We start from the raw sequence: 57,671 nt of genomic DNA, 5'->3' as shown, positions 1-57,671 counted from the left end.
TCAGTCCGGCCTTGGACGCGGCGTAGGCCGGGCGGCCCGGCAGCCCCATCAGCGCATGCACGGAGGAGATCAGCACCACGCCGCCGCGCTGGGCGCGCAGGTCCTCCAGCGCGGCGCGGACGCCGAGGAAGGAGCCGGTGAGGTTCACCGCGAGCTGCCGTTCCCAGTCCGCGAGCGGGGTGCGGTCGGCGGCCGCGACGTAGGGCAGGAAGGCGTTGCTCACGAGTCCGCCGACGGGGCCGTAGCGCTGCCGCGCCGCCTCCACAGCCTTCCGCCAGTCGTCCTCGCGCACCACGTCGCAGTGCTGGTAGGAGGCCAGGCCGCCGGCCGCCCGGATGCGCCGCGCGGTGTGCTCCCCGCGTCCGTCGTCGATGTCCAGCAGGAGTACGCCCGCGCCCTCCGCCGCCAGCCGGTCGGCCGTGGCCGCCCCGATGCCGCCCGCCGCGCCGGTGACCAGGACCGTACGGCCCTGGAACCGCTTGCCGTAGGGGCCATCGGGCGCCGGGTGCGGTGCGTGCTGGCTCATGGCGCGAATCCAAGCCCACCGGCAGGCGGCGGGCAAGAGGACCTCGGGCGGGCGGAAGCCGTGCGCCCGGCGGCCGTCAGCCCGGGATGTTGTCGAACGGGCCGGTCAACCGGCGTAGCAGACCGGCCAGTTCGCTGCGCTGCTGACGGGAGAGTTCGGCCAGAATGGCCCGCTCCTGGGCCAGCAGTCCGGCCAAAGAACGGTCGGCCCTGTCGCGGCCCTCGGCAGTGAGCCTGACCAGCACTCCGCGCCGGTCGCTGGGGTCGGGCAGCCGCTCGACGAGATCCTTCTTCGCGAGCCGGTCGATGCGGTTGGTCATCGTGCCGGACGTGACCAGAGTCTGCGTCAGCAGCGCGCCGGGGGAGAGCTGATAGGGCGCCCCGGCCCGGCGCAGCGCGGTGAGTACGTCGAACTCCCACGGCTCCAGGCCGACCTCGGAGAAGGCGATGCGGCGGGCCCGGTCGAGGTGTCTGGCCAGCCGGGAAACACGGCTGAGGACCTCAAGTGGTTCCACGTCGAGGTCCGGGCGCTCGCGGCGCCATGCTGCGACCAGTCGGTCGACCTCGTCCTCCATGACGATCAGTGTAAAGGGTCTGTCGATGTGGAGTCTCTTGACGTCGAGATATATTTTCCCGGACTATTGGGCATCGTCGGCGCGAGCCCGGGTTCTGCCCGAGGCGGCCTGAAACAACCTGTGCCAGCCTGCATTCCCGCAAAGGGGTTTTGAACATGCACGTCGCGCCAACCTGGGACCCGCAGCAGTACCTCCGCCACTCCGAGCTCCGCACCCGCCCCTTCCTCGACCTCCTCGCCCGGATACCCGACCTGCCCCGGCACGAACGCCCCGCACGCATCGCCGACCTCGGCTGCGGTCCCGGAAACGTCACCGCCCTGCTCGCCGCACGCTGGCCCGACGCGCACATCACCGGCTACGACAGCTCCCCCGAGATGCTCAAGGAGGCCGAGACCCACGCCGGCCCCACCGCGGGCGGCGGCCATCTCGACTTCGCCCCCGCCGACGCGGGCGACTGGGTGCCCGACGAGCCGTACGACCTGATCGTCTCCAACGCCGCGCTCCAGTGGGTGCCCGACCACTCCGAGTCCTTCGCGCACTGGATAAAGGCCCTCAACCCCGGCGGCACTCTCGCTTTCCAGGTCCCCGGCAACTTCACCGCACCCAGCCACGCCCTGCTCGGCGAGCTGTGCGACGCACCCCGATGGCGCGACCGCCTCGACACCCACGGCCGCCGCTTCGTCCACATCCTGCAGCCCGCCGACTACCTCCAGCGCCTCACCGACCTCGGCTGCGACACGGACGCCTGGGAGACCACCTACGTCCAGCTGCTCCAGGGCGACGACCCCGTCCTGGACTGGGTCAAGGGCACCGCCCTGCGCCCCGTTCTCACGGCCCTGGAGGACGATCCCGAAGCAAGCGACGCCTTCCTCGCCGAATTCCGCGACCTGCTGCGCAAGGCGTACCCCACCGGCAGTCACGGCACGGTCTTCCCCTTCCGCCGCATCTTCGCCGTGGCCCGCAAACCCCTGAGCTGACCCCGGAGCGACCCTGTGGGCGCGATCACTGGCTCGATCAAGGCCGTCCCCCCGAGCCCTGGACCGGGAAGGCCTCGGCATGCCGGTGGTCCGCGACCTCCGGCACCTGCCGCCCGCGGGCGGTGCAGGTCACAGGCGGTGCGACGCTCCGTGTCCGCTGGCATGTGGGCCGGCGCCGGCTTTCAGGGGGTCAGAGGGAGCGGAGAGAATGCGGCCAGGTCAGACATATTGGGCAGGGGTGGGAGGGGCAAGGGCGGCAGTGCTCTGTCATGGCCAGGGCAAATTGTCTGGAGTGGTCGCGCGCATAGCCGGAGTGAAATTGCACGCCTCCCGGACGTGATGCGGAAACCTTCCGTGAAACCGCGACGCAGTCGAAGGGCGAAGCGCCGGGTTCGAGGAGTTCGACGGGAGACCGCCCCCGTCACCATGTCCGGCAGGTGCCACACCTCGCTGTTCCCCGACCCTCTCCCCTCGAGCCGGCCTCGAAGGCGAATCGCCATGGCCACCGGCTCGACACAACCACCTCGCCATACCTCCCGACGCCGATGACGCGCTGCGTGCCTGTTACGTCGGCGTTCTCGGCTGGACGGAGATCCCCAAGCTCCGTGCCCGCGTGGTCCGAGGCAGTTGCGTCCACCTGACGGCTGCGGGCCGCCGCCGTCACTGGGACGACAATTCGGCCTGCGACAAATGCTGATTTCGCCCCCGGCGCCCCGGGGCCTGTTGTGGGAATACCGGCCGGACAGGGTGGCGCAGAGTGCGCTTGAGAACCCGGTCGTCCAGATGGAAGCATTTGATCATCTGGCAGATGTTGTACGGGGGGGTGGTCAGTCGTGGGTGTTGTGCTGCCTGGGTGGGCGGATGAGGTTCTCGACATCATTGGTGTGTCGTGGCCGAATGTGGATGAGGACGACTACCGCGAGATGGCAACGGCCATGCGGGAGTTCGCCGACGACATCGACGAAGGCAGGAACGAGGCGCACACCGCCGTCCAGGGCCTGGTGGGTTCGGCGGGCGGTTCGCTGGCGATCGAGGCGCTGAACGCGCACTGGGGCAAGATCAACGGCAAGCACCTCCAGGGGCTTGCCGACTGCGGGCGGATGGCGGCCACCGCCATGGACGGGGTCGCGGTCCTGATCGAGGGCGCCAAGATCGGCGCTCTCGTCCAACTGGGCATCCTCGCGGCAGAAGTGATCGCTGCGCAGGCTGCGGCCCCGTTCACCCTCGGCCTGTCCGAGGTCGGTGCGCTGGCGGCGACGCAGGCGACCCGGGTGATCGTCAAGCGTCTCTTCAAGGAGGTCTGCCAGGCGGTCGCCGAACAGGTCATCAGCATGGCGCTCACTCCCGTCGAGGAGGCGCTCGGTGCGATGGTCGGCGATCTGGTCGTCCAGCTCGGCGCCAATGCCCTGGGTGTGCAGGACGGCGTGGACCTGGGGCAGACTGCCAAGGCCGGTAAGGAAGGCTTCGGCCAGGGCGTGCAGGACGCCAAGGATTCCGCGAAGTCAGCCGCCGAGAATCCGATGGAGCTGCTCAGCGCAGGAGGCCGCCGTGGTGGCGGTGGCGGCTCGAGCAGCAGCGGCGGGGGCGGCAGCAGCAGTGCCGGTGGCGGTGGCGGTGGCGGTGGCGGCTTCAGCTTCGACAAGGAGGAGCACGACAAGGCCGTCACCGGCTTGCAGAGCGCGGGCGGCACGTTCCGCAACAAGGCCGGCAGCAAAATCGGCCGGGCCAAGAGCCACCACGGCCGCACCCGCGGCAAGGACGCCATCGCCGACGCGGCGAACACGATGCTCGACAAGGTCATCGAAGGCATCGAAGACGCGGTCAAGAAGACCGCCAAACACCTCGACGACAACATGACCCGCGGCGTCAAACAGATGGCCAAGAACCACCACGACAACGACAAGGGCCTGGCCGACCACTTCAAAGGCATCGGCAAGGACGGCAAAAACGGCCCCAAGGCGCCCGGCGGAGGTGGCGCAAGTTCCGGGGGGAAGACGTCACGGGGCTCGGAGGCACCGGGCAAAAGCCACTCGAGGAGCGAGGCCGCCAAGGAGGCGGATGCTGACCATCCGCACGCCAAAACCCGCAAGGACGAGGGGATGTGTACGGACGGCACAGACCCTGTTGACCTTGCAACGGGGAAGGTGTTCCTCTCCCAGACCGACATCGCGCTGCCTGGCGCTCTGCCTCTTTTGTTCACTCGCAGATACGAGTCATCGACCCGCATCGGATGGCACATTGGGCCATCCTGGTCCTCCACCGTTGATCAGCGCCTGGAGATCGACTCCGAAGAGGTCGTCTTCGTCACCGACGCAGGGATGCTCCTGCGCTATGCCATCCCACAGACCGACGAGCAGGTCCTGCCGAAGAACGGTCCGCGCTGGCCACTGACGCGCACTGAGCAGGGCGACTGGGCCATCCATGACCCGGAGACTGGCCAGACCCGCTACTTCAGTGACGCCCTGCACGCCCCCGGCGTCGCACTGCCCGATGAGTTCTGCGACCGCAACGGCCACCGGATCACCTTCGACTACGCGGACGAGACCGGCGTCCCCTATGCGATCCGCCACAGTGCCGGCTACGAACTCAAGCTCGCCTGCGACACCCACGGCCGCCTGGCAACCCTGCACCTGGCAGGCGCGGCGGACGATGGCTCGGATCAGCTGCTCAGGACCTACGGACACGATGACGCGGGCAATCTCACCTGTGTCACTGACTCCACCGGAGCAGTGACACGGTTCGAGTACGACGCTGAGCACCGCATGACCGCCTGGGTCGACTCCAACGACTCCCGCTACGAGTACACCTACGACCATCGCCATCGGTGCACTTCCCAATTCGGCGCTGAGGGGCACCTGGCGAACCGGTTCACTTACAGCGAGGCCGACCCCGCGACCGGGCAGCAAGTCACCACGCACACCAATGGAGAAGGCGCTCGCACCCGGTACCTCATCAACGATCGCCTACAGGTCATAGCGGTCACTGACCCACTCGGGAACACCGCGCGCACCACCTACGACGCAAACGATCGCCCCTGCCAGATCACCGACCCCCTTGGCAACACCACGCACCTGGCCTATGACGAGAATGGGCACGTCACCTCGATCGTCCGCCCGGATGGCTCAGGAAGTACGGCCACTTACACCGAACTGGGCCTCCCGGCGGAAGTCACGGGAACAGATGGCCTCACCTTCCGTCAGGAGTACGACGCCAAGGGTAACCGGACCGCTGTTACCGACCCTGCGGGCCAAACCACGCGCTTCACCCATGACGCGCGCGGCTACCTCACCTCCGTCACCGACCCGCTGGGCAATACCACCCGCATCGAGTGCGACGAGGCGGGTCTCCCACGTACGGTCACCGACTCTTCTGGCACCGCCACGCATTTCCGCAGGGACCGCCTCGGTCGCACCACCTCCGTTACCGATCCACTCGGCAACACCACCCGCTATCAATGGACGCCCGAAGGGCTTCTTGCGGCCCGCCAGAACCCGGATGGCACTCAGGAATCCTGGACCTACGACGGCGAGGGCAACTGCACCACCCATACCGATGCTCTGGGCCGGGCCACCACCTTCGAGTACGACCACTTCGACCAGTTGAGGGCGCGCACCGACCCGGACGGTGCACGCCACCAGTTCGTGCACGACACCGAACTCAAACTCATGAAGGTCACCAACCCACAGGGCTTGACCTGGCGGTATGAGTACGACATGGCCGGCCGCCTGATATCCGAGACGGACTTCGACAACCGCACGCAGACTTACACACACGACGCGGCAGGTCGGCTGACCTCACGTACCACTGCACTCGGCCATACGATTCTCTTCACCCACGACGCCTTGGGCTGCACAATCACCAAACGCGTCGAGGATGCGCTCACCAGATTTTCATACGATGCCGCCGGTCGCCTGGCTGAAATCACAGGACCGGAATGTGAGCTCGCCTATGCTCGCGACGAGTTCGGCCGGATCGTTGCCGAGACTGTGAACGGCCGCACCAGCACTTTCTGCTATGACCCTCTGGGACGCCGGACAGGCCGCACCACCCCCACCGGCGCGGTCAGCCGATGGACCTATGACGCCATGGGGCGGCGCGCCAGACTTGACACCTCCGGGCGCACTCTGGCCTTCACCCACGACATGATTGGCCGGGAAATCTCCCGCGCCCTCGGCGACATCACCTTCCGCCACAGCTACGACGCCATCGGTCGCCTTACGGACCAGCACGTCACCACAGCGTCGGAAACTATCCAACGCCGCGCCTACACCTACAGTGCCGACGGTTATCTCACTGGCATCGACGACCACCTCAACGGTCTTCACCGCTTCGCGCTCGATACCGCTGGCCGCGTCACCGCGGTATCCGCCCTCAACTGGGCCGAGACCTACGCCTACGACACGTCCGGAAATCAGACCCACGCCACCTGGCCCGACCATCACCCGGCCCCTGAGGCCCGGGGCGAGCGCACCTACACCGGAACTCGAATCGCGCGCGCCGGAGACATGCGCTACGAATACGACGCACAAGGGCGCGTCACTCTCCGCCAGAAAAAACGCCTGTCTCGTCAACCCGACACGTGGCGTTACACCTGGGACGCTGAGGACCGCCTCACCAGTGTAGTTACTCCAGACGGTCAGTTGTGGAATTACCTCTACGACCCGCTCGGCCGACGGGTAGCGAAGAAGCGGCTGGCTGCTGACGGATCGATCCTTGAGCAAGTTGACTTCACTTGGGACGGCAGCAATCTTGCCGAACAGACAACGAAATCCGCCGACTCGCTTTATGGCGTCACACTCACCTGGGATTATGACGGCAGGCATCCGCTGGCTCAGACCGAAAGGAAAACCGCCTTAAATGCGGATCAGCAGGAAATAGACCAGCGGTTCTTCGCCATCATCACCGATCTCGTCGGAACCCCAACTGAACTTGTTGACGAGATCGGAAACGTCGCTTGGCGACGTCGCTCTACATTGGGCGGTATCGCGACCTGGGCCGCCGATGGTGCGGCTTACACGCCACTGCGCTTCCCCGGGCACTACTTCGACTCAGAATCCGGCCTGAACTACAACTTCTACCGCTACTATGAACCGGAGACCGGTCGCTACTTCAGCGCTGACCCCCTCGGTCTGGCTGCTGATCCCAACCAGTACGCATATGTCTCAAACCCGTTCGCGTGGACAGATCCACTAGGGCTGAGTCCGTGCGGGGTGTTGGTTCTGGGGATTCATGACCCGTGCGAGAAGCTAGCCAAAGACATTGATGGATCCATCACTTTCAACGATTCAAAATATGCTCAAGTCGTGGCTGACGGTCCTTACGGACCGATTGCCTGGTGGCAGAGCGAGGTATCCGATAGATTGCGGAATAACGGTAAAGTGGCAGTCGCTCTCGACGGATTTAAGCACGCCGATACGGGTGATTATGCGAAGGCATTCGAGTCTGCCGTGAAAGCTGGCGCCCCGTGGGGAGGGTACAAGGCTACGCAGTGGGAAATGTATGAGCTGGCCTGGCATGCAAGGCTCGGAAATCTTGACTGGAATAACGTAGACTTTTACCATAACGGGGAGAAGATGCCTAGATCTTCAATGCCCGAGCCGGATTGGGGTGCTATAGTGCCGAGAAAGCCAGGCAAGGGATAGGTTAATCGCGTGGGTAATATTTATGAATCGGATCGGCTGTTCAAAGTCTGGCAGTACACTGTAAGTCATCGACGACTCTTGTTGAGGAGCTCCCGCGAAGAATACGGCACCCGTATCGATATTCTTTTCGCGGGAGTTGAGCGCCTGTGTGTTCAGCGGGTTTATGAGGGGCTTACGATAAGGCGGGGAACGGGCGAGGAGGCTCGCCGGATCGGTGAAGCACTGGACATTGAGGTCGACGTGGAGAGCCTGTATCTATTGGGTGACGGGATCTCCAGCTTCGTCATCTCCGGCGCGCCGCAATGGCGCGAGGACGACGGATACAATGACGATCCTTCGCGGCTTGGGCAGCTGCCGGGAACTCCCTGAAACAGGAGTGGTGTCGGGTTAAGGAAATGATCCGTTCCCGGGCTCGCCGTCTGGCAGCGGGAGGGGAAGCGGGCAGCACGTGCGGTCCGCGGTGACTGACCACTTGGCCAACGACCAGCGGTTCGCCGCCCCGTCTGTTGCTGCCCAACAGTGCAAAGCGTTCCTGTGACGCCCAGGCGGCGCCCGAGAGCCCGCGGTATCGGGAGACAGTCCTGAACCGCGGGCATCAAGGGCGAGGCGGAATTCTGGCCGCAACCCCGAAGGCAGGGCCGGGGCGCAAAGTGGATAGTCGCAATCCTCCCGGCGCCCGCCCCTCAGTTCTTCCGATGCCCGATCAACCGCGGCGTAGCCTCCAGATTCCCCAGACCGTGCCAGGCCAGATTCACCAGATGAGCCGCGACGTCAGCCTTTTCCGGCTTGCGGGTGTCCACCCACCACTGCCCGGTCAGGGCGACCATGCCGACCAGGGCCTGGGCGTAGAGCGGGGCCAGTTTCGGGTCGAAGCCGCGGGCCTTGAATTCCAGGCCCAGGATGTCCTCGACCTGCGTGGCGATATCGCTGATCAGCGACGCGAAGGTGCCCGTCGACTGGGCGACGGGGGAGTCCCGGACCAGGATGCGGAAGCCGTCGGTGAACGTCTCGATGTAGTCGAGCAGGGCGAACGCGGCCTGTTCGAGGAGCTCGCGGGGGTGGCCGGCGGTCAGCGCGCTGGTCACCATGTCCAGCAGCTGGCGCATCTCGCGGTCCACGACGACCGCGTACAGGCCCTCCTTGCCGCCGAAGTGCTCGTAGACCACCGGTTTGGACACACCGGCCTTCGCCGCGATCTCCTCCACGGAGGTGCCTTCGAAGCCGCGCTCGGCGAAGAGTGTGCGACCGATGTCCAGCAGCTGCTCACGGCGCTCCGCGCCGGTCATCCGGACCCTGCGGGTCCGCCTGGAGCCCGTGCCGGAGGAGTTCGTGCCCTTGCTGTTGCTCACGCTGCTGCCGTCGATCGCCACCCGTCAATCATGCAGCCTGAGCGGCCTTGTCCTTGCGCCGGGACTCGACACGCGCCGCGCTGGGCCACCGGACGTCGTACGCCCAGCCCGCCTTCTCGAACCAGCGGATGAGCCGGGCGCTGGAGTCCAGCTGACCCTTCAGCACGCCGTGCCGCGCGCACGTCGGGTCGGCGTGGTGCAGGTTGTGCCAGGACTCCCCGCAGGAGAGCACCGCCAGCCACCACACGTTCCCGGAGCGGTCGCGCGACTTGAACGGATGCTTGCCGACCGCGTGGCAGATGGAGTTGATCGACCACGTGACGTGATGCAGCAGCGCCACCCGCACCAGGGAGCCCCAGAAGAACGCCGTCAGCGCGCCCGTCCAGGACCAGGTCACCAGACCGCCCACCAGCGGCGGAATCGCGAGCGAGACCACCGTCCAGAGGACGAACTGACGGGAGACGGCCCGGAGCGCGGGGTCCTTGATCAGGTCCGGAGCGTACTTGTGCTGCGGCGTCTGCTCCTCGTTGAACATCCAGCCGATGTGCGCCCACCACAGGCCCTTCATCAGGGCCGGCACGGTCTCGCCGAAGCGCCACGGCGAATGCGGGTCGCCCTCGGCGTCAGAGAACTTGTGGTGCTTGCGGTGATCGGCCACCCAGCGCACCAGCGGCCCCTCCACCGCCAGCGAGCCCATGACGGCCAGCGCGATGCGCAGCGGCCGCTTCGCCTTGAAGGCGCCGTGGGTGAAGTAGCGGTGGAAGCCGATCGTGATGCCGTGGCAGCCGATGTAGTACATCGCCACCATCAGCCCCAGGTCCAGCCAGCTCACCCCCCACCCCCAGGCCAGCGGCACCGCTGCGAGCAGCGCCACGAACGGCACCGTGATGAACAACAGCAGCGTGATCTGTTCGACGGATCCCTTGCTGTCACCGCCGAGCGTGGCGGACGGAAGCGGTGTACCGGCGGAGATCGGTGACTCTTCGGCGGTCTCTGGTCCTGCGGTCATGTGGTGTCCCTCGTCGGGGGGCTCGGGGGCACGGCTACGGCTACGGGACCGTAACCTACGGTTTCGTAAGTATGGCAGCGACACCGCCACGAGCAAGGCCGTGACACCGCCCCACACGCGGCGTGACCGTACCGCGGACGCGGCGTGACAGGGCTCACACCTGCGCCGATAGCAATGATGCCCAGCAATCGGACGGTGTGATCCGCCGAGATTGGGGAGACCTATCCTGGGGACGTCGGACAGCGCGGTCCGCAACCCGCCCGCTAATCAGACGTGCTCAATCACTGCAAGGAGCCGCACCTGTGAGCAGTGCCGACAACACCTCCGCCGACCTCGCGTCCACGCAGTCCGGCCGGTACGACCGGTCCGGCGTCGAGAGCGACAGCAGCGGTGTGAGCGACCACAAGGACAACGTCGCTTTGCGCGCCGACATCCGGCGCCTGGGCGACCTCCTCGGCGAAACCCTCCTCCGGCAGGAGGGCCAGGAACTCCTGGACCTCGTCGAGCGGGTCCGCGCGCTGACCCGCTCCGACGGTGAAGCCGCCGCCCGGCTCCTCGGCGACACCGACCTCGCCACCGCCGCCAAGCTCGTCCGCGCCTTCTCCACCTACTTCCACCTCGCGAACGTCACCGAGCAGGTTTACCGGGGCCGCGAGCTGCGCTCCCGCCGGGCCGCGGAGGGCAGCATCCTCGCCCGCACCGCCGACATGCTCAAGGACGCCGACCCCGAGCACCTGCGCGACACCGCCCGCCACCTCGGCGTCCGCCCCGTCTTCACGGCACACCCCACCGAGGCCGCCCGCCGCTCCGTCCTCACCAAGCTCCGCAAGGTCGCCGAGCTGCTGGACCTCACGGACTCCGCCGAGCGACGCCGCGCCGATCTCCGCCTCGCCGAGAACATCGACCTCATCTGGCAGACCGACGAGCTGCGCGTCGCCCGCCCGGAGCCCACCGACGAGGCTCGCAACGCCATCTACTACCTCGACGAGCTCGGCCGCGGCGCCGTCGGCGATGTCCTGGAGGACCTGGCCGCCGAACTGGAGCGCGCCGGCACCGAGCTGCCCGCCGGCACCCGCCCGCTGACCTTCGGCACCTGGATCGGCGGCGACCGCGACGGCAACCCCAACGTCACCCCCCAGGTCACCTGGGACGTCCTGCTCCTCCAGCACGAGCACGGCATCACCGACGCCCTGGAGCACGTCGACGAACTGCGCGGCGCCCTGTCGAACTCCATTCGCAACTGCGGAGCCACCGAGGAGCTCCTGGAGTCCCTCCGCCGCGACCTCGAACTCATCCCGGAGATCAGCCCCCGCTACAAGCGCCTGAACTCCGAGGAGCCCTACCGGCTCAAGGCCACCTGCATCCAGCAGAAGCTCGTCAACACCCGCGAGCGCCTCGCCGGGGACACCCCCCACGTCCCCGGCCGCGACTACCTCGGCACCGCGGAGCTCCTCGACGACCTCGCGCTCATCCAGAACTCGCTGCGCGAACACCGCGGCGGCCTGGTCGCCGACGGCCGCCTGGAGCGCACCCTGCGCACCATCTCCGCCTTCGGCCTGCAGCTCGCCACCATGGACATCCGCGAGCACGCCGACGCCCACCACCACGCCCTCGGCCAGCTCTTCGACCGCCTCGGCGAGGAGTCCTGGCGCTACGTCGACATGCCGCGCGACTACCGCCGCAAGCTCCTGGCCAAGGAACTGCGCTCGCGCCGGCCCCTGGCGCCCACCCCCGCGCCCCTCGACGAAGCCGGCGCGAAGACCCTGGGCGTCTTCCGCACCATCGTCAAGGCCAAGGAGACCTTCGGACCGGAGGTCATCGAGTCCTACATCATCTCGATGTGCCAGGGCTCCGACGACGTCTTCGCGGCCACCGTGCTCGCCCGTGAGGCCGGCCTCATCGACCTGCACGCCGGCTGGGCCAAGATCGGCATCGTGCCGCTCCTGGAGACCACCGACGAGCTGAAGATCGCCGACCAGCTCCTCGACGAGATGCTGTCCGACCCCTCCTACCGGCGCCTGGTCGCCCTGCGCGACGACGTCCAGGAGGTCATGCTCGGCTACTCCGACTCCTCCAAGTTCGGCGGCATCACCACCTCCCAGTGGGAGATCCACCGCGCCCAGCGCCTGCTGCGCGACGTGGCCCACCGGCACGGCGTACGCCTGCGTCTCTTCCACGGCCGCGGTGGCACCGTCGGCCGCGGCGGCGGCCCCTCCCACGACGCGATCCTCGCCCAGCCCTACGGCACCCTCGAAGGCGAGATCAAGGTCACCGAGCAGGGCGAGGTCATCTCCGACAAGTACCTCGTGCCGTCCCTCGCCCGGGAGAACCTCGAACTGACCGTCGCGGCCACCTTGCAGGCCTCCGCCCTGCACACCGAGCCCCGCCAGTCCGACGAGGCCCTCGCCCGCTGGGACGCGGCCATGGAGACCGTCTCCGACGCCGCCCACGGCTCCTACCGCAGGCTCGTCGAGGACCCCGACCTGCCCGCCTACTTCTTCGCCTCCACCCCCGTCGACCAGCTCGCCGAACTCCACCTCGGCTCGCGCCCCTCGCGCCGTCCCGACAGCGGCGCGGGACTCGACGGCCTGCGCGCCATCCCGTGGGTCTTCGGCTGGACGCAGTCCCGCCAGATCGTCCCCGGCTGGTTCGGCGTCGGCACCGGCCTCAAGGCCGCCCGCGAGGCCGGGCTGGACAGCGTCCTGGACGAGATGCACGAGCACTGGCACTTCTTCCGCAACTTCCTGTCCAACGTCGCGATGACGCTGGCCAAGACCGACCTGCGGATCGCCCAGCACTACGTCGACACCCTCGTCCCCGACAACCTCAAGCACGTCTTCGAGGTCATCAAGGCCGAGCACGAGCTCACGGTCCAGGAAGTCCTGCGGATCACCGGCGAGAGCGAACTCCTCGACTCCAACTCCGTTCTCCAGCAGACCTTCCACATCCGCGACGCCTACCTCGACCCGATCTCCTACCTCCAGGTGTCCCTGCTCGCCCGTCAGCGCGAGGCGGCGGCCCGCGGCGAAGAGGCCGACCCGGTCCTCGCCCGCGCCCTGCTGCTCACCGTCAACGGCGTCGCCGCCGGCCTGCGCAACACCGGCTGACCCGGCACCGCGCCACGACAGACACACCACACGGCAGCGGCCCGTCCCCTCTCACGAAGGGACGGGCCGCTGCCGTCTGCCGAACCGGGAACCCCGGCTTCTGCCTAAATCCCTTGCAGCGCCGCGAACGCCGCTCCCAGCAGCACCGCACCGCACAAGCCCATCACCCACGCCGTACGCCGCAGCCGCATCCCACCGGCCACCACCAACGCGGCCAGCAACAGGGCTCCCGCGAACGGCACCCACGCGTGCAGAATCCCCGCCGGCCCGGTGCGCACCGCATGCGCCGTCCCCGGCTCGACCGTCACCTCGACCCGCTGGCCCTCGTCGGGCGCGGCGGCCTCCACGATCGACACCTTCGGCCGGGCCTTGCCGTCCCCCTCGGTCGGCACATACGGACCCGTGCACTTGTCGTCCTCACAGCGCGCCACCGTCATCGTGCCGCGTTCCTGCGCCTTGACGAGCATCGCGTACTGGGCGGTGTTCCACGACGTCCACACCCCCGCCGCCAACAGCAGCAGCGCCAACAACCCCATCAGCACCGTCCGTACGACAAGCAACGCGCCATAGGCACTCTCACCCGCCCGCCGGGTGCGGCTGCGGCGGACGGAACTGGTGCGCGTAGTGCTACTGGGCATGCCGGCGATCCTTGGCCATCCGACTGCGGTCGGTCAACCTGTCACCTGCGGTTCGTCAGGGCCTGACCCACGTTGTCCGGATCAGGTGTTGTACGTGCTCTGCGCCCGTTCCAAACCCTCGATCACCAGGGCCTCCACCGCGTCCGCCGAACGGTCCACGAAGTAACCGAGTTCCTTGCGCTCCGCCGACGAGAAGTCCTTCAGCACGAAGTCGGCCACCTGCATCCGCCCCGGCGGACGCCCGATCCCGAACCGCACCCGGTGATAGTCCGGCCCCGAGGACTTGGTGATCGACTTCAACCCGTTGTGCCCGTTGTCGCCGCCGCCCGACTTCAACCGCAGCGCACCGTAATCGATGTCCAACTCATCATGAATCACCACGATGTTGGACACCGGCACCTTGTAGAAGTCCCGCAGGGCCGTCACCGGCCCACCCGACACGTTCATGAACGACATCGGCTTGGCCACCACCACCCGACGGCCCGCGGGCCCCGGCGCGCCGACGCGGCCCTCCACCACCTGTGCCCGCGACTTGTGCGCCTTGAAGCGGCCCCGCATCCGCTCCGCCAGCAAGTCCGCCACCATGAAACCGACATTGTGGCGATTCGCCGCATACTCCGGCCCCGGATTACCCAGCCCCACCACAAGCCACGGATCTGCGTCCGTCATCTCTCCCACTCCCACAACCGCCACCACACCGAACCCCGTCAACCGCCCGCCGCCCACCGCGTACCGAGCGGCCGGTCACGGGCCACTGCCCATGAAACAGCCCAACCGCCACCCCGCACCCAAAGGCGCGCGGCAGCGGCTGGACAGAGCGCTGTACTGCTACGGCAATCAGGCCTGCTCGGCCTCGTCGCCCGCCTCGGCGGACTCCTCGGCCGGAGCCTCCGCCTGCGCCGCGACAACCTGCAGCACGACGACGTCGTCCTCGACGGCCAGCGTCGAACCGGCCGGCAGGGTGACGTCCTTCGCCTGCACCGAGTCACCGGCGTCCAGGCCCGCCACGGAGATCGTGACCGACTCCGGGATGTGGGTCGCCTCGGCCTCGACCGGCAGGGTGTTCAGCAGGTGCTCGAGCAGGTTCGCACCCGGCGCCAGGTCGCCCTCGGTCAGGATCGGGATCTCGACGGTGACCTTCTCGCCCTGGCGGACGGCCAGGAAGTCGACGTGCACGAGGAAGCCGCGGATGGCCTCACGCTGCACGGCCTTCGGGATGACCAGGGTGTCCTTGCCGTCGACGTCCAGACGGATCAGCACGTTCGGGGTCTTCAGGGCCATCATCAGCGCGTGGCTGTCGACCTTGACGTGCTGCGGCTTGTCACCGTGGCCGTAGACCACGCCCGGAACCTTGCTCTCGCGACGCGTACGACGGGCCGCGCCCTTACCGAAGTCGCTGCGGACCTCAGCGGCGATCTTGACCTCAGCCATGACTGCACTCCTCGTATCTCAGGAAACTGCTGACCGTTACCCGGCCCACGACAGACCTGCTACGAAGAGCGCGTCGATAACGGACCAGCCGCACAAAGAAGTGCGGCCTCCCTCGCCGAGCAACTCCGTGAGTCTACCCGGCGGGAAGGCCGCCCCCAAGTCGATCAATGCCGACCTACGTCACAGCTGAACTCACTGCTCCTCGAAGAGGCTCGTCACCGAACCGTCCTCGAAGACCTCACGGATCGCCCGCGCGACGGTCGGGGCCATCGACAGCACCGTGATCTTGTCCAGTTCCAGCTCACTCGGCGTCGGCAGCGTGTTCGTGAACACGAACTCGCTCACCTTCGAGTTCTTCAGCCGGTCCGCAGCGGGACCCGACAGCACGCCGTGCGTCGCCGTCACGATCACGTCCGAGGCGCCGTTCGCGAACAGCGCGTCCGCCGCCGCGCAGATCGTGCCGCCGGTGTCGATCATGTCGTCGACCAGGACGCACACCCGGTCCTTCACATCGCCCACGACCTCGTGGACGGTGACCTGGTTCGCCACGTCCTTGTCGCGCCGCTTGTGCACGATCGCCAGCGGCGCGCCCAGGCGGTCGCACCAGCGGTCCGCAACCCGCACCCGGCCGGCGTCCGGCGAGACCACGGTCAGCTTGTCGCGGTCGACCTTCGCGCCGACATAGTCCGCCAGCACCGGCAGCGCGAAGAGGTGATCCACCGGGCCGTCGAAGAAGCCCATGATCTGATCCGTGTGCAGATCGACCGTGACGATGCGGTCCGCGCCCGCCGTCTTCATCAGGTCCGCGATCAGCCGCGCCGAGATCGGCTCACGGCCGCGGTGCTTCTTGTCCTGACGCGCGTATCCGTAGAACGGCACGACCACGGTGATGCTCCGGGCCGAGGCCCGCTTCAGCGCATCGATCATGATCAGCTGTTCCATGATCCACTTGTTGATCGGAGCCGTGTGGCTCTGGATCAGGAAGCAGTCAGCGCCGCGCGCCGACTCCTGATAGCGGACATAGATCTCACCGTTGGCGAAGTCGAACGCCTTCGTCGGGACCAGGCCCACACCCAGCTGGTGCGCGACCTCCTCGGCCAGCTCGGGGTGGGCGCGGCCGGAGAAGAGCATCAGCTTCTTCTCGCCGGTCGTCTTGATCCCGGTCACAGCAAATCTCCTCGAATCCCTGTTTGCGTGCGCTAATCACGGTACGCCCCGCACGGCGCACCCGTTGCACGGTCACCGCTCGCCTGCGGACTCCTGGCGAGCGGACGAAGCGGCCTGCGCAGCCGCGCTTCCGGGCCGCTTGCGCGCGACCCAACCCTCGATATTCCGCTGCTGGCCTCGCGCGACCGCCAGCGAACCCGGGGGCACATCCTTGGTGATGACCGAGCCGGCGGCGGTGTACGCGCCGTCCCCGATCGTGACAGGAGCCACAAACATGTTGTCCGACCCCGTCTTGCAGTGCGACCCGACGGTGGTGTGGTGCTTGGCCTCGCCGTCGTAGTTCACGAACACGCTCGCCGCACCGATATTCGTGTGTTCACCGATGGTCGCATCTCCGACATACGACAGGTGCGGCACCTTCGTGCCCTCGCCGATCGACGCGTTCTTCATCTCGACGTACGTGCCGGCCTTCGACCGCTCGCCGAGCACCGTCCCCGGGCGCAGGTACGCATACGGGCCCACGCTCGCGCCCGCGCCGATCCGCGCACCCTCGGCCACCGTGAACGACGCCACCGCGCCCTCACCGACCACCGTGTCCGTCAGCCGCGAATTCGGGCCCACCTCGGCGCCCGAACCCAGCACCGTCGCGCCCAGCAGCTGCGTGCCGGGGTGCACCACCGCGTCCGGCTCGAAGTCCACCGTCACGTCCACCCAGGTGGTCGCGGGGTCCACCACCGTCACGCCGGCCAGCATCGCCCGCTCCAGCAGCCGCTCGTTCAGCAGACGGCGTGCCTCCGCCAGCTGGACGCGGTTGTTGATGCCCAGGATCTCCCGGTGGTCCGCGGCCACCGCGGCGCCGACCCGGTGCCCGGCCTCGCGCAGAATGCCCAGCACGTCCGTGAGGTACTCCTCGCCCTGGCTGTTGTCCGTGCGCACCCTGCTCAGCGCGTCGGTCAGCAGCTTCGCGTCGAAGGCGAAGACGCCCGAGTTGATCTCGCGGATGGCGCGCTGCGTGTCGGTGGCGTCCTTGTGCTCGACGATCGCGGTCACCGCGCCGGTCGCGCCGTCCCGCACGATCCGCCCGTAGCCGGTGGAGTCGGGGACCTCGGCCGAAAGCACCGTGACGGCGTTGCCGTCCGCGGCGTGCGTCTCGCTCAGGGTCCGCAGTGTCTCGCCGGTCAGGAGCGGGGTGTCGCCGCACACCACGACGACGGTGCCGTCGAGGGTGATGCCGTCGTCGCTCAGCTCCTCCAGGCCCATGCGGACGGCGTGTCCGGTGCCGTTCTGCTCGTACTGCACGGCGCTGCGGACGCCGGGGTCGACGTCGAGGAGATGCGCCTGTACCTGGTCACGGGCGTGGCCCACGACCACGACGAGGTGCTCGGGGTCCAGCTCGCGGGAGGCGGCGACGACATGGCCGACGAGGGAGCGGCCGGAGATCGCGTGCAGGACCTTTGGGGTCGCCGACTTCATGCGGGTTCCCTCACCCGCTGCGAGAACGACGACGGCTGCCGGGCGGTTGGCGCTCACGGGGATGCCCTTCGGCTTCTTGGCTACTTCGGGTGGTGGTCACCCGAAGGATACCGGGGCGTATTGAAGCCGAAACGCGGACGGGTCCTGACCTGGTGGTCAGGACCCGGATATTGCTGGGCTCCCCTGCCAGGACTCGAACCCGGACATAAGGCACCAAAAGCCTCAGTGCTGCCAATTACACCACAGGGGATGGTATAGCGAGCCAAACCGGACAGTGCGTCAGTCCAGCCGCTCGGCTTCCCACACTATGCCGTACCGCCGGCCTTCGATGCGACGGTATAGCCCCGCACTTTGTAGCACCCGGACCGCAGGGAAACCCCTGCGCCCCTCTCCGGTGTGCCACCGGACGGCCGGGCGCCGCCGATGGAGTTCGCCGGGGGTGTCGTCGAAGGGGGCGGTCACGGGAGCAGGTTGCCGTGCGGGCGGGCCGGCGGGGGCGGAAATACGGGCGATTCCATAGTTCGAGGGGTATCCGGCGGTAACGGCTCGTAACGGGTCCGGCACGTGGTGGGAACTCCTCGGGGGAATGGGTGCGACCGCCCGTAGGCTGGTCGGTATGACCGCAACGGGGGCAAGTGCAGGACCGGGTGTGAGAGGCGCGCCAACGGCCGGGCCGTGGTGGTGGCCCCGACGGCGAAGCGCCGTGCTGGATGTCTTCCTGGCGTTCGCTTCGACGGTGGAGTGCGTGCTGGAAGGCGCGCGCTTCGCGCAGGAGGCGCAGGTGCCGGAAGCGGCAGGAACGCTGCTCGGCGTGGTGGCGGGGCCGGTGCTGCTGGTGCGGCGGCGGTGGCCGATCGCGGTGGTGCTGGTGTCGATCGCGGTGATGCCGGCGGAAATGGGCGCGCTGCTGGGCGTGGTGGGGCTGTACACCCTCGCCGCCTCGGATGTGCCGCGTCGGATCACGGCGCTCCTGGCGGGGATGACCGTCGTGGGGACGTTGATCACGACCTTCCTCAGCATGCGGCAGGACGTGGCGTCACAGGAGGACTTCAACCCGCCGGTGTGGTTCGTCCCGGCGATGGCGGTGGCCGTGGGGTTGGTCGTCACGGCGCCGCCGGTGCTGTGGGGCCTGTATGTGGGGGCCAGACGGCGGCTGGTGGAGAGCCTACGGGAGCGGGCGGACGGCCTGGAGCGGGAGCTGTCGCTGCTGGCGGACCGTGCCGAGGAGCGCGCGGAGTGGGCGCGCAACGAGGAGCGGACCCGGATCGCGCGGGAGATGCACGACGTGGTGGCGCACCGGGTGAGCCTGATGGTGGTGCATGCCGCGGCGTTGGAGGCGGTGGCGTTGAAGGACCCCGAGAAGGCGTCGAAGAACGCGGCGCTGGTGGGGGACATGGGCCGGCAGGCGCTCACGGAGTTGCGGGAGATGTTGGGGGTGCTGCGTACGGCCGACGGATCGGCCGTACGGGCCCCGGCGTCGGACGCGCCGGAGCGGCTGGTGGCGGTGGCGTCGCAGGCGAAGGTGAGGTCGTCGGCGGGGGCGCCGGTGTCGTCGTCCGAGGCGGCGATGGCCGGTGCCGCGGTGCGGGGCGCCAAAGCGCCCGGGCCGGAGCCGGCGACAGGTGAGCCCGAGGGGGAGGGGCCGTGGCTGGCGGAGCTGGGGGAGCTGGTGGGGCAGTCGCGGGCGGCCGGGATGGTCGTGGACTTCTCCGTGCAGGGGGCGGACGGCGCGGCGGACGACGGGGCCGCGGAGCCCGCGGAGGCCGGGGACGCCGCCGGTAGCTATCCGCCGGGAGTGGAGCAGACCGTGTATCGGGTGGTCCAGGAAGCGCTGACGAACGTGCACAAGCACGCGCCCGGTGCGCGGGCGCGGGTGCGGGTGGCGCACCGGGTCGGCGAGCTGGCGGTGCAGGTGGAGAACGGTCCGTCGGCGCGTGGGGCGACCGACGCGGGATTGCCCAGCGGGGGCAACGGTCTGCTGGGGATGCGGGAGCGGGTCACGGCCCTGGGCGGCGTCTTCGTGTCGGGGCCCACGGAGGCGGGGGGCTTCCGGGTGTCGGCGGTGGTGCCCGCGTGCCGCGGAGCGGCGTAATGCCGCAGCGCTGACGCTGCTCGGTGACGGCGCTCGTGGGTGGCGCGTCCCGGGACCCGCTTGCGGGGCTGTCGACGTCGCGGCGTCCCGGCGGCGCAGGGCGGGCGGGCTCGTCGCCCGGTGGGTCCGCGGTCAGCCGGCGAGCGTGAGCCTGCTGGGGCGGGTGCCGAGGACGAGGGTGCCCAGGGCGACGTCGATGTTCGCGCCGAGGTACCAGTCGCCGGTGTGGTCGAGGCTGTAGACGCGGCCTTCGGCGTCGATGGCGAGGATCGCCTGGCCTGTGGGGGCGCCGTCGGGCGTGGGGATTTCTTCCCTGCCGAGGGGCGCGACGTGCGTGTCGAGGGCCCGGCCGAGGTCGCCGAGGGTGCGGGCGAGGTGGAGGCCGTGCAGGGGGTCGATGATGAACGGCGTGGGGGCGATGTGGCGGCCGGGCCCCGGCCCGGCGATGCGCAGTCCGCCGAACTCCGCCCAGGCCTCGACCGCCGCGGGGAAGACCGTGTGGCGGTGGCCCGCGGGGGAGGAATGCGCGCGGAGGGAGTCGGCCCAGTGCTCTGCCTGCTTTATGTCCCAGCGGCCGGTTTGCCAGCCGGCTTCCTGGAGGGCGATGTCGACGGCCGGGGGGAAGCGGGTGGAGCCGGCGCGGTCGTGGGGGGGAGCGGGCGCGGGGACGGCGGAGGCGCGCGGGGTGGCGGGCGGCATGGTGGCGGTCAGCTCCCGTTGGGTGTCGTGCCGCCGACGGGCATGACGCCGAAGTGGGCGAGGAGCGCGTCGCAGGAGCGACAGGGCGGGGCGTAGCTGCCGTGCCGGGGGTCGCCGTCCTCGCGGATGTGACGTGCGGTGATCTTGGAGTGTTTCAGGGAGCGGCGGGCCTCACCGTTGGTGAGCGGTTTGCGGGAGGCGCGTTTGCCGCGGCCGGCCTCGACGGAGGTGAGGTGGCGCGAGAGCAGGACGGCTTCGGGGCAGCGGCCGGTGAAGCGTTCGCGCTGTGCGGTGCCCAGGGTGTCGAGGAAGTCCTGGACGAGGGGGTGCAGGGCGGGGGGCTGTTCCGCCTTGCCCGCGGTGCAGGTGAGGGTTTGTCCGCGTACGGACAGGGCCGCGCCGACGGTGGGGAGGATGCCGTCGCGGCGGTGGCGCAGCGCGGGGGCCCGATCGGTGTCGGCGGTGCCGCTCCAGCCGATGCGGGGGTCGCCGTTGGCGGCGGTGTGGTGCGCGGTGGTGCTCATGGTCGTGCTTCCCTCCCTGCAATCCCCCGGTTGCGGGGTCAGCCTGCCAAATGTGCTGGGCGTTGCGGTAGTCGGAGGTGCTGTCGGTGATGTCACTGGGGTGTGACAGTCCGTCTGCTGCACGGGCAACGGGGCTGGTGGGCGGGGTGGTGCGCGGGCGGGTAGGGGGCGCGGGGCCGGGGGGTGACGGCGGCGTGTCGGCGGGCTGACGGGCGGGGGCGGGCGCGGGGGGAGGGTGTTGCGGCACGGCATAGGCTGTGCGTCAAAGCCAGCTTCAGCCAGGGGGCAGACGCGATGACGACAGGTCGGCTCGGGCTGGGGGCACTTCCCGGCCCTCAGGCCGGGGGGCAACCCGCGCCACCGAACACCGCCTATGCCGGGCAGGTCGTGCATTTTCCGGATCCGGTCCGCGCCGCGCGGTATCCGGCGGGTGTGCGGATGGACGGGAGAGGATTCCCGGAGTTCTCGCCGTACGCGCGTGCCGCGGCGGAGATCGCCGAGCCGCCGGAGGGTTTCGGGGTCGACGAGCTGCGGCTGACGGACTACGTCTCCGCGAATGCCGCGCTGCACGCCCAGGGGCACGAGCTGTGGGTGGACGTACCGGCGGTGGCGACGCCGCACGGCTGGACCTGGCACCACGTCGCGGGTACCCGGCGGATGGAGCTGGTTCCCGTCGAGGTGAAGGCGCTGTTGCGGCATCACGGCGGGCTGGCGACGACGGCTGTGGAGCACGGCAAGCGGGGCACGCGGCCGTTGCAGGAGACCCGGCCGGTGCACTTCAAGCTGCCGCTGCGTGATCTGTCGGTGGGGGAGGAGCAGCTGGCGCAGGCCGAAGAGGCACTGGGCTACCGGCTGCCCGGTGCCTACCGCGCGTTCCTGAAGGCGGCGGGCGGGTGCGCGCCGGTGGGCGCGGCCCTGGACGCCGAGTTGGGCCTGCTGGTCGACCAGCCGTTCTTCACGGTGCGTGACGACGCGGCGGTGAACGATCTGGTCTACGTGAACAAGTGCCTGCGGGATCACTTCACCAAGGACTACCTGGGTGTCGCGTTCGTGCAGGGCGGTGTGGTCGCGGTGAAGGTGCGCGGCGAGGCGCTGGGGTCGGTGTGGTTCTGCCCGTACGACGATGCGCGGGACCGGGACGGCTGGTCGGTGCAGGAGCGGGTGGAGCGGCTGCTGTTGCCGTGCGGTGCGGATTTCGACGAGTTCCTGCAGCGGTTGGCGGGCAATCCGCCGGAGTTGGAGACCGTGGCGAACCTGATGGTGGACGGCGGCTTCGCGCACGCCGTTCCGGTGGAGGGGTGAGCGCGATGGTGACGTTCGCGCAGGCGCAGGAGCGCGCGGAGCGCTGGGTCAACGGCGAGGTGCCGGCGCCGCAGCACCGCGAGGTGCGGGTGCGGGAGTTCGACTTGGGCTTCGTGGCCTGGGCCGAGGACCGCGAGGGCGGCCCGCGCGGCGACGGCGGCCGCAGCCGGCTGGTGATCGCGCGGGACAGCGGCGAGACGACGCTGTGGCCCGGGCTGCCGGTGGGCGAGGTGATCCGGCGCTACGAGGAGGAGTACGGCTCCGCGGCGGACGGCGGGCACGGCGCGGCCGAGCCGCCGCCGCAGCGGATCGATCTGGAGGCCACGTCGTTCCTGCTGACCCCGCCCGAGTGGTTGCAGGAGGCGGCGGACGCGATCGGCATTCCGGACCGGCGGCAGCACGGGGGCGCGGCGCCGGCCGCCGCGGCGCCCGAGCCCGAGGCAGCGTCGGCTCCTTCGGGCGCCACGGACGCCTGGGCGGGCGTCAACGTGAACGGTGCCGGGGCGCAGGACGGCCTGGTCGACGGCGGTTCCGGCGCGTTCGCGCGGGCCGATGAGGCCGGCGCGGCGCCGGGTCCTGCTGCCGGTGGACACGGTGCGGCGGAGGCGTCCGGTGAGACGCCGTGGGCCGCGGCGGACACGACCGGTGGCGCGGGGGCCGACGACCGTTCGGTGGATCTGCCCGCCACGGTGTTCGCGCCGCCGCTCGCCAATCTCGACGAGAACGACGACGCTCCGCCGCCGCGCACGCGGCCGGAGGCGAAGACCGAACTGCTGCGCGGCGGCAGTCAGTTGCCGCGTACCCAGGTCGCGCCCGCGGTGCAGGTGCCGGGGACCGGCGGGCCGGAGGGCCAGGACGGCGCCGCCGGTCAGGGCCGCCCGGGCGGGCCGCCCGCGCCGCCGCCGATGCCGCCCGCCCCGCCGGTGGCGCCCGCCCTGCCCGATCTGCCGCCGCCGTCCGGTCCGCCGGCCGCCGATGTGCCGCCGCCCGAGGGGGCCGGCGTGCCCGGCCCCGGCGTGCCGCCGCCCCCTGCCCCGCCCGCGGGCGTGCATGCCGCGGCGACGATGCTGGCGGACGGCTCCTCGCTGCCCGGCAACGCCGCGGGGCCGCCGCCTCCCGGTGCGCCCGGCATCCCCGGCGCCGGCCGGAGCCAGGGCCCAGCGGAGATCGCGAACGCCGAGACGAGCAAGGCGGAGGTACCTGCGCCCGGCGGTCCCACGCCGTCCGGCCCCGGCGCGTCCGGTGCGCCGGCCGGTGGGTACGTACCGACCCAGATGGTGTCGCAGCTCGACGCGGCGGACCTGGACCTCAGCGCGGTGGACGGCCCCGGGAACGGCGAAGCGCCCGGCTCCGGCGCTGCCGGCTCGGACGGCCCGCCCGGTGGCGGGGTGCACGCGGCCGCGACGATGTTCGCCGACGGCGCGGCCCTGCAGAATCAGCTCGCGGGCGCCTCCGGCGGTCCGGGCGGAGCGGGCGGCCCCGGGGTGCCGCCGCCGCCCGCGCCCCCCGGGGTGCCCGGCGCGCCCAAGCCTCCGGGGCCGCCCGGCAGGCCCGGGGCCGCAGCGGGCAGTCGTGGCTCCGGCCAGGGCGGCCCGCCCCCGCCGCCGTCCGCCCCGCCCGCGCCGCCCGCCGCAGGCGGTGGCGGTGGCGGGGTGCACGCCGCGGCGACGATGCTCGCCGACGGCGCGGCCCTGGCCGAAGGCCCCGGCGGCCCCGGTATGCCGCCGTCGGCCGGGCCCGTCGGACCGCCTCCCGGTGCACCGGTGCCCCCGCAGGCTCCGGGCCCGCAGGCCCCGCCCGGTGCGCCGGGTCCCGGCGGCCCGGGTGCGTACGGCTATCCGCCGGCGCCGAGCGGCCTGCCGACGGTCGGCCCCGGCTACATGGCGGTGCTGAGCTACCGCGCGCCGGACGGCTCCGAGCAGAAGATCGTGCGCCGCTCGGCGCCCGGTCTGCCGCACCCGGAGTGGCAGCTGCTGCACGAGCTGCGGGGGATGAACATCCCGCCGCAGCAGGTGCTGGAGCTGCACACCGAGCTGGAGTGCTGCGATCTGCCGGGCGGCTACTGCGCCCGGATGGTCCGGGACAACTGGCCGCAGGTGCGGATCAGCCACACCGCCGCGTACGGCAGGGACCATGCCTCGCGCCAGCAGGGCGTGCGTCATCTCATCGAGCATCAGGGCGAGTTGCACCAGGTCGCGGACGGACCGGCGCGGCCGGCTCCGGTGCGGGCGCCGTTGCCGCATCCCTCGCAGGTGCAGCAGGCGCCGCCGGTGCCGCCGCAGGCCATCGGACAGGAGCTGGAGCAGTCCTTCGGCCCGCAGGGGATCTTCCGCTTCGATCAGCGGGCGGTCTCCCGGCACGGCGTACCGGACGTGGTCGCCCAGACGCTGGTGTGGGCCGGGCTGCCGGTCGACTTCGGGCCGTTCTTCTGGGCGCAGGCGCAGCCGGGACGCCCGGTGCCGACGCTGGCGGAGCTGGCGGCGGAGCGGATGGTGCAGCCGGCGTCGGACGCGGGCTCGTATCTGGTGATGGGCAACGACTTCGGCCGTCAGCTGTGTGTGCAGTACGGCACGGCGAACATCGTGGCGATCCCCATGGAGGGCGGCCCGGGCGGGCAGCCCGCGGCGCCGCAGTTCGTCAACACCGGGCTGCCGGAGTTCGTGCGCTGCCTGGCGATGCTGGGGCGGATGTGGCGGCTGCGGTTCGGGCTGACGCCCGAACAGGCCGGCCGCTGGACCGTCGACTTCCAGGCGCAGCTGGTGGCGCTCGACCCGCCGGCGCTCGGTTCGCCGGAGACCTGGTGGTCGGTGCTCCTGGAGCAGATGTGGGACGGGTTGCTGTAACGCCCGCCCTCGGGAGCTGGTGACGGGCGGTCAGGAAAAGCCGCCCGTCCCGGACCCGGTTCCGGGCTGCCGGTTCGACGGTGCAGCCCGTTCGGAGCCCACCCACCCGCCTGCCTCGGCGAGGGCCGGGCCGTCCGCCGACGGCCTGCCGGATCCCTCCGGGCGCCGTCCTCCTGACGGGTGGTCCGCCCTCACTCGTACGGCTACCTGCCGCTCTTCCGCCTGCGGGCCGGAGCGGGCGCCGGGATCATGCGTACATGGGTCAGCCGCCACCGCCGTCGCCGCAGTCGTCGACGACGCTGTACCGGGCCGGGCGGAGGCGGCGCAAGGGCCGACGGCACCCGGCGCCGCCCGGCGGGCACCGCACCTGGTCCTGGCCCCGGCGGATCCTGGTGACGCTGCTGGCGCTGGTCGTGCTTCTGCTGGCCGGCACGGCGGTGCTGTACGTGTGGGCCGGCAGGCAGGTGCGCCATGTGGACGCGCTGGGTGGCCACGCCGGCCGTCCGGCCGCGGGCAAGGGCACGAACTGGCTGCTGATCGGCTCGGACAGCCGCGCCCGGCTGACGCCCGAACAGCGGCGGGAGCTGCATGTCGGCAACAGCGGGAGCCGCAACACCGACACCCTGATGCTGCTGCACTCCGGCGACCACGGGCCCTCGCTGGTCAGCCTGCCCCGCGACAGCTACCTCCCGGTGCCGGGGCACGGCAGGGGAAAGCTCAACGAGGCGTACGCGGACGGCGGGCCGAAGCTGCTGACCCGGACCGTCGAGCAGGCCACCGGACTGCGCATCGACCACTACGCCGAGGTGAACTTCCTCGGTTTCGTCCAGGTCGTCGACGCACTCGGCGGGGTGACGCTGTGCCCGGACAAGCCGCTGCGGGACGAGAAGTCGGGGGCGGACTTCCGGGCGGGGTGCCAGGAGATGAACGGCACCCAGGCACTGGCGTACGTACGCGCCCGTTACAGCGACCCGGCGGGCGACCTCGGACGGGTGAAGCGGCAGCGGCAGCTGATCAGCGCGGTGGCGAGCGAGATGCTCGGCCCTGGAGTCCTGCTCAACCCCTTCCGGCTGGTGTCGGTGCTGGATGCCTCGCTCGGCGCGATGACCGTGGACGAGGGCTCGGGCGTCTGGGAGTTGGCCGGTCTCGGCTGGTCGATGAAGGGCGTCGCAGGGGGCGACGGCGCGGCGACGACGGTTCCGCTCTCGGGCTCCGGCGTGTCCGTCCCGGGCTCCGGATCCGTGCTGCTGTGGGACGACATCGCGGCGCGGCGACTCTTCCGCGCCTTGCGCAACGATGAGCCAATTCCGACTTCCGGCGACAATTGACGCATCCTGGTGGGATGAGATGGGCGGAGTGTCGCGATAGGGCCGCTTCGGGCAGATCCACAAAGATGTGCGCGGGACTGTGCGGAACCGTGCGGGACCGCGCGACTGCTGTGCGCGGCGGAGAGGGGCTTGAGGGATGAGTGCATCGGTTTCGCCTCACGGGTTCGAGACCGTACGAGGACGTGGCTACCGGCAGGACGATGTCGACCGGCGCGTGGAGGGACTCTCCGTGGACCGCGACTCGTGCTGGGAGCGTGCCGCGCGGCTGACCGTCCTGTCGAACGAGATGGCGGCGGAGCTGACGGAACTGCGCGCGTACCTGGCGCAGATGCCGCCGCAGCGGTACGAATCCCTCGGCGAACAGGCCCAGCTGATCCTGACCACCGCGGAATCCGAGGCCGCCCGGCTGCTGGCCGAGGCGGCGGAGGCGACCGAGCGGGCCCGCGACGAAGCCGCGGTCCACGCCGACGAGGTCCGGGACGCGGCGGACAAGGCGGCGCACACGCTGTACGCCGAGGCGGACGCGTATGTCCGGCACGTCCAGGAGGCGGCTTGGGCCGAGGCGGCCGCCCTGACGGACGCGGCCACCCTCGACGCCGAGCAGTGGCGCGGCGAGGCGGGCCGGGAGCTCGATGAGGTGCGCCGGCGCACCGCGCGGCTGTATGAGGAGCAGGAGGACCGGCAGGCCGAGGAGTGGGACGCGGCGGGCCGTGAACTCGCGGACCGGGAGGCGGAGCTGGACCGGCGCATCGAGCAACTCGACGCGGAGGGCGAGGCCCGGCTCGACGCGTGCCGGCGCGAGCACGCCGAGACCGAGGAGGCACTCCGGCACGCGCAGGAGGACGCCGAGGCCAGGGGCGCGGAGCTGCTCGCCCAGGCCGGCGCCGAGGTGGAGCGCATCGAGCGCACGACGGAACGGATCCTGCGCGAGCACGAGGAGGAGCGCGAGGAGGTCAGGGCCCACATGGCGCACGTGTGCGACAGCCTCGCGACGCTCGCCGAGGCGAGCGCCGAGGACGGCGAGGCCGGGCCCGGGGTGGTGCAGGAGTGGCTGCCGGGAGTGGCGCCCGAGGCGGCGTCCTCCGCTGCCGGCGACGGAGCCGCCGGCGGGCCCGGGGCGGCGACGGTGCCTCCGCCGGCCCCGCAGCGGGAGCGCGGGCCCCTGGCCGCGGACGACCCGACCGGCCGGGACGCCGACGACGCCGACGACGCCGACGACGGCGGCATGGACGTCGCTGACGGAGCGGACGTCGGCGACGCGGAGGAGGAGCCCGAAGCGGAGCACGGCAGAGCCCCGGAGGAGGACGGCAAGGACGCCTACACCTACGACTACGACGTCGACAGCGTCTACGACTACAACGAGGACATCGCCTCCGACTACGGCGACGTCTCGGGCACGCCTACCGGGCCGGACACGGGAACCGGACAGGCAGCGGACGCGGACGCCGGGCTCGACGACGGAGAGGAGGCGGGGCCGGCCGACACCAGGTCTCCCGTGGACCCCGACGAGGAAGACACCCTGGAAACCGAGCTGCCCCGCATTCAGGACTGAGCCGCCGCCTCGCCCGGGTGCCCCGCCTGGGCTTCGGTCGGCTCGGCCCGTACCGCTGCGGCCCCGTCCTTCACCCCGGTCGTGGTCCCGGCCCGGGCACCCGTGCCGGCCTCGGGGGCATTCGCCGAGGCTCCCGAGCCAGGGACGTCCGTGGCGCCCGAGGCGATCGCGGTTCCCGGGGTGCCCGGCCCGCCGTCCGTGTCCTCCGCCGTCTCCCGCGCCGTGCGGGCGTCGGCGTGCACCGGGAAGTGACGGGGCGCCAGCAGGAGCAGTGCGGTCAGGGCGAGGGCGGCGGCCGCGACGGCGCCGAGGTAGACGTGGTCGACGGTGGTGTCGACGGCCCGCCGCAGGTAGTCGGTGGCGTGGGCGGTGAGGGAGCCGGCGCGCTCCAGTGCGTGTGAGACGGCGTCGAGGTCGCCGGGCAGCCCGGGGCGTATCTCCCGAGGGGCGTGGGCCAGGCGGTCGTTGAGCGTGGCATTGGCGACGGCGCCGAAGAGGGCAGCGCCGATGGACTGGCCGACCTGGCGGCAGAAGAGGATCGAGGCGGTGGCGGTGCCGCGCTCGGCGTAGCCGACGGAGGACTGCACGCCGATGATCAGAGGGAGCTGGAAGAGTCCGAGGGCGGCGCCGAGCGCCAGCATGATCAGGGCGGGCTGCCAGGCGGCGCCCGGGTAGGGCAGCAGGGGGAAGACGAGCAGGATCAGCCCGGCCGCGCCGATGCCGATGACCGCACAGTTGCGGATACCGATGCGGTTGTAGACATGGCTGCTCAACGCGGCCGAGACCGGCCAGCTCAGGGTCATCACCGAGAGCACGAAGCCGGCGGCTATGGGGCCCAGGCCCAGGACGGACTGGGCATAGGTGGGCAGGAAGACGGTGGGGGCGACCATCAGCAGGCCGAGGGCGCCCAGGGCGAGGTTGACGGCCGCGATGGTGCGGCGGCGCCAGACCCAGCCGGGGATGATCGGTTCGGCGGCGCGGCGTTCGATGAGGACGGTGGCCGTCGCGCACACCGCGCTGCCGGCGAACAGCAGCAGCGAAGGGGCGGAGAGCCAGGGCCAGGCGACGCCGCCCTGCACCAGGGCGGTCAGCAGCAGACCGCCGCAGGCGAAGATGGCGAGCGCGCCGGGCCAGTCGACACGGGCGCGGCGGACGGGCGCCCCCGCCTCGCTCCCCGTCCCGCGCCGCGGGTCCTCGACGAAGTGGCGGAGGATCAGCCAGAGGGCGACCGCGCCGACGGGCAGGTTGACCAGGAAGATCCACCGCCAGTCGGCGTAGGCCGCGAGCAGGCCGCCGAGGGCGGGTCCCGCGACCGCCGAGGTGGCCCAGACCGAGGAGAGCTTCGCCTGGATCTTCGGCCGTTCCTTCATCGGGTAGAGGTCGGCCGCGATGGTCTGGACGGTGCCCTGGAGGGCGCCGCCGCCCAGGCCCTGCAGGACGCGGAAGGCGATCAGGGAGGCCATGTTCCAGGCGCCCGCGCAGGCCAGCGAGCCGACGAGGAAGAGCACGATGCCGGTGACCAGGATCGGCTTGCGGCCGAAGGTGTCGGAGAGCTTGCCGTAGACGGGCAGGGTGACGGTGACGGCGAGCAGGTAGCCGGAGAAGAGCCAGGAGAAGACGGAGAAGCCGCCGAGGTCGCCGACGATCTGCGGGATCGCGGTGGCGATGATCGTGGAGTCGAGGGCGGCGAGGGCCATGCCGAGCATGAGGGCGGCGACGACCGGGCCGCGCCTGCGCGTGCCGGCCGCTCCCGCCGCGGTGCCGGTGGGGTCCGGACAGTCCGTCTCCCGGTCCGTGGTGCTGGCGCTGTTCCTCGTGGTGCGGCTCACCGGGCCCCCTCCGCAGTTGTGTGTAGCCGACACCATTCCATGTGGGGTCACCGGGCGGAACGGGGCTTCTCGGTGGGTGGACGCCCGGACCGTGGAGCGGCGGCGGGCGGGGGTGTCCCCTCGCCTCGGGCCGCCGGCCGCGGTGCGGACTCCTGGCCGCCGGGGGCCCCGGGCCCGTATCCGCTCGGGCCGCGGGGTGTCGGTGGGCGGGCGTAAGGTGGGCAACCCCGGCCCGTTCGACGTGTCGGGCTGCTCGCGTTGTTCGCCTCGCTGGGACGGAAGCCTTTTCATGAGCCTGACTGGTCTGCTCGACGCCGTCGTACAGGACCCGGCGCTCGCCGAAGCGGTGCAGGCCGCGGCCGACGGGAACCGTCCGCACGTGGATCTGGTGGGCCCGCCCGCGGCCCGTCCCTTCGCGGTGGCCGCCCTCGCCCGCGACGCCGGCCGGCCGGTCCTCGCGGTGACCGCCACCGGCCGTGAGGCGGAGGACCTGGCCGCCGCGCTGCGCACTCTGATGCCGGCCGGTGAGGAACACTCCGTCGTGGAGTTCCCGTCCTGGGAGACGCTGCCGCACGAGCGGCTCTCGCCGCGCTCGGACACCGTCGGCCGCCGCCTCGCGGTGCTGCGCAGGCTCGCCCACCCGCGGGCGGACGACGTGGTGGCGGGCCCCGTCTCGATCGTCGTCGCGCCCATCCGCTCCGTGCTCCAGCCGCAGGTCAAGGGGCTGGGGGACCTGGTCCCCGTCAGCCTGCGCTCGGGCGGGAGCGCCGACCTCGGCGACATCGTCGACGGGCTGGCGGCCGCCGCCTACACGCGCGTCGAACTGGTCGAGAAGCGCGGCGAGTTCGCGGTCCGCGGCGGCATCCTGGACGTCTTCCCCCCGACCGAGGAGCACCCGCTGCGGGTGGAGTTCTGGGGCGACGACGTCGAGGAGATCCGGTACTTCAAGGTCGCCGACCAGCGGTCGCTGGAGGTCGCCGAGCACGGCCTGTGGGCGCCGCCGTGCCGTGAACTGCTGCTGACCGACGACGTCCGGACGCGGGCAGCGGCGCTCGCCGAGCAGCACCCGGAGCTGGGCGAGCTGCTCGGCAAGATCGCCGAGGGCATCGCCGTCGAGGGCATGGAGTCCCTCGCGCCCGTCCTGGTCGACGATATGGAACTTCTGCTGGACGTGCTGCCCAAGGGCAGCATGGCCGTGGTGTGCGATCCGGAGCGGGTCCGGACGCGGGCCGCGGACCTGGTGGCCACCAGCCAGGAGTTCCTGCAGGCGTCGTGGGCGGCCAGTGCCGGCGGCGGCGAGGCACCCATCGACGTGGACGCGGCCTCGCTGTGGGGGATCGCGGACGTCCGGGAGCGGGCGCGCGAGCTGGACATGATGTGGTGGTCGGTCAGCCAGTTCTCCTCCGGCGACATCGGGTCCGACGCCGCCGGTGAGGGGATGACCGCGGCCGATGTCGCGGCGGCCGGGGACACCCTCAAACTCGGCATGCACGCCCCCGACACCTACCGCGGGGACACCGCGCGGGCGCTCGCCGACACCAAGCAGTGGCTCGCCGACGGCTGGCGCACGGTGTTCGTCACCGAGGCGCACGGCCCGGCGGCGCGTACCGTCGAGGTGCTCGGCGGCGAGGGCATCCCGGCGCGCATGGAAGCCGAGCTGTCGCAGATCGCGCCGAATCTGGTCCACGTGACCTGCGGCTCCCTCGACAACGGCTTCGTCGACCAGGGGCTGCGGCTCGCGGTACTGACCGAGACGGATCTGTCCGGGCAGAAGGCGGCGTCCAAGGAGCTGGGCCGGATGCCGGCCCGCCGCCGCAAGACCATCGACCCGCTGACGCTGCAGGCCGGCGACTTCATCGTGCACGAGCAGCACGGCGTGGGCCGCTACATCGAGATGGTGCAGCGCACCGTGCAGGGCGCCACCCGCGAGTACCTCCTCGTCGAGTACGCGCCCGCCAAGCGCGGCCAGCCCGGCGACCGTCTCTACATCCCCACCGACCAGCTGGAGCAGGTCACCAAGTACGTGGGCGGGGAGGCCCCGACGCTGCACCGGCTGGGCGGCGCCGACTGGACGAAGACCAAGGCGCGCGCCAAGAAGGCGGTCAAGGAGATCGCCGCCGACCTGATCAAGCTGTACTCCGCGCGGATGGCGGCCCCCGGCCATGTCTTCGCCCCGGACACCCCCTGGCAACGGGAGCTGGAGGACGCCTTCCCGTACGCCGAGACGCCCGACCAGCTCACCACCATCGCCGAGGTCAAGGAAGACATGGAGAAGTCGGTCCCGATGGACCGGCTGATCTGCGGCGACGTCGGCTACGGCAAGACCGAGATCGCGGTCCGCGCGGCCTTCAAGGCGGTTCAGGACGGCAAGCAGGTCGCGGTCCTCGTGCCGACCACGCTCCTGGTCCAGCAGCACTTCGGCACGTTCACCGAGCGGTACAGCCAGTTCCCTGTCAACGTCAGGGCGCTGTCCCGCTTCCAGACCGACACCGAGGCCAAGGCGGTCCTGGAAGGGCTGCGGGAGGGCTCCGTCGACCTCGTCATCGGCACCCACCGGCTGTTCTCCTCGGAGACCAAGTTCAAGGACCTGGGCCTGGTCATCGTCGACGAGGAGCAGCGCTTCGGTGTGGAGCACAAGGAGCAGCTGAAGAAGCTGCGCGCCAACGTCGATGTGCTGACCATGTCAGCGACGCCGATCCCGAGGACCCTGGAGATGGCGGTCACCGGCATCCGCGAGATGTCGACGATCACCACCCCGCCCGAGGAGCGGCACCCGGTCCTGACGTTCGTCGGCCCGTACGAGCAGAAGCAGATCGGTGCAGCGATCCGGCGTGAACTGCTGCGCGAGGGCCAGGTCTTCTACATCCACAACCGGGTGGAGTCCATCGACCGGGCCGCCGCACGGCTGCGCGAGATCGTGCCCGAGGCGCGGATCAGGACCGCCCACGGCCAGATGGGCGAGACGGCGCTGGAGCAGGTCGTCGTCGACTTCTGGGAGAAGAAGTTCGATGTGCTGGTCTCCACCACGATCGTCGAATCGGGCATCGACATCTCCAACGCCAACACCCTGATCGTCGAGCGCGGCGACAACTTCGGCCTCTCCCAGCTCCACCAGCTGCGCGGGCGGGTGGGCCGCGGCCGGGACCGCGGCTACGCCTACTTCCTCTACCCGCCGGAGAAGCCGCTCACCGAGACCGCGCACGAGCGCCTGGCGACCATCGCCCAGCACACCGAGATGGGCGCCGGTATGTACGTCGCGATGAAGGACCTGGAGATCCGCGGTGCGGGCAACCTCCTCGGCGGGGAGCAGTCCGGGCACATCGCGGGCGTCGGCTTCGACCTGTACGTCCGGATGGTCGGTGAGGCCGTCGCAGACTACCGGGCGTCGCTGGAAGGCGGTGTGGAGGAGGAGCCGCCGCTGGAGGTCAAGATCGAGCTGCCGGTCGACGCGCACGTCCCGCACGACTACGCGCCGGGCGAGCGGCTGCGGCTGCAGGCGTACCGCGCCATCGCCTCCGCCACGACGGAGGAGGACATCGCAGCGGTCCGCGAGGAGCTGACCGACCGCTACGGCAAGATGCCCGAGCCGGTCGAGAATCTGCTGCTGGTCGCCGGGCTGCGGATGCTGGCGCGCGCCAGCGGCGTCGCCGACATCACCCTGCAGGGCTCCAACGTCCGCTTCGGGCCCGTGGAGTTGCGCGAGTCGCAGGAGCTGCGGCTCAAGCGGCTGTATCCGCGGACGGTGCTCAAGCCGGCCACCCGGCAGATCCTGGTGCCCCGCCCGACCACCGGCAAGATCGGCGGCAAGCCGCTCGTCGGACGGGAACTGCTGTCGTGGGTGGGGGAGTTCCTGACGACGATCCTCGGGTCGTAGGGGTCTTTCGCAGCGGGGCGGCGCGGTTTCCTCGCGTGCCGCCCCGGCCCGTTCAGCGCACCCGCGCCGCGATCCGGCGCGCGCAGGCGTCCGGGGTGGCAGCGGACGTGTCGACCTCCAGGTCGTAGCGGACGCCCTTGTGGACGAGGTCGGCCTGGGCGGCGGCCATGCCCACCACCCGGTCGCCGCGGGCCCGTTCGCGTGCCGCGGCGACGTCGGGGTCGCAGCGGACGCCGACCCACAGCACCTCCAGGCCCTCCAGCGCGGACTGCCACCGCCGCTGGCCTTCGTGGCCGCCGAGGAACACCTCGTCGAGGATGACGCCGGTGCCGCCGCGGGCCATCGCGGCGATGCCGTCGCGCCAGGCGGACTCCAGGGCCCGGTAGGCCGGGCCGACCGTGACCTGCCCGTCGGGCGCGACGAGCAGACCGTCCGGCGAGTCCTGCAGGGTCGGTGGGAGGGCTTCGCCGAAGGTGTCGACACCGAAGGTCAGCCAGGGGCGGGGGAGGGCGTGTTGCAGGGCGCGGGCCAGGGACGAGGTGCCGGAGCTGGAACCGCCGTTGAGGACGATCACGTCGGTGGTCATCGCGCCACTTTAGGTACTCAGCGCTCGGCCGTCCTGCGAAATACGACGAGGTCCGCGACCCCGCCGAGGGGCGCGTACTTCGCCTCCGGGTGGCGGCGCGCGGCGTCGGCGAGGGCCTGCTGCGGGGAGCGGTTGTCGTGCAGTTGCACCGCGATGTAGTCGGGGGAGATGCCGTCGGTGTCACCGGTCCACAGCACACGGGTGCGGCCGGTGAGACGGCTCAGCGGCCGGATGTCGGCCTCCACGGTCGCACCGTCCGGTATCCGCTCCAGCAGCCGCTCGGCGGCGCTGACGGCCGGCGGCTTGCGGTAGGTGACCGCTTCGGTGAGACGGGCCAGCGGGAGCGTGGTGGTCAGCGCGAGGGCGGCGGCGAGCGCGGCGGACGGCAGGTGCAGGGCGTACGCGCGCAGCCAGGGCCGGCCGGAGAACCGGACGCGCGCGAGGGCGTCGACGAGGGCGAGGAAGACCACCGGCATCAGGGCGGCGTTGTAGTGCCAGTCGATGCCCCAGTAGTGCGGATCGTGGGAGAGGAACCGCCAGCCGACGGTGGGCAGCGCGACCAGCAGGAGCGGGGAGCGCAGCGCGAGCAGACCGGTGGTGGGCAGCAGGATCCACAGGGTGGTGCGGACGGCGGTGTCGACCGCGATGGTGGGAGCGTCGCCCTCGCCGCCGAGTTTGGCCCAGTAGTCGTAGGAGCCGGAGCCGTTGAAGGCGGGGATGACCAGGCCCAGGGTGACGGCGGTGGCGGTGATGCCGAACGCGACGAGGGCGATGGCCGCCGGGGTGGCCCTGCGGGTGCGGATCAGCACGAGCGCCCCGATGGCGGCGGCGGTCACCCCCAGGTCCTCCTTGACCAGCACCAGGGGCGCGGCCCAGCACACCGCCGCGGTCCACCGCCCGCGGAGCACCGCTTCGAGGGCGAAGGCGAGCAGCGGCAGCGCGAAGGCGATCTCGTGGAAGTCGAAGTCGACCGCCTTCTGCACGCCCCAGGACAGGCCGTAGGCGAGACCGACGGCCAGACCGCGGGCGCGGCCGAGGTAGCGGGTCGCGGCCCGGGTGACCGGCAGGGCGGACAGCGCGAACAGCGCGGCCTGCGCGGTGAGCAGGGTCACGGGGGAGGGGAGCAGCCGGTAGAAGGGGGCGAGCAGGATCAGTACGGGGCTGAAGTGGTCGCCGAGGATGTTGGTGCCCGGCCCCTTGAGGTCGACGACCGGCGCCGAGAGGTGCGCGTAGCCCCGTACGGCCTGCTCGAAGATCCCCAGGTCCCATGACGCGGTGCCCATCGACCGGAAGCGGCACAGGGACAGCGTCGCGTAGGCGAGGAAGAGGAACGCGGAAGTCCAGTAAGGGTCGAGGCGGGGCGCCCGCGCGCGGTGCGCAAGGCGCCGCAGCGGGCCGGCCGGCGCGCCGTCGGTGGCCGCGGTCGCGGGGCCGGCGTCGGTGGCCGCCCCGGGCGGATGCCCGGTGCTGCCGTCCGCCGCCGTTGCTGCGGCCGTGTCCATGAGGGTCCTCACTCTCAACTTCCGAAAAGATACTCGAAGCGGCGAACCGGTCGAACCCGGCGGCCGCCGCAGCCCGCACTCCCCTCCGACGCTCCGGATTGGACGCCGCCTTGATACGGTCCGCGCTCCCCGCCTCCCCCCGCGACCGCCGCGCAACGGGAGGGGCCGGCGCCGCCGCGCCTCCCCTGACCGCCGCCGCCGTCACCGCGCTCGCCGGCCTGCTCGCCCTCACCGGCTGCTCCCCGTACGAAGGCCGGGGCGGCAGTGACTCAGACGCGGGCGCGAGCCCGTCCGTTCCCGCGGCCGAGGGGCGCGCGGGCAGCGCGTTGCGTGCGGCGGCGTCCCTCGACGTCAAGGGCCGTGCCCCGAAGACCGGTTACGACCGGGACCGGTTCGGCTCGCCCTGGGCGGACACCGACAGCAACGGCTGCGGTACCCGGGACGACATCCTCAAGCGCGATCTGCGGGCCACCGCCTTCCGTGACGGCGACTGCGTCGTGGTGTCGGGCACCCTGCCCCAGGACCCGTACACCGGGCGGTCGCTGCGCTACGAGCGGGGACGCAGCAAGGTCGACATCGATCATGTGGTGGCGCTGTCGGACGCCTGGCAGAAGGGCGCGCAGCAGTGGCCGGGGAGTAAGCGGGTGGCCTTGGCCAACGACCCGCTCAATCTGATCGCGGTGGACGCCTCGGCCAACCGGCAGAAGGGCGACGGGGACGCGGCGACCTGGCTGCCGGCGTTCAAGCCCGCCCGCTGCGACTACGTCGCCCACCAGGCGGCGGTGAAGAAGAAGTACGGGCTGTGGGTGACGCGGGGCGAGCGGGACGCGATGGTGCGGGTGCTGAACTCCTGTCCGCGAGAACGCCTGCCGGCCGGCGGCGGCCCCACCGAGGCGCCGGCGAGGTTCTCGGCGAAGTAGCGAAGACGACACCCGAACGCCGCCGTGCCGAACCGTTACCGGGCGGAACCGTCACCGGGAGAGATCGTTGGCCGAAGCAGTGGCCTGGGCCACGCCGACTCCATAGCATCGATCACTCAAGGTCGAGACTCCGTCGCACGATCTGCCGGGAGGCCAAGTGTTCCGCCGTAGGACAGCGCTCTCCGTATCCGCCACCGCCGCTCTGCTGGCCGCAGCCCCGCTGCTGGCCGCCTGCGGCACCGACGCGCACCCCGGTGCCGCTGCGGTGGTGGACGGGAAGCGGATCACCGTCTCGCAGCTGCAGGCGAAGGTGCGGGATGTGCGCGAAGCCCAGGGCAAGTCCCCGCAGGGCGGGCAGATGATCAGCAACACCGGCCGGCTGAGCCTCGCCACCCTCAACGGACTGATCTTCGACGAGGTGCTGGAGCGCGCCGCGAAGGACGCCGGTGTCGAGGTCACCCGCCACGCCATCCAGAAGTGGCGGTCGGCGGCCGAGAAGCGGGCCGGCGGCGCGGACCGGCTGAAGGCGCTGTGGCTCCAGCAGGCCATCGCCCCGGACGAGATCGATGCCATGGTCCGCAACCAGCTGCTGCTGGACGGCGTCGCCGAGCACCTCGGGGCCGACCGCGGGCAGCCGCAGGGCCAGCAGATTCTCGCCGAGGCGCTGTCGAAGACCTCCCGGTCCATGGGCATCGACGTCAACCCGCGCTTCGGCACCTGGGACGACAAGGAGGTCATCCTCGGCGAGACCAAGGACCCCTGGATCACCACCGGGCGCACCGCGGAGCAGCAGCAGACCTGAGCGGGGACGCCGGCCGCGGGTGCGCGGCGGCGGGCGGGGCCGACCGGCGCCGGGACTGTCGGCGGGGTGCGTTACGTTCGATGCGTGAACGCTGACGCCTCCCACGCCGACTCCGGCGCCGACGCCCCCTCCCAGGGCGGCGGCACCGGTCGCCTGGTCCTGCTCACCACCAGCCACCGGGTCGCCCCCGGACTGCTGTCCTGGCCCGCGTGGCAGACGCTGCGCACGGCCGGGCGGGTCCTGTGCGCCGACCCCGGCCATCCGCAGCTGCCCTATCTGCGGGAGGCCGGTATCGAGGTGGAGGAGGCGTCCCTCTCCGCGCGCGAGCTCGTCGACCACTGTGTGGCCGGGGACCGTACGGCCGTCGTGCTGACCTCCGCGGCCGGGGAGAGCGCGCTGACCGACGGACTGGCGCGGCTGGCCGGCTCCGGCCGGGAGACCATGCCCGACCTGGAACTCCTGCCCGGCTCCTACGACCTCCCCGGCGCCCGGCTGCTGGATCTCGTCCAGGTCATGGACCGCATCCGCGCCGAGTGCCCGTGGAGCAGCATCCGCACGCACCACGACCTCGCCAAGTACGGCCTGGAAGAGGCCTACGAGATGGTCGAGGCCATCGAGGAGGGCGACCGCGCGGCGCTGCGCGAGGAGCTGGGCGATGTGCTGCTCCAGGTCGTCTTCCACGCCCGGATCGCCCAGGACGACCCCGACGAGCCGTTCTCCCTCGACGATGTCGCGGGCGGCATCGTCGAGAAGCTGATTCACCGCCATCCGCATGTCTTCGGGGACGCGGCCGCCACCACCCCCGACGACGTCAAGGCGCACTGGCTGCGCACCAAGGCGGTGGAGAAGCGGCGGGAGTCGGTGACCGACGGCGTACCGCCGGCCCAGCCCGCGCTCGCCCTGGCCGGCAAGCTCGCCTCCCGGGCCCGTACGGCCGGTATCGAGGCGGAGCCGGCGGGCGAGGGCATCGGCTACGACCTGCTGGCGCTGGCCGTCCGGGCGGAGGCCGAGGGCACCGACCCGGAGACCGCGCTGCGCGCCGCGGCCCGCACCTACCGCGATGCGATCCGGGCCGCCGAGGGGCTGCCTCCCGCGGGCCGGCCCTCCGAGGAGGACGAGAGCGCCGACGACGAGCTGTTCGACGACTGAGCCGGCTGAGCCGACGGGTCCCCGGCGCCGTCCCCCGCCGCCGGGCGGCCCGCCCCGCCGTCGTGCCGCCCGGGCCTCCGGCGCAGCCGGTCGACGAGCCACACCGCCGCGACGGCCGCGGCCAGCGCCGCGCCCAGGACGCACACCCCGCCCCAGCCGGCCGCGCTCCAGACCACCGAGGTGAGCGCGGAGCCGACCGCGCCACCGGCGAAGTAGCTCGCCATGTAGGCGGAGTTCAGGCGGTTGCGGGCCTCGGGCCGGACCGCGTAGACCACGTTCTGGTTGCTGACGTGCAACGCCTGCACGGCGAGGTCCAGCACGATCACGCCGACCAGCAGGGCAGCGAGCGCCCACGCCCCGCCGGCCCCGCCGGCCGCCAGCAGACCCCACGACCCCAGCAGCAGGAACGCCCCCGCGCCGGTCACCCGGTGCACCAGACCCCGGTCCGCCAGCCGTCCGGCTGCCGAAGCGGACAGCGAACCGGCCGCCCCCACGAGCCCCAGCAGCCCGATGGCCGACTCCTGCCAGCCGTAGGCAGGGCCGGACATCAAGAACGCGACGGCCGTCCACAGCACGCTGAAGCCGGCGAAGGCCAGCGCCCCGATCGCGGCCCGCCACCGCAGCACCGGCTCCTGTACGAACAGCGCGAGCGTCGAGCGCAGCAGCGCCGGATAGCGCAGGCCCGCCGTGGTGCGCAGGGCGGGCAGCCGGAGGCGCAGCAGCACCGCCACCAGCAGCATCAGCGCGGCATTGACCCAGTAGACGGTGCGCCAGCCGCCGAGTTCGGCGAGCATCCCGGAGGCCGTACGGGCCAGCAGAATGCCCAACAGCAGCCCGGTCATGACGGTACCGACGGTCCGGCCGCGTTCGGCGGGCGCCGAAAGGGTCGCCGCGTACGGCACCAGGACCTGGGCGGCGACCGAGGCAAGACCGGTCAGCGCGGTGCCGGCCAGCAGCAGCGCGGCGTTGGGCGCGCTCGCCGTCACCGTCAGGAAGCCCGCGGTGGCCACACACAGGGTCACCGCCAGCCGGCGTCGCTCCAGCAGATCGCCGAGCGGTACGAGCAGCAGCAGCCCGAGCCCGTAGCCGACCTGGGCCACGGTCACCACCAGCGCGGCGGTGGACGCGGACAGCCGCAGATCCCGGCCGATGACGTCCAGCAGCGGCTGGGCGAAGTAGTTGCCTGCGACCGACAGGCCGGTGGCGACCGACATCAGCAGCAGCGTGCCGCGCCCCAACCGGCCGGTGCCCGCGTCCGGCTCCGCCGTGCTCCGCTGCTCCGGCCCCGGCGTCTGCTCGGGCTCCATGTGGGTGTCCTTTCCCGCCGCCCGCGGCCACCGTGGCTCCGGGCCAGCCCAGCCTGCGCCGTCAACGATCGATGAGTCCAACGCATAGTTGTCATCACACTCATCGTGGAACGCGATCGATGACTACGATCGGGAGATGGAGCTCCAGCAGATGCGGTACGTGGTCGCCGTCGCAGAGACGGGCGGCTTCACCCGCGCCGCCGAGCGCTGCCATGTGGTGCAGTCCGCCCTCAGCCACCAGATCGCCCGGCTGGAGAAGGAGCTGGGCGCCCGGCTCTTCCACCGCACCAGCCGCAGCGTCCGGCTGACCGCCGCGGGTGAGGTCTTCGTCCCGGTCGCCCGGCAGGCCCTGCAGGCGGCGGAGCGGGCACGCGCCGAGGTGGAGGCGACGACCGGCGAGGTGCGCGGGCGACTGGCGGTCGGCGCGATCTCGACGGTCGCGGCGGTCGACCTCGCCCAGGAGCTCGGAGCGTTCCGCGCCCGCTGTCCGCAGGTGCGCGTCAGCCTGCGGATGGACATGAGCGATGACCTGATCGAGCAGGTCAGGCAGGGCGGCCTGGATATCGCCTTCGTCGGCCTGGTGCCCGGCGCGCGGACCGCGGGAGTCCGGGAGAAGGAGCTCGCGCGCGGCGAGCTGGTCGCGGTCGTACCCCCGGGCCATCCGCTGGCCCGGCAGGAGTGGACGCGTCTGGCGCGGCTCGCCGAGGAGACCTTCGTCGACTTCACGGCCGGCTCGGCCGCCCGCCGCCAGCGCGACGAGGCGTTCCGCGCGGCCGGCCTGACGTCCGATGTGGCATTCGAGGTGACGACCGTGGAGTTCCTGGCGAAGCTGGTCCGCGCCGGTCTCGGGGTCGGCATGGTGCCCGAGGCCATCGCCTCGGAGCTGCCCGGCCTGCACGTCCTGCGGGTGCGGCCGGCGCCCGAGCGCAGCGAGCGTGTGGTGTGGAGCGGCCTGGGCCCGTCGCCGCCGGCCGTCGCGTTCCTCGCGGGCCTGGGCGTGGAGCCGGGGCCGCGGTAGCCCGCCGGGCGAGCAGATCCCGCCCGGCGGACCGCGCTGCGCGCGTGCCGGTCCCAGCGCACCCCCCGGCGCACACGTGACTCCGCGGGCGCGCCGGTGCACGCCCACCGGTTACGGTCGGTGGGTGCCCGACATGCCCGACGCCACCCCCGCCGACGCCCCCGCGAGCTGCCCGGCAGGCTCCGCGGCTCCGCTCGCCCCCGAGCTGTTCACCTGGGAGTTCGCCTCCGACCCCTACCCCGCGTACGCCTGGCTGCGCACCCACGCGCCGGTGCACAGGACCGCACTGCCCAGCGGCGTCGATGCCTGGCTGGTGACCCGCTACACCGACGCCCGGCAGGCACTCGCCGACGCCCGGCTCTCCAAGAACCCCCGGCACCACAGCGAGGCCGCGCACGGCAAGGGCAAGGTCGGCATCCCGGGGGAGCGCAGCGCCAACCTGATGACGCATCTGCTCAACATCGACCCCCCGGACCACACCCGGCTCCGCCGCCTGGTGGCGAAGGCGTTCACCCCGCGCCGGGTCGCGGCCTTCGCCCCCCGGGTGCAGGAGCTGACCGACTCCCTCATCGACGCCATGATCGCCAAGCAGCCGGGCGCGGAGACCGGAGCGGCGGACCTCATCCACGAGTTCGCCTTCCCGCTCCCGATCTACGCGATCTGCGATCTGCTCGGCGTCCCGCGCGAGGACCAGGACGACTTCCGGGACTGGGCGGGGATGATGATCCGGCACGGCGGCGGCCCGCGCGGCGGGGTCGCCAGGTCGGTGAAGAAGATGCGCGGCTATCTCGCCGAACTGATCCACCGCAAGCGCGAGTCCCTCGGCGACGAGGCGGACGAGGACCTGATCTCCGGCCTGATCCGCGCCTCCGACCACGGTGAGCACCTCAGTGAGAACGAGGTCGCGGCGATGGCCTTCATCCTGCTCTTCGCCGGCTTCGAGACCACCGTCAACCTCATCGGCAACGGCACCTACGCACTGCTGCGCAACCCCGCGCAGCGGGAACTGCTGCAGAAGTCGATGGAGGCGGGGGACACCGAGCTGCTCGCCACCGGCATCGAGGAGCTGCTGCGCTACGACGGTCCGGTCGAGCTGGCGACGTGGCGGTTCGCGACGCAGGAGCTGACGCTGGGCGGGCAGCGCATCGCCGAGGGCGACCCCGTCCTGGTGGTGCTGGCCGCGGCGGATCGCGACCCGGAGCGGTTCCCCGAGCCGGACACCCTCGACCTCACCCGGCGCGACAACCAGCACCTGGGATACGGGCACGGCATCCACTACTGCCTGGGTGCCCCGCTGGCCCGGCTCGAAGGGCAGACCGCCCTCGCGACGCTGCTGACCCGGCTGCCGGACATCCGGCTTGCGGCGGAACCTGATGATTTGCGCTGGCGCGGCGGTCTCATCATGCGCGGACTGCGCTCGCTTCCGGTGGAGTTCACGCCTCCGCGGCCCTGACCGGGGACGGGTCCAGAATTGACGCTCCGTCACCTGTGTGACCTTTACGTGATCTCCACTACACCGGCTTGTGACTACCCGTGACCCCGGCTACCTTTCGACCGAACCGAAGAGCTTCACCCGATCGGCGGAAGTCAAACCTGGTGCACCGGATGTATTGGTGTGCCGGGCGCGGCCGACGATCGGACAACTCCACCGCCGCGCGAAAGGCAACCGCATGCGTTCCGGGAACGGCCGACACCGGCGCCCCCGTCAAGCACCGGCCATCTTTGTCACGGCGGGGGTCACCGGCGCCGGTATCGCCCTGCCGCTGCTCGGGGCGAGTGGCGCACACGCCGCCGACACCGCGACCTGGGACCGCGTCGCGCAGTGCGAGAGCGGCGGGATGTGGAGCGCGGCCTCGGGCAACGGCTTCTACGGCGGCCTGCAACTGACCCAGGACATGTGGGACGAGTACGGCGGCGCTGACTACGCCTCGCGCCCCGACCTCGCCAGCCGCTCCCAGCAGATATCCGTGGCCGAGGCGATCCTGGACGACCGCGGACCCGACGCCTGGCCCAGCTGTGCGGTGAACGCCGGGCTGACCGCGGACGGCTCGTCACCCGAGGTCGACCCGGGCGGCGTGAGCCTCCTCGACCCGGACCTTCTGGACCCGTCCGACGGCTCCGGCTCGTCCGACCCGTCCGACGACGACGGCTCCGCCCCGTCCGAGGACGACAAGCCCTCCGAGGCGACACCTTCCCCTGACGCGTCGGATTCCGCCGAGCCGTCCGGGCCCGCGGATTCCGAGTCGTCCGACTCCCCGACGTCGGACGACCGGGGCGACGACCCCTCCCGTTCCGATGACCCCTCCCGTGCCGACGGCCCGGACGAGGGCGGCAACCGCACCGACGGGACGGACGTGCCGGATGACGCGTCCGCAGGCGGCGACTCCGCGAAGGATCGGACGCCCGGCACGGGCAGGCACCGCGGCGGCGCCGAGGAGAGCGGCGAGGGCGCGGGCGAGGCGGACGACGGCGGCCGGTCGTCGGGCCGGCACGCCTCCCGTGACGGTGACGCGCACCAGACCGGTCCGGCCGGCGGCGACTACACCGTGCGCGCCGGTGACAGCCTGTCAGCCATCGCTGAGGCCCGTGAGGTGCCCGGTGGGTGGCCCGCACTCTACGACCGCAACGAGGACGTCGTCGGCGCCGACGCGGACCTGATCAAGCCGGGCCAGATCCTCGATCTCGGGCACATCGCAGGGTAATTCGCTCCCCTTCGCACCCTTTTGGGAAAGTGAGACAAGGCTCTCGTTCCTGGGTGCGGCATCCGGCTCGTGCGCCAATCCCAAACATGGGTCCACCTGCAGAAATGGGTGCACCCTATGATCAAAAACGGTCAACTTGGTTCAGATGGTGGGGTTTGAACACCAAGGGGGTTCCTGCTTACGGTCAGGACCGCTCGCCAAAGCGGGCCCTTCGATCACACGCCGAATCCTGCCGGTGGTCGAAGGCGGTCGACGCGCAAGCGCCGAAGGCAGGAGCGGGGGACCCAAGGTAAGCGCCGGCCCCACCCGTGAAAGCGGGTCAACCGGCTTGGGGTGAAGTCGTGTGTCATGTACACGCGGCCGGGCAACTCACATGGCCCGAACCCGACAGCTCACCTCGCAGGCGTCGGTGAGGAAACGAACGAACCATGCTGAACAACAAGGGCAAGCACCGTCGTCCCTCCAAGGCCGTCCGCGTCGTCACCCTCGCCGGTGTCGCCGGTGCTGCCGTGGCCGTCCCGCTCATGGGCGCCTCCTCCGCCTCCGCCGCGTCCGTCGAGACCTGGGACGCCGTCGCCCAGTGCGAGTCCGGTGGCAACTGGTCGATCAACACCGGCAACGGCTACTACGGCGGCCTGCAGTTCTCCAACTCCAGCTGGGCCGCCGCCGGTGGCACCCAGTACGCGGCGCGCGCCGACCTGGCCACCAAGAGCCAGCAGATAGCCGCCGCCGAGAAGCTGCTCGCCATCCAGGGCCCCGGTGCCTGGTCCTGCGCCGGCGCCGGCAACCTGACCGCCGGTGGCCCCTCCCCCGACCTCGACACCTCCGGCGACGCCCCGCAGGGCAACACCGGCGAGAAGGCCGAGAAGCAGGCCCCGGCCCCCGCGCCCGAGAAGTCGAAGCCGGCCCCGAAGTCCAACGGCTCCGGCAACTACACCGTCAAGGCGGGCGACACCCTCGCCAAGATCGCCAAGGCGCACGGCACCACCTGGAAGGCGCTCTACGCGGACAACAAGTCCGTCATCGGCGGCAACCCGAACCTGATCATCCCCGGCCAGAAGCTCGACGTCTGAGCCGACCCCCGCACAGGGGCGCCGAGGACCTCACCGCCTCCGGCCGGCCGGGCGGTCCGTGCGTACGGCGGTACGCACGATCCGCCCGCCCCGGCCGTCGCGGGGTCCGAGGCCGGGCAGCCGGTGTGAACCGGGGACGGACCGCTCCTCCCCACTCGCGTCCCCCGCGTCCACCGCGTTTGCTCCTCCGCTCCACACGCTCGTGTGTGAGACCGCCCCGCCGCGGCGCGCCATCCCCCATCGCGCCGCGGCGGGGCTTCTCCGTGTCGACGGCCCGAACGCGTGTCGCGGGCCAGGGCGCGTACCCGGCCCCGGCAGGCGGTCCTGACCAGCATCGTCCGGCAACTTTTCCCGCTCTGCGAACAAAGCGGTGAAACCTCCCATGAGCTGGGCTTTTGGGCCTCTTTTCGTCCCACTGAGCGGGCCGAGGGCGAACGGATGCGCCCAAGGCCGTTAGGCTCGTGCTGCAGAACTCCAGACACCCATGAAGGAGACAACGTGCCGTCCATCGACGTCGTCGTAGCCCGCGAAATTCTCGACTCGCGAGGTAATCCCACGGTCGAGGTCGAGGTCGGCCTCGACGACGGCAGCACGGGCCGTGCCGCCGTTCCGTCCGGCGCCTCGACCGGTGCCTTCGAGGCCATCGAGCTCCGTGACGGCGACCCGAGCCGCTACATGGGCAAGGGCGTGGAGAAGGCCGTCCTGGCCGTCATCGAGCAGATCGGCCCGGAGCTCGTCGGCTACGACGCGACCGAGCAGCGTCTGATCGACCAGGCGATGTTCGACCTGGACGCCACGGACAACAAGGGCTCCCTCGGCGCCAACGCCATCCTCGGCGTCTCCCTCGCCGTCGCGCACGCCGCCTCCGAGGCCAGTGACCTCCCGCTGTTCCGCTACCTCGGTGGCCCGAACGCGCACGTCCTGCCCGTCCCGATGATGAACATCCTCAACGGTGGATCGCACGCCGACTCCAACGTGGACATCCAGGAATTCATGATCGCCCCCATCGGCGCGGAGTCCTTCTCCGAGGCGCTGCGCTGGGGCGCCGAGGTCTACCACACCCTCAAGAAGGTCCTGAAGGAGCGCAGCCTGTCCACCGGGCTGGGCGACGAGGGCGGCTTCGCCCCGAACCTGGGCTCCAACCGCGAGGCCCTCGACCTGATCCTCGAGGCCATCCGTCAGGCCGGCTACACCCCCGGCCAGGACATCGCGCTCGCGCTGGACGTCGCCGCCTCCGAGTTCTACAAGGACGGCGTCTACCAGTTCGAGGGCAAGGAGCGCTCGGCCGCCGAGATGACGGAGTACTACGAGGGGCTCGTCGCTGACTACCCGCTCGTCTCCATCGAGGACCCGCTGTTCGAGGACGACTGGGCCGGCTGGAACGTCATCACCGAGAAGCTCGGCTCCAAGGTGCAGCTGGTCGGCGACGACCTGTTCGTCACCAACCCCGAGCGCCTGGCCCGCGGCATCGAGGAGAACTCCGCCAACGCGCTGCTGGTGAAGGTCAACCAGATCGGCTCGCTGACCGAGACCCTGGACGCCGTCGAGCTGGCCCAGCGCAACGGCTTCAAGTGCATGATGTCCCACCGCTCCGGTGAGACCGAGGACGTCACCATCGCCGACCTCGCCGTCGCCACCAACTGCGGCCAGATCAAGACCGGCGCCCCGGCCCGCTCCGAGCGCGTCGCCAAGTACAACCAGCTGCTGCGCATCGAGGAGATCCTCGACGACGCCGCCGTCTACGCCGGCCGCTCCGCCTTCCCGCGGTTCCGCACCGCCAACTGACGCGAGCGCAGCGCACCACTTCGAAGCGTCCCCGGCAACGGTCCCGTACCGTTGCCGGGGACGGCTTTGCTTGCGACGCCCGGCGGGCGGCGGAGCCGGCGCAGATGTGTGCACCGTCCGGTGATCAAGGGGAGGCGATGTGTCCGCGGACCGGTTCTCGACCGCGACCCGACTCAAGGCGCTCGGCGAGCAGGCCGCCGCCCGGGTCTACCGCGCCCGGCCGCCCCGCCGCAATCGCCTCACCGGCCGTGCCGCCCTGCTCGCCCTGGTGATGTGCTCCTTGGTCGTCGCCCTCGCCTACCCCATAAGGCAGTACGTCTCCCAGCGTTCGGACATCGCCGACCAGCGCCGCAAGGCGCAGGAGGCCGGCCGGGAGCTGAACCGGCTGCGCGACGAGAAGGCCCGCTGGCAGGATCCCGAGTACGTCCGGCAGCAGGCCCGCCGCCATCTGCACTACATCGCGCCGGGCGAGACCGGATATATCGTCCAGGACGGCCCCCGTACCGGTGCGGTGCGCAAGGCGCCGGCAGCCGCACAGCGGCCCTGGTACGAGAATCTGTGGGACGGCGTCGACTCCGCCGACCGGCGGTAGCGCCGCCGCACCGCCCCGGCCCGCCTCGTTCCCTCCGGCCCGTCACGTCCCCCGCACCACCGACCTCACCGAAAGCGCACATGGACACCGCCCCGCCCCAGACCGAGCCCACCGAGCCCACCGCCGAGGACATCGCCGCCTTCAAGGAGCAGTTGGGCCGCCCGCCGCGCGGGCTGCGTGCCATCGCGCACCGCTGCCCCTGCGGCCAGCCGGATGTCGTCGAGACGGCGCCGCGCCTGGAGGACGGCACCCCCTTCCCCACGCTCTACTACCTCACCTGCCCGCGTGCGGCCTCCGCGATCGGCACGCTGGAGGCCAACGGCGTGATGAAGGAGATGACCGAACGGCTGGCGAGCGACCCGGAGCTGGCCGCCGCCTACCGGGCGGCACACGAGGACTACATCCGGCGCCGGGACGCCATCGAGGTGCTGCAGGGCTTCCCGAGCGCGGGCGGTATGCCCGACCGGGTCAAGTGCCTGCACGTCCTCGTCGGCCACTCGCTCGCCGCCGGGCCGGGCGTCAACCCGCTCGGCGACGAGGCCATCGCGATGCTGCCGGAGTGGTGGGCGAAGGGGCCGTGCGTGTCGCCGTGCCAGGACACCCCCGAAGGAGCTGCCGAATGAAGCGGGTCGCCGCCATCGACTGCGGTACGAACTCCATCCGGCTGCTGGTCGCGGACGTCGATCCGGCGACGGGCGAGCTGAAGGACCTGGACCGCCGGATGCAGATCGTCCGGTTGGGGCAGGGCGTGGACCGCACCGGGCGGCTCGCGCCCGAGGCGCTGGAGCGTACCTTCGCGGCGTGCCGGGAGTACGCCGCGGTGATCAAGGGTCTGGGCGCCGAGCGGCTCCGGTTCGTGGCGACCTCCGCCTCGCGGGACGCCGACAACCGCGCGGACTTCGTCCGCGGGGTGGTCGACATCCTGGGCGTGGAGCCCGAGGTGATCACCGGCGACCAGGAGGCGGAGTTCTCCTTCAACGGCGCCACCAAGGAGCTCGCGGGCCGTGACGACGTCGAACCGCCCTATCTGGTGGTGGACATCGGCGGCGGCTCGACCGAGTTCGTGCTCGGCTCCGCTTCGGTGCGCGCCGCGCGGTCGGTTGACGTCGGCTGTGTGCGGATGACCGAGCGGCACCTGCTGCGGGACGGCGAGATCAGCGACCCGCCGTCCCCCGGCGACATCACCGCCATGAAGACCGACATCGCCGCGGCGCTGGACCGGGCCGAGGAGACGGTGCCGCTGCGCGAGGCCACGACGCTCGTCGGCCTGGCCGGCTCCGTGACCACGGTCGCCGCCATCGCGCTGGGGCTTGACCACTACGACTCCGAGGCGATCCACCACGCCAGGATCCCGCTGGCCAAGGTCCGGGAGATCACCGGGGACCTGCTGACGTCCACCCACGCCGAGCGTGCGGCGAGCCCGGTCATGCACCCCGGCCGCGTCGACGTGATCGCCGCGGGCGCGCTCGTGCTGCTGTCGATCATGGAGCGGGTGGGCGCGGAAGAGGTCGTCGTCAGCGAGCACGACATCCTCGACGGAATCGCCTGGAGCGTCGCCTGAGCGCTATTCCACGTGTACGGCCCCGGCAAGCTCACGGCTGCCGGGGCCGTCGCGTGAGGCGGGCGCTCACGCCGCCCCTGGGCACCAGGGCGCGCGACGGCTCGGCGGTCATGAGTTCGCGAGGACGTGGAAAGCAAGGCACCGGCCCCGAAATCCCGTCGTTTGAGCGGGTGGTGTCGCGTCTGAGCGTCTCGAAGGGGGCTTCGAGGGGGTCCGCGCGCGGGTCGGCGGAGAAAGTTCGTGAAATCCTTCACATGAAAAAGACGCTCGATGGGCGAACAAGGTGGCCGTAATGGCCGCATTCGAAGGCTCCGAGCCTCGCCGACCCGAAGAATGCGCGGTTTCAGGGGCGTTGCAAGTATCCCGCCGCGGCGGGTGGTTCAGGCGCCCGGCGGCTCACAATCCCTGATCAACAGGGGTCTCCAACGCTTCGCCCTATACCGTGGTTCCCCGATCGCGCTATGGCGTCGGTCACGGAGCCGGCGGAGTGTAGCAGACACCTCTGGACTGCTTGTGAAGGGGCTCACGAGCGACCCCCCATGTGGGGGTGGATACTCGATTGCATGAGCACCACGGAGCGTCCCAGGATCCTCGTTGTAGGCGGTGGGTACGTAGGCCTGTACGCGGCACGTCGCATCCTCAAGAAGATGCGGTACGGCGAGGCGACCGTCACGGTCGTCGACCCGCGCTCGTACATGACGTACCAGCCCTTCCTCCCTGAAGCTGCGGCCGGCAGCATCTCTCCCCGCCACGTCGTGGTTCCGCTACGACGCGTGCTGCCCAAGGCGGAGGTCCTCACCGGCCGGGTCACCACCATCGATCAGGACCGCAAGGTCGCCTCGATCGCCCCGCTGGTCGGCGAGGCGTACGAGCTGCCCTTCGACTACCTGGTCATCGCGATGGGCGCGGTCTCCCGCACCTTCCCGATTCCCGGCCTGGCCGAGAACGGCATCGGCATGAAGGGCGTGGAAGAGGCGATCGGCCTGCGCAACCACGTCCTGGAGCAGCTGGACAAGGCCGACTCCACGACCGACGAGGATGTCCGCCGCAAGGCGCTGACCTTCGTCTTCGTGGGCGGTGGCTTCGCGGGTGCGGAGACCATCGGCGAGGTCGAGGACATGGCCCGCGACGCCGCGAAGTACTACAGCAACGTCAAGCGCGAGGACATGCGCTTCCTGCTGGTCGACGTCGCCGACAAGATCCTCCCCGAGGTCGGCCCGAAGCTCGGTGCCTACGGCAAGGAGCACCTCGAGGGCCGCGGCGTCGAGGTCTACCTCAAGACCGGCATGGACTCCTGCGTCGACGGTCACGTCGTCCTGAACAACGGCCTCGAGGTCGACTCCAACACCATCGTGTGGACCGCGGGCGTCAAGCCGAACCCGGCGCTGTCCCGCTTCGGTCTGCCGCTCGGCCCCCGTGGCCACGTCGACACCCAGGCCACCCTGCAGGTGCAGGGCACCGACTACATCTGGGCCGCGGGCGACAACGCCCAGGTGCCGGACCTGGTCGGCCGCAAGGCGGGCAACGAGAACGCCTGGTGCCCGCCGAACGCCCAGCACGCGCTGCGGCAGTCCAAGGTCCTCGGCGACAACGTGGTCTCCGGCATGCGGGGCTTCCCGCAGAAGGAGTACAGCCACGCCAACAAGGGTGCGGTCGCCGGTCTGGGCCTGCACAAGGGCGTCGCGATGATCGTCATGGGCAAGATGAAGATCAAGCTCAAGGGCCGTCTCGCCTGGTACATGCACCGCGCGTACCACGGCATGGCGATGCCGACGTTCAACCGCAAGATCCGCGTCTTCGCCGACTGGACCCTTGCCATGTTCCTCAAGCGCGAGGTCGTCTCGCTCGGCGCCATGGAGAACCCCCGCGAGGAGTTCTACGAGGCGGCCAAGCCGGCCCCCGCACCGGCGGCCCCGGCCACCTCCGGCGACAAGCCGAAGGCCAAGGCTTCCTGAACCTCCGGTCGGTACTCCGACCAGCCCGAAGGGCGTCCGCCATCCGTGGGGCGGACGCCCTTCGGCGTGTCCGCTCTGGCGGGACACGGGCGTTTTGCTGTTCCCTTACGTAGGAACGGGACTACACCGGCGCCCCATTGGCGTTTACGTGGTGGGTGAAACTTCTTCGCCCGACTCGTCAACACGGAGGTGTGCGACATGGCAGAAGCCGCTGGACGGCTCACCAAGCTCGCCGAGGAGGTTCTGGGAGTTCCCCTCCCGGTCCGCATCCGCGCCTGGGATCGCAGCGAGTCCGGCCCGCCGGGGGCACCCACACTCGTCATCCGCAACCGCCGCGCACTGCGCCGCCTCCTGTTCAAGCCGGGCGAACTCGGCCTGGCCCGCGCCTGGGTGGCCGGTGACATCGACATCGAGGGCGACCTCTACACGGCACTCGACCTGCTCGCCGAACTGATCTGGGAGCGCGGCACCGCCGCCCCCAAACCGCGCCGCGCCGCCGCCCTGCGCACCCTTGCCCGCCCTGAGGTCCGCGTCGCCGGGCGGGAGTTGCTGTCGCTGGTCGGCCTGCCGATCCCGCCCGCCCCGCCGCCCGAAGAGGCCAGGAACCGCCGCGGGCCGCTGCACACCCTGCTGCGCGACAAGGAAGCCATCAGCCACCACTACGACGTCGGCAACGACTTCTACTCCCTGGTGCTCGGCCCGTCCATGGTCTACTCCTGCGCCTACTGGCCGGCCGCCGACGCCGGTGACGCCACCCTGGAGGACGCCCAGCGCGACAAGCTCGACCTGGTCTGCCGCAAGCTCGGGCTCAAGGAGGGGCAGCGGCTGCTCGACGTGGGCTGCGGCTGGGGCTCGATGGTGCTGCACGCCGCGCGCGAGTACGGCGTACGGGCGGTCGGCATCACCCTCTCCGAGGAGCAGGCCGTCTTCGCGCGCAAGCGGATCGCCGAGGCCGGGCTCGCCGACCGGATCGAGATCCGGGTGCAGGACTACCGCGAGATCCACGACGAGCCGTTCGATGCGATCTCCTCGATCGGGATGGCCGAGCACGTCGGCCGGACCCTTTACGCCGAGTACGCCCGGGCCCTGTACGCCCTCCTCAAGCCCGGCGGACGGCTGCTCAACCACCAGATCGCCCGCCGCCCGCTCACCGACGAAGAGGCCTACCACGTCGATGAGTTCATCGACCGCTATGTCTTCCCCGACGGTGAGCTGGCGCCCGTCGGCCGGACCGCGGGGGCCCTGGAGGACGCCGGCTTCGAGGTGCGCGACGTCGAGGTCCTGCGAGAGCACTACGCGCTGACGCTGCGCAGCTGGGTGGCCAACCTGGAGGAGCACTGGGCGGAGGCGGTCACGCTCACCACCCCGGGCAGGGCCCGGGTCTGGCGGCTCTACATGGCCGCGTCCGCGCTGTCCTTCGAGCGCAACCGGATAGGAGTCAATCAGGTGCTCGCGGTGCGCACTGCGGAGTCCGGTGCGTCCGGGATGCCGTTGCGCGCCCGCGCCTGGGAGGGATGAGGCGGATCCGTACGCAGGCCGAGGGCACGGGCAGGGCGCCGGGAGGGGACTTCTCCCGGCGCCCTGCCGCGTTCACTCCGGCACGGTGCAGTCGAAGGCGTGCAGATACGCGTTGACCGGCAGGATCTCGCGGAGGGCCAGGCCGGCCTCGGTCATGCGGCTGACGAGGCTCTCCTTGGAGTGCTTGGCGCCGCCGACGTTGAGGAGCAGCAGCAGGTCCATGGCCGTGGTGAACTTCATCGAGGGGCTGTCGTCGATGAGGTTCTCGATGATCACGACCCGGGCGCCGGGCGGGGCGGCCGCGACGACGTTGCGCAGTGTCGTGCGGGTGCTCTCGTCGTCCCACTCCAGAATGTTCTTGATGATGTAGAGGTCCGCCCGGACCGGGATGTCCTGGCGGCAGTCGCCGGGCACGATCCGCACCCGGGGGGCGAGCGGGCCGCCGTCACGGAGCCGGGGATCGGCGTTGGCCACCACGTCCGGCAGGTCGAGCAGCGTCCCCTCGATCGTGGGGTGCTTCTCCAGCAGACTGGCCAGCACATGGCCCTGGCCGCCGCCGATGTCCGCCACCGACGCGGCCCCGGTCAGGTCGAGCAGCTCCGCGATGTCCTGCGCCGACTGTCTGCTGGAGGTGGTCATCGCGCGGTTGAAGACCTGCGCGGAGTCCTTGGCGTCCTGGTGGAGGTAGTCGAAGAACCCCTTGCCGTAGAGGTCGTCGAAGACGCTGCGGCCGGAGCGCACGGCCTCGTCCAGCCGCGGCCAGGCCTCCCAGGTCCACGGTTCGGTGCACCACAGGGAGATGTACCGAAGGCTGTTGGGGGCGTCGTCCCGCAGCAGACGGGACATCTCGGTGTGGACGAACGTCCCGTCCCCGGTCTCCTCGAAGATCCCGTAGCAGGACAGGGCACGCAGCAGCCGGTCCAGCGGACGGGCCTCGGTGTGCACCGCGGCGGCCAGTTCCTCCGCGGTGGCGGGCGCGTCGCCGAGGGCGTCCGCGACGCCGAGCCGGGCCGCCGCGCGTACGGCGGCCGCGCACGCCGCTCCGAAGACCAGCTCCCGCAGTCGCATGGCCGGCGGGGGTGTGGGGCTAACGGTGGTCATGCCGCCTCGATTCTCCCGGTGAAGGGATGACGCACGTCAGCACAGGTTCGCCGGTTCCGAGGACCGGCACATGTTGCGGACGAAGCGGTTCCCGGTGCCCGTGTCGCGGTTGGCCAGGTCGGCCGGCTTGTTGAGGAGCATCAGGTTGTCGCTGATGACGTTGCGTTCGTTCTGGGTGCCCACGAAGCTGCGGAAGAGGACGATCCCGCCCGACATCGGCGAGGTGCCGACGTTGTTGCGGATGTAGTTGCCCTGCACCAGCGTCTCCTCGGCGCCCGTCAGGACGATGCCGGAGCCCTGGATGAACGGCAGTCGGCTGTTGCCGGGGCAGTGCTTGTTGTTCTCGATCACCTCGTTGCCGCGGACCTTCATCGCCCCCGCCTTGGGACGCGACTCGTCACCCACGATGAACACGCCCGCGCAGTTGCCGGTGAGTTCGTTGTCGTCGACCGTCAGGTTCCTGACGCGGCGGACGGTGATGCCGATGCGGTTCCCGGTGAGCAGGTTGTCCTCGATCGCCGCGCCGCGGGTGTCGAGGGCCCCGCCCTCCTCGTTGACGGTGTTCGCGAGGAAGATGCCCGCGTCGCCGTTGTCGATGGCCTTGTTGTCCTGGAAAGTGCCGCGGACGGACTTCTCCTGCGCGATGCCCCACTGGCCGTTCTTGCGCGAGGTCACCCCGCGGACGGTCAGCCGGTCGGTTGCGGTGGCCCAGACACCGTTCTTCTTGAAGCCTGCGACGGTCAGGGAGCGGATGGTGACGTTCTGGACAGGGTCCCCGGCCTTGCCGGTGACGCAGATGCCGTTGCCGCTCTGCGCGCAGGCGCTGTCCGCCCTGGTGCCGTCCGGCACGATCTCGGTCCGGGGGCCCGACCCGCGGAGCGTCACATCGGAGGTGTCGATCCGCACGCTCTCCCGGTAGGTGCCGGGCGAGACGACGACGGTGTCACCGGGGCGTGCGGAGTCCACGGCCTCCTGGATCGAGTCGCCCGCGCGGACGACATGCCGGACCTTCATATCGGTAGGTGGCGCGGCGCCGAGGCACGTGGCGGTCACTGTCGCGGCGCTGAGCGCGTACATCATGTGGCGTTTCCTCATGAGGCCGAAGCTATGGGCGATCGTCATGGTTCGCACCATGTGATAAGCCAATGCATGTTTTGCATGCATCTGTCAGCTTTCCGGGTGGGTGCCCCGCCCTCCCGGCCAGGTTCTCCACGGTTGCCGGGGCAACCGCCGAGGGCCCCGGTCCTCGCGGTCCGCCCCGCTCGGCGGGGGTGGCGACACACGGGGCTCCGGGGCCCTGGGGCGGTGCGGGCGGCGGCTACTCCGCCTTGATCGCCTCCAGCATGTTGAGCCGCGCCGCGCGGCGGGCCGGCCAGAGGGCGGCCAGCACCCCGACGACCGCGGCCAGGGCGAGGAAGAGGCCCATCCGGCCCCACGGCAGCACCAGTTCGTAGGTCGCGAGGGAGCTGCCGATCAGCTCACCGGCCGCCCAGCCGAAGAACACACCGAGGCCGATCCCGAGCACCCCGCCGAACAGCGAGATCACCAGCGACTCCAGGCGCACCATCCGCTTGATGCCGCGCCGGTCCAGGCCGATCGCGCGCAGCATGCCGATCTCCTGCGAGCGCTCGAAGACCGACATCGCCAGGGTGTTGATGACCCCGAGCACCGCGACGATCACGGCCATGGCCAGCAGGCCGTAGAGCATGTTCAGCATCAGATTGAAGATCTGCGCGATGCTGTCGGACACGTCCTTCTTGTCCTGGACGGTGATGGCCGGGTTCTTGCCGAGGGCCTCGACCAGCGAGTCCTTCGTCGCGTCGGTGGCGCCGTCCTTCGTCTTGACCATCACCCGCATATCGGTGATGTGCTTCTGGTGCGGCGCCAGGGTGGCGTTGTCGAGGATGATGCCCCTGATCATCTCGTTGCCCTCGTAGACACCCGAGACGGTCAGCGTGTCCTTCTTGCCGTCCTCGAAGGTCACCGGGAGGCGGGAGCCGATCCGCCAGCCCTTCTCCTTGGCGGTGGTGGCGTCCACCACGGCGGCGTCGCCGCTCAGCCGCCCGAGGGAGCCGCCGGTGAAGTCGAGCTGGGTGAGCTTGCCGAAGTCCTCGCCGTCGACGCCGGTCAGGTACTCCGTTCCGGTGCCGACGCGGGAGGGGGAGTTGCGCAGCGGGCTGACGGCGGTGACGTCGTCCAGGTCCCCGAGCTTCTTCGCGACCTCGGGGGAGAGCGGTGTCATCCCCGCCATGGAGACGACGTAGTCCGCCTTCAGCGCGGACGTGGCCATCTTGTCGATGCCCTTCTGCACGCTGCCCGCGATCACCGTCAGACCCGTGATGAGGGTGAGGCCGACCATCAGCGCCGATGCCGTGGCCGCGGTCCTGCGCGGATTGCGGACGGCGTTCTGCCGGGCGAGGGTGCCGGAGATGCCGAACGCACGCAGCACGGGCGCCGCCAGGGCGACCAGCGGGCGGGACAGCAGCGGAGTCAGGACGAACACGCCGATCAGCAGCAGTACCGCGCCCCCGCCCATCACGGCCTTGCCGTCGTCCATGCCGGTGGCCGTCAGCACGCCGGCCGTACCGGCACCAGCGAAGAGTGCGCCGATGGTGTTGCGGACCACGAGCGACTTGGTGGTGGCGGTGGCGTGCACGCTGTTCATCGCGGCGACCGGCGGGATCTTCGCGGCGCGGCGGCCGGGCAGCCAGGCCGCAAGGACGGTCACGACGACACCGACGAGCAGCGAGGCCAGGATCGTGGACGGGGAGACGACCAGCGGGCCGTCGGGCACCGTTGCGCCCGTGCCGTTCATCAGGGTGCGCAGCCCCGCGCCGATACCGATACCGGCCGCGAGGCCCGCGACGGCGGCGATCGCGCCGACGACGAACGCCTCGATCAGCACCGACCGGGTGACCTGGCGGCGGCTGGCGCCGACCGCCCGCATCAGGGCCAGCTCCTTGGTGCGCTGGGCGACGAGCATGGTGAAGGTGTTGGCGATGATGAAGATGCCGACGAACAGCGCGATCCCGGCGAAGGCCAGCAGGCCGGTCTTCATGCCGTCCATGCTCTTGGCGATCTGCTCGGCCTGGTCGTCGGCGAGCTTCTTGCCGGTGGTGGCCTCGACGCCGTCCCGGGGCAGCACCTTGTCGACCGCCGCCTTCAGGGCGCTCTGGGACGTGCCCGGGACCGCCCGCACATCGATCTCGCTGTACGCGCCGGGCGCGGCGAACAGCTTCTGGGCACTGGCGGTGTCGAACAGCGCCAGGCTGCCGCCGGCCGCGACGGTGCCGTCGTCGGTGGTGAAGATGCCGGTCAGCTCCGCCTCGCGGACGGGGCCGTCGACGGAGATCCGGACGGTGTCGCCGACCCGGTAGCCGGCCCGGTCCGCGGTGTGCGCGTCCAGCGCGATCTGCGCGCCGTCGCGGGGCGCGGCGCCGTCGCGCAGCGGGTAGCGCGCGTCCTTGCCGTCCGTGCCGGGGTAGTAGTTCCCGCCGCGGGTCGAGAAGCCGTCGCCGATCAGCTTGCCGTGCTTGTCGGCGACAGCGGTGAACCCGGACACGGTGCCGGTGGCGGAGGCCGCGCCGGGCACGGCGGCGACCTTGTCGAGCAGCTTCTGGCCGAGGTCGGGAGCGCCGCCCGGTGCGCCGGACCGGCTCTCGGAGCCGTGCGGCTGGAGGGCGACGTCGACGTGGTCGAAGCCCTTTTGGGAGCTGCGCTGGAACGCGTCGGAGATGGTCGAGGTGAAGACCAGGGTGCCGGAGACGAAGGCCACGCCGAGCATGACGGCGAGGACGGTCATCAGCAGCCGGGCCTTGTGTGCGAGCACATTGCGCAAGGCGGTACGGAACATGTGTCAGTCAGTCCTGGAGGAGAGGTCCGGAGTGCGGGTGGCTGCCGCTGGTCAGCTCGTACGCCCCTTGGCGTCGAAGCCCTTCATGCGCTCCAGCACCATGTCCGCTGTCGGGTCCGGCATGTCGTCGACGATGCGGCCGTCGGCGAGGAAGACCACCCGGTCCGCGTAGGACGCCGCGACCGGGTCGTGGGTCACCATCACCACGGTCTGGCCCAGTTCGCGCACGGAGTTGCGCAGGAAGCCCAGCACCTCGGCGCCGGAGCGGGAGTCGAGGTTGCCGGTGGGCTCGTCGGCGAAGATGATCTCGG

At 71.0% G+C, this 57,671-nt stretch carries 42 protein-coding genes, 1 tRNA gene and 1 riboswitch (2 of these 44 only partly in view); of the genes, 23 read left to right on the top strand and 20 right to left on the bottom strand.

The window, feature by feature from the left end; genetic code table 11:
• A protein-coding gene (locus ACGFZW_RS09375) for an SDR family NAD(P)-dependent oxidoreductase (protein WP_393892464.1) crosses the window boundary here: on the bottom strand, nt 1-526 show its 5' portion. 269 nt of this gene lie to the left of the window's left edge; only the first 526 of its 795 coding nucleotides appear in the window; it begins with the start codon at nt 524-526; the stop codon falls past the left edge of the window.
• 76 nt (nt 527-602) lie between these two features.
• Nucleotides 603-1,100: a MarR family winged helix-turn-helix transcriptional regulator gene (locus ACGFZW_RS09370; protein ID WP_393892463.1), complete on the bottom strand. Its 498-nt coding sequence runs from the start codon at nt 1,098-1,100 to the stop codon at nt 603-605.
• Nucleotides 1,101-1,255: 155 nt separating this feature from the next.
• Between ACGFZW_RS09370 and ACGFZW_RS09365 the strand changes: the two genes are divergently transcribed.
• From ACGFZW_RS09365 to ACGFZW_RS09355, 3 genes are all read left to right on the top strand, one after another.
• Nucleotides 1,256-2,077: a trans-aconitate 2-methyltransferase gene (locus ACGFZW_RS09365; protein WP_393892462.1), complete on the top strand. Its 822-nt coding sequence runs from the start codon at nt 1,256-1,258 to the stop codon at nt 2,075-2,077.
• 833 nt (nt 2,078-2,910) lie between these two features.
• On the top strand, nt 2,911-7,719 hold the full coding sequence (locus ACGFZW_RS09360; protein WP_393892461.1) for an RHS repeat-associated core domain-containing protein: 4,809 nt from the start codon (nt 2,911-2,913) through the stop codon (nt 7,717-7,719).
• A 9-nt stretch (nt 7,720-7,728) separates the two neighbouring features.
• The gene (locus tag ACGFZW_RS09355; RefSeq protein WP_393892460.1) at nt 7,729-8,088 is read left to right on the top strand and encodes a hypothetical protein; all 360 of its coding nucleotides are present in this window, start codon (nt 7,729-7,731) and stop codon (nt 8,086-8,088) included.
• A gap of 314 nt (nt 8,089-8,402) precedes the next feature.
• On the opposite strand, the gene ACGFZW_RS09350 is transcribed toward ACGFZW_RS09355, so the two are convergent.
• Nucleotides 8,403-9,089: a TetR family transcriptional regulator gene (locus tag ACGFZW_RS09350; protein WP_393892459.1), complete on the bottom strand. Its 687-nt coding sequence runs from the start codon at nt 9,087-9,089 to the stop codon at nt 8,403-8,405.
• Between the two features lie 7 nt (nt 9,090-9,096).
• Entirely contained in the window at nt 9,097-10,077 is a 981-nt protein-coding gene (locus tag ACGFZW_RS09345) for an acyl-CoA desaturase (protein ID WP_393892458.1), read from the bottom strand.
• 392 nt (nt 10,078-10,469) lie between these two features.
• Between ACGFZW_RS09345 and ppc the strand changes: the two genes are divergently transcribed.
• Nucleotides 10,470-13,184 (top strand): phosphoenolpyruvate carboxylase, encoded by a 2,715-nt coding sequence (gene ppc, locus ACGFZW_RS09340; RefSeq protein WP_393892825.1) that lies wholly within the window; start codon nt 10,470-10,472, stop codon nt 13,182-13,184.
• A 104-nt stretch (nt 13,185-13,288) separates the two neighbouring features.
• Here the strand turns inward: ppc and ACGFZW_RS09335 are convergent, their stop codons facing one another.
• From ACGFZW_RS09335 to ACGFZW_RS09310, 6 genes are all read right to left on the bottom strand, one after another.
• The gene (locus ACGFZW_RS09335) at nt 13,289-13,822 is read right to left on the bottom strand and encodes a hypothetical protein (RefSeq protein WP_393892457.1); all 534 of its coding nucleotides are present in this window, start codon (nt 13,820-13,822) and stop codon (nt 13,289-13,291) included.
• A gap of 81 nt (nt 13,823-13,903) precedes the next feature.
• Nucleotides 13,904-14,491, bottom strand: coding sequence for an aminoacyl-tRNA hydrolase (gene pth, locus ACGFZW_RS09330; protein ID WP_393892456.1), 588 nt, complete (start codon nt 14,489-14,491; stop codon nt 13,904-13,906).
• A gap of 168 nt (nt 14,492-14,659) precedes the next feature.
• Nucleotides 14,660-15,253, bottom strand: a complete 594-nt coding sequence (locus tag ACGFZW_RS09325) for a 50S ribosomal protein L25/general stress protein Ctc (protein ID WP_393892455.1) — start codon at nt 15,251-15,253, stop codon at nt 14,660-14,662.
• A 192-nt stretch (nt 15,254-15,445) separates the two neighbouring features.
• Nucleotides 15,446-16,420, bottom strand: a complete 975-nt coding sequence (locus ACGFZW_RS09320; protein ID WP_393683161.1) for a ribose-phosphate diphosphokinase — start codon at nt 16,418-16,420, stop codon at nt 15,446-15,448.
• 72 nt (nt 16,421-16,492) lie between these two features.
• Nucleotides 16,493-17,950 (bottom strand): bifunctional UDP-N-acetylglucosamine diphosphorylase/glucosamine-1-phosphate N-acetyltransferase GlmU, encoded by a 1,458-nt coding sequence (gene glmU, locus ACGFZW_RS09315; RefSeq protein WP_393892454.1) that lies wholly within the window; start codon nt 17,948-17,950, stop codon nt 16,493-16,495.
• Between the two features lie 121 nt (nt 17,951-18,071).
• Nucleotides 18,072-18,143, bottom strand: a tRNA-Gln gene (locus ACGFZW_RS09310).
• A gap of 366 nt (nt 18,144-18,509) precedes the next feature.
• On the opposite strand from ACGFZW_RS09310, the gene ACGFZW_RS09305 reads away from it, so the two are divergent.
• Nucleotides 18,510-19,985 carry a sensor histidine kinase gene (locus ACGFZW_RS09305; RefSeq protein ID WP_393892453.1) on the top strand — a complete coding sequence of 492 codons (1,476 nt, stop codon included), beginning with the start codon at nt 18,510-18,512 and terminating at the stop codon, nt 19,983-19,985.
• A 132-nt stretch (nt 19,986-20,117) separates the two neighbouring features.
• Here the strand turns inward: ACGFZW_RS09305 and ACGFZW_RS09300 are convergent, their stop codons facing one another.
• Together ACGFZW_RS09300 and ACGFZW_RS09295 are read right to left on the bottom strand one after the other, a co-directional pair.
• Nucleotides 20,118-20,684 (bottom strand): SUKH-3 domain-containing protein, encoded by a 567-nt coding sequence (locus ACGFZW_RS09300; RefSeq protein ID WP_393892452.1) that lies wholly within the window; start codon nt 20,682-20,684, stop codon nt 20,118-20,120.
• 8 nt (nt 20,685-20,692) lie between these two features.
• Nucleotides 20,693-21,208, bottom strand: coding sequence for a YwqJ-related putative deaminase (locus ACGFZW_RS09295; protein ID WP_393892451.1), 516 nt, complete (start codon nt 21,206-21,208; stop codon nt 20,693-20,695).
• 294 nt (nt 21,209-21,502) lie between these two features.
• Between ACGFZW_RS09295 and ACGFZW_RS09290 the strand changes: the two genes are divergently transcribed.
• The 4 genes from ACGFZW_RS09290 (at nt 21,503) to ACGFZW_RS09275 (ending at nt 28,233) form a co-directional block, all read left to right on the top strand.
• Entirely contained in the window at nt 21,503-22,510 is a 1,008-nt protein-coding gene (locus ACGFZW_RS09290; protein WP_393892450.1) for an SMI1/KNR4 family protein, read from the top strand.
• A gap of 5 nt (nt 22,511-22,515) precedes the next feature.
• On the top strand, nt 22,516-25,353 hold the full coding sequence (locus ACGFZW_RS09285) for an SUKH-4 family immunity protein (protein ID WP_393892824.1): 2,838 nt from the start codon (nt 22,516-22,518) through the stop codon (nt 25,351-25,353).
• Between the two features lie 257 nt (nt 25,354-25,610).
• Nucleotides 25,611-26,681, top strand: a complete 1,071-nt coding sequence (locus ACGFZW_RS09280) for an LCP family protein (RefSeq protein WP_393892449.1) — start codon at nt 25,611-25,613, stop codon at nt 26,679-26,681.
• Nucleotides 26,682-26,817: 136 nt separating this feature from the next.
• The gene (locus ACGFZW_RS09275) at nt 26,818-28,233 is read left to right on the top strand and encodes a cellulose-binding protein (protein WP_393892448.1); all 1,416 of its coding nucleotides are present in this window, start codon (nt 26,818-26,820) and stop codon (nt 28,231-28,233) included.
• Here ACGFZW_RS09275 and ACGFZW_RS09270 read toward each other — a convergent pair.
• On the bottom strand, nt 28,224-29,939 hold the full coding sequence (locus ACGFZW_RS09270; RefSeq protein WP_393892823.1) for an MFS transporter: 1,716 nt from the start codon (nt 29,937-29,939) through the stop codon (nt 28,224-28,226). The genes ACGFZW_RS09275 and ACGFZW_RS09270 overlap by 10 nt on opposite strands.
• Nucleotides 29,940-30,351: 412 nt before the next feature.
• On the opposite strand from ACGFZW_RS09270, the gene mfd reads away from it, so the two are divergent.
• A complete protein-coding gene (mfd, locus tag ACGFZW_RS09265) occupies nt 30,352-33,936 on the top strand; it encodes a transcription-repair coupling factor (RefSeq protein ID WP_393892447.1) in 3,585 nt (1,194 codons plus the stop codon).
• Between the two features lie 52 nt (nt 33,937-33,988).
• On the opposite strand, the gene cpt is transcribed toward mfd, so the two are convergent.
• A complete protein-coding gene (cpt, locus tag ACGFZW_RS09260; protein WP_393892446.1) occupies nt 33,989-34,522 on the bottom strand; it encodes a chloramphenicol phosphotransferase CPT in 534 nt (177 codons plus the stop codon).
• Nucleotides 34,523-34,539: 17 nt separating this feature from the next.
• On the bottom strand, nt 34,540-36,024 hold the full coding sequence (locus ACGFZW_RS09255) for a DUF2079 domain-containing protein (RefSeq protein ID WP_393892445.1): 1,485 nt from the start codon (nt 36,022-36,024) through the stop codon (nt 34,540-34,542).
• 185 nt (nt 36,025-36,209) lie between these two features.
• On the opposite strand from ACGFZW_RS09255, the gene ACGFZW_RS09250 reads away from it, so the two are divergent.
• The 3 genes from ACGFZW_RS09250 (at nt 36,210) to ACGFZW_RS09240 (ending at nt 38,895) form a co-directional block, all read left to right on the top strand.
• The gene (locus ACGFZW_RS09250; RefSeq protein ID WP_393892822.1) at nt 36,210-36,944 is read left to right on the top strand and encodes an HNH endonuclease family protein; all 735 of its coding nucleotides are present in this window, start codon (nt 36,210-36,212) and stop codon (nt 36,942-36,944) included.
• A gap of 157 nt (nt 36,945-37,101) precedes the next feature.
• Nucleotides 37,102-37,746 (top strand): SurA N-terminal domain-containing protein, encoded by a 645-nt coding sequence (locus ACGFZW_RS09245; protein WP_393892444.1) that lies wholly within the window; start codon nt 37,102-37,104, stop codon nt 37,744-37,746.
• Between the two features lie 84 nt (nt 37,747-37,830).
• Nucleotides 37,831-38,895 (top strand): nucleoside triphosphate pyrophosphohydrolase, encoded by a 1,065-nt coding sequence (locus ACGFZW_RS09240; RefSeq protein ID WP_393892443.1) that lies wholly within the window; start codon nt 37,831-37,833, stop codon nt 38,893-38,895.
• On the opposite strand, the gene ACGFZW_RS09235 is transcribed toward ACGFZW_RS09240, so the two are convergent.
• Entirely contained in the window at nt 38,799-40,202 is a 1,404-nt protein-coding gene (locus ACGFZW_RS09235) for an MFS transporter (protein ID WP_393892442.1), read from the bottom strand. The genes ACGFZW_RS09240 and ACGFZW_RS09235 overlap by 97 nt on opposite strands.
• Nucleotides 40,203-40,338: 136 nt before the next feature.
• Here ACGFZW_RS09235 and ACGFZW_RS09230 point away from each other — a divergent pair, with 136 nt between their 5' ends.
• From ACGFZW_RS09230 to ACGFZW_RS09185, 10 genes are all read left to right on the top strand, one after another.
• Complete coding sequence (locus tag ACGFZW_RS09230) at nt 40,339-41,220, top strand: LysR family transcriptional regulator (protein WP_393892441.1); 882 nt, start codon at nt 40,339-40,341, stop codon at nt 41,218-41,220.
• A 133-nt stretch (nt 41,221-41,353) separates the two neighbouring features.
• Complete coding sequence (locus tag ACGFZW_RS09225; protein WP_393892821.1) at nt 41,354-42,673, top strand: cytochrome P450; 1,320 nt, start codon at nt 41,354-41,356, stop codon at nt 42,671-42,673.
• 217 nt (nt 42,674-42,890) lie between these two features.
• Nucleotides 42,891-43,922: a transglycosylase family protein gene (locus tag ACGFZW_RS09220; protein ID WP_393892440.1), complete on the top strand. Its 1,032-nt coding sequence runs from the start codon at nt 42,891-42,893 to the stop codon at nt 43,920-43,922.
• 210 nt (nt 43,923-44,132) lie between these two features.
• A riboswitch (cyclic di-AMP (ydaO/yuaA leader) is annotated at nt 44,133-44,343 on the top strand.
• A gap of 7 nt (nt 44,344-44,350) precedes the next feature.
• Complete coding sequence (locus ACGFZW_RS09215) at nt 44,351-44,995, top strand: transglycosylase family protein (RefSeq protein ID WP_393892439.1); 645 nt, start codon at nt 44,351-44,353, stop codon at nt 44,993-44,995.
• Nucleotides 44,996-45,493: 498 nt separating this feature from the next.
• Nucleotides 45,494-46,780: a phosphopyruvate hydratase gene (gene eno, locus ACGFZW_RS09210; protein ID WP_393892438.1), complete on the top strand. Its 1,287-nt coding sequence runs from the start codon at nt 45,494-45,496 to the stop codon at nt 46,778-46,780.
• A gap of 139 nt (nt 46,781-46,919) precedes the next feature.
• Entirely contained in the window at nt 46,920-47,372 is a 453-nt protein-coding gene (locus ACGFZW_RS09205; protein ID WP_393892437.1) for a septum formation initiator family protein, read from the top strand.
• Between the two features lie 80 nt (nt 47,373-47,452).
• Nucleotides 47,453-47,995 (top strand): DUF501 domain-containing protein, encoded by a 543-nt coding sequence (locus ACGFZW_RS09200; protein WP_393892436.1) that lies wholly within the window; start codon nt 47,453-47,455, stop codon nt 47,993-47,995.
• Nucleotides 47,992-48,933, top strand: a complete 942-nt coding sequence (locus tag ACGFZW_RS09195; RefSeq protein ID WP_393892435.1) for an exopolyphosphatase — start codon at nt 47,992-47,994, stop codon at nt 48,931-48,933. The genes ACGFZW_RS09200 and ACGFZW_RS09195 overlap by 4 nt, the downstream gene beginning before the upstream one ends.
• Nucleotides 48,934-49,496: 563 nt before the next feature.
• The gene (locus tag ACGFZW_RS09190; protein ID WP_393892434.1) at nt 49,497-50,888 is read left to right on the top strand and encodes an NAD(P)/FAD-dependent oxidoreductase; all 1,392 of its coding nucleotides are present in this window, start codon (nt 49,497-49,499) and stop codon (nt 50,886-50,888) included.
• Nucleotides 50,889-51,086: 198 nt separating this feature from the next.
• Nucleotides 51,087-52,406: a class I SAM-dependent methyltransferase gene (locus ACGFZW_RS09185; RefSeq protein ID WP_393892433.1), complete on the top strand. Its 1,320-nt coding sequence runs from the start codon at nt 51,087-51,089 to the stop codon at nt 52,404-52,406.
• A 72-nt stretch (nt 52,407-52,478) separates the two neighbouring features.
• Here the strand turns inward: ACGFZW_RS09185 and ACGFZW_RS09180 are convergent, their stop codons facing one another.
• From ACGFZW_RS09180 to ACGFZW_RS09165, 4 genes are all read right to left on the bottom strand, one after another.
• Nucleotides 52,479-53,507 carry a methyltransferase gene (locus tag ACGFZW_RS09180; protein WP_393892432.1) on the bottom strand — a complete coding sequence of 343 codons (1,029 nt, stop codon included), beginning with the start codon at nt 53,505-53,507 and terminating at the stop codon, nt 52,479-52,481.
• A 36-nt stretch (nt 53,508-53,543) separates the two neighbouring features.
• Nucleotides 53,544-54,602: a nitrous oxide reductase family maturation protein NosD gene (locus tag ACGFZW_RS09175; RefSeq protein ID WP_393892820.1), complete on the bottom strand. Its 1,059-nt coding sequence runs from the start codon at nt 54,600-54,602 to the stop codon at nt 53,544-53,546.
• Between the two features lie 223 nt (nt 54,603-54,825).
• Entirely contained in the window at nt 54,826-57,360 is a 2,535-nt protein-coding gene (locus ACGFZW_RS09170) for an ABC transporter permease (RefSeq protein ID WP_393892431.1), read from the bottom strand.
• Between the two features lie 51 nt (nt 57,361-57,411).
• A protein-coding gene (locus tag ACGFZW_RS09165; protein ID WP_393892430.1) for an ABC transporter ATP-binding protein crosses the window boundary here: on the bottom strand, nt 57,412-57,671 show its final stretch. The gene runs 523 nt beyond the window's last position; the window shows 260 of its 783 coding nt (coding positions 524-783); its start codon lies beyond the right edge, outside the window — the gene reads right to left on this strand; its stop codon occupies nt 57,412-57,414.

This window comes from Streptomyces sp. NPDC048248 (genome assembly GCF_043201875.1).
Taxonomy (GTDB): domain Bacteria; phylum Actinomycetota; class Actinomycetes; order Streptomycetales; family Streptomycetaceae; genus Streptomyces.
This window is presented reverse-complemented; position numbering and strand designations above follow the sequence as displayed.

What these genes read in the sequence shown, in the direction of transcription:
- ACGFZW_RS09230 (WP_393892441.1), top strand. Translation starts at nt 40,339, where the DNA reads ATGGAGCTCCAGCAGATGCGGTACGTGGTCGCCGTCGCAGAGACGGGC.
- ACGFZW_RS09200 (WP_393892436.1), top strand. Translation starts at nt 47,453, where the DNA reads ATGGACACCGCCCCGCCCCAGACCGAGCCCACCGAGCCCACCGCCGAG.
- ACGFZW_RS09220 (WP_393892440.1), top strand. Translation starts at nt 42,891, where the DNA reads ATGCGTTCCGGGAACGGCCGACACCGGCGCCCCCGTCAAGCACCGGCC.
- ACGFZW_RS09185 (WP_393892433.1), top strand. Translation starts at nt 51,087, where the DNA reads ATGGCAGAAGCCGCTGGACGGCTCACCAAGCTCGCCGAGGAGGTTCTG.
- ACGFZW_RS09235 (WP_393892442.1), bottom strand. Translation starts at nt 40,202, where the DNA reads ATGGAGCCCGAGCAGACGCCGGGGCCGGAGCAGCGGAGCACGGCGGAG.
- ACGFZW_RS09255 (WP_393892445.1), bottom strand. Translation starts at nt 36,024, where the DNA reads ATGGACACGGCCGCAGCAACGGCGGCGGACGGCAGCACCGGGCATCCG.
- ACGFZW_RS09195 (WP_393892435.1), top strand. Translation starts at nt 47,992, where the DNA reads ATGAAGCGGGTCGCCGCCATCGACTGCGGTACGAACTCCATCCGGCTG.
- ACGFZW_RS09190 (WP_393892434.1), top strand. Translation starts at nt 49,497, where the DNA reads ATGAGCACCACGGAGCGTCCCAGGATCCTCGTTGTAGGCGGTGGGTAC.
- ACGFZW_RS09285 (WP_393892824.1), top strand. Translation starts at nt 22,516, where the DNA reads ATGGTGACGTTCGCGCAGGCGCAGGAGCGCGCGGAGCGCTGGGTCAAC.
- pth (WP_393892456.1), bottom strand. Translation starts at nt 14,491, where the DNA reads ATGACGGACGCAGATCCGTGGCTTGTGGTGGGGCTGGGTAATCCGGGG.
- ACGFZW_RS09295 (WP_393892451.1), bottom strand. Translation starts at nt 21,208, where the DNA reads ATGAGCACCACCGCGCACCACACCGCCGCCAACGGCGACCCCCGCATC.
- ACGFZW_RS09345 (WP_393892458.1), bottom strand. Translation starts at nt 10,077, where the DNA reads ATGACCGCAGGACCAGAGACCGCCGAAGAGTCACCGATCTCCGCCGGT.
- ACGFZW_RS09275 (WP_393892448.1), top strand. Translation starts at nt 26,818, where the DNA reads ATGAGTGCATCGGTTTCGCCTCACGGGTTCGAGACCGTACGAGGACGT.
- ACGFZW_RS09370 (WP_393892463.1), bottom strand. Translation starts at nt 1,100, where the DNA reads ATGGAGGACGAGGTCGACCGACTGGTCGCAGCATGGCGCCGCGAGCGC.
- ACGFZW_RS09175 (WP_393892820.1), bottom strand. Translation starts at nt 54,602, where the DNA reads ATGAGGAAACGCCACATGATGTACGCGCTCAGCGCCGCGACAGTGACC.
- ACGFZW_RS09365 (WP_393892462.1), top strand. Translation starts at nt 1,256, where the DNA reads ATGCACGTCGCGCCAACCTGGGACCCGCAGCAGTACCTCCGCCACTCC.
- ACGFZW_RS09270 (WP_393892823.1), bottom strand. Translation starts at nt 29,939, where the DNA reads ATGCTCGGCATGGCCCTCGCCGCCCTCGACTCCACGATCATCGCCACC.
- ACGFZW_RS09280 (WP_393892449.1), top strand. Translation starts at nt 25,611, where the DNA reads ATGGGTCAGCCGCCACCGCCGTCGCCGCAGTCGTCGACGACGCTGTAC.
- ACGFZW_RS09300 (WP_393892452.1), bottom strand. Translation starts at nt 20,684, where the DNA reads ATGCCGCCCGCCACCCCGCGCGCCTCCGCCGTCCCCGCGCCCGCTCCC.
- ACGFZW_RS09335 (WP_393892457.1), bottom strand. Translation starts at nt 13,822, where the DNA reads ATGCCCAGTAGCACTACGCGCACCAGTTCCGTCCGCCGCAGCCGCACC.
- mfd (WP_393892447.1), top strand. Translation starts at nt 30,352, where the DNA reads ATGAGCCTGACTGGTCTGCTCGACGCCGTCGTACAGGACCCGGCGCTC.
- ACGFZW_RS09305 (WP_393892453.1), top strand. Translation starts at nt 18,510, where the DNA reads ATGACCGCAACGGGGGCAAGTGCAGGACCGGGTGTGAGAGGCGCGCCA.
- ACGFZW_RS09225 (WP_393892821.1), top strand. Translation starts at nt 41,354, where the DNA reads ATGCCCGACGCCACCCCCGCCGACGCCCCCGCGAGCTGCCCGGCAGGC.
- ACGFZW_RS09325 (WP_393892455.1), bottom strand. Translation starts at nt 15,253, where the DNA reads ATGGCTGAGGTCAAGATCGCCGCTGAGGTCCGCAGCGACTTCGGTAAG.
- ACGFZW_RS09215 (WP_393892439.1), top strand. Translation starts at nt 44,351, where the DNA reads ATGCTGAACAACAAGGGCAAGCACCGTCGTCCCTCCAAGGCCGTCCGC.
- ACGFZW_RS09290 (WP_393892450.1), top strand. Translation starts at nt 21,503, where the DNA reads ATGACGACAGGTCGGCTCGGGCTGGGGGCACTTCCCGGCCCTCAGGCC.
- ACGFZW_RS09170 (WP_393892431.1), bottom strand. Translation starts at nt 57,360, where the DNA reads ATGTTCCGTACCGCCTTGCGCAATGTGCTCGCACACAAGGCCCGGCTG.
- cpt (WP_393892446.1), bottom strand. Translation starts at nt 34,522, where the DNA reads ATGACCACCGACGTGATCGTCCTCAACGGCGGTTCCAGCTCCGGCACC.
- ACGFZW_RS09180 (WP_393892432.1), bottom strand. Translation starts at nt 53,507, where the DNA reads ATGACCACCGTTAGCCCCACACCCCCGCCGGCCATGCGACTGCGGGAG.